Origin of the sequence: Mesorhizobium delmotii (assembly GCF_900149755.1) — a bacterium.
GTDB lineage: Bacteria > Pseudomonadota > Alphaproteobacteria > Rhizobiales > Rhizobiaceae > Mesorhizobium > Mesorhizobium delmotii.
Genome location: NZ_FUIG01000028.1, coordinates 1 through 57671, shown reverse-complemented (window position 1 = coordinate 57671; position 57671 = coordinate 1). Strand labels below are relative to the sequence as shown.

Below are 57671 nucleotides of genomic sequence, written 5' to 3'. Positions count from 1 at the left end.
GCATGCGCGCGCTCGCGCAGGCCGCGCCGCTGGTCAATACTAGCAGCGCCTACAATCGGTTGGGCGTGGCGCAGACATTCGCCGGTCAGACGGGGGAGGCGCAGACCACTTTTGCTCAGGCGTTGAAACTTGCGCCGGGGGATCTCGACGTCGAGAGCAACATGGCGTTGGCCGCGGCGCTCGAAGGCAATTCCACCACAGCACTCCCGCTGGTCCAGAAGATCTCCGCCGCACCCAATGCGCAGTTGCATCACAAGCGCAACGTCGTGGTGGTCTACGGACTTCTTGGCCAGGCCGATCAGGTCAGGGCCTCGCCGCCGATCGGCCTGGCGACAAAGGAGGTGAATACCTTGCTTGCGCGTGCCAGAACCATCCGGTCGAAGGGCAGCACACAGGCCAGGGCGAAAGCGCTCGGCTCTATCGTCGGCTAGCGCACCGAACCGGAACGCGCGAAGCCGATTTGGGTCGAGCCCGACGCCAAAACAACCGGATAAAGTAGTGCACCGCGGGCAAGGCCGCATCGGCTCACTCGACCGGGAGCGTTGTTTGCGGCGTCAGCGGCCCGCTATTGGCTCCACCCATGGGAGCCTCTTCGCCATTGAGGTAGCGCCGGGCGGCATTTGCAGTCGGTGCGGCCGCCGCCGCCCCCATGCGCCGGCCCTCGACGAGGTCACGCTGGCTTTCGGCCATGCGTTGAAGGTTGTAGGCGTTGGCGCAACCGGACGGCAGGTGGGAGCCGACGCCGGAGACGATCGTCAGATCGGTCGCAGCGGCAGAACGGTCGTCATCGGCCGGTTCGTTCAGACATGCATTGGGAGCAAGGACGGAGCCGCTGACGCCCTTCTCTGAGCCGCCGGTGTCGGTCGAAACATAGCTGTAGCCGGGAGAATAGTCCTGCGACTGTTGCGGGCTGTTCGCGCAGCCGGCCAGAAGCAGCACTGGAAGAACACAGCACAAAGCGATGCGAAATGTCATGTTCCGTTCCCCACTACTTGATGATCAGGCCCATCGCCGATGCGTCATTGGCGCGCTTCCTGTGCCGCTTGGCTGCCGGACGATCGAGCGGCGTGGCGAGACTGTCGCGCACCGGCTCGACCAGATAAGGCGTGATCAGGATCACCAGTTCCGTCTCTTCGCGCTGGAAACGCTGTGACTGGAAAAGCGGGCCAAGGACCGGCACATCGCCGAGAACCGGAAACTTTTCCAGATTACGCGAGGTCCGCTGCTGGAAAAGACCGGCGATCGCAAAGGTCTGGCCGCTCGCCACTTCGACCGTGGTGTCGGCCCTGCGCACGACGAAACTCGGCATGGCGAAGCCATTGGCGCTTACTGAGCCTGCTTCCGACAAGGAACTGACTTCCGGCTGGACATGGAGCGCAATACGATTGCGGCCGATCAGCGTAGGGGTGAACCCGAGGGAAACGCCGAAGGGCTTGTATTGAACGGTAACGACGTCAGTTCCTTGCGGAATCGGAACCGGAATTTCGCCGCCGGCAAGAAAGCTTGCGGTCTGACCGGTCATCGCCGTCAGGTTCGGTTCGGCCAGTATCTTGACGATGCCGTTGCGTTGCAGCGCTTCGATGAGAATGTCGAAGTTGATGCCATGCGTCTGGTCCATGTTCAAACCGAAATTACCGGTGCCGGAGGGCACACCATTGTCCTGGAACATGTTGAATTCGAAACCGCCGCTCCTGTACCCGACAGACCAATCGACGCCGTACGACTGCAGTTCAGTGCGTGAGACTTCGGCGAAGCGGACCCGGATGTTGACCTGCTGCGACCCCTGCACGGTCATGTCGTTCAGCGGCGGCTGATCCGGCGGCGAGAACGTACGGGCGATGTTGTCGACATCCGTTGCCTCTTCGACGCCTCGTGCCTCGCCGGTCGCAACAATGCGGGTTCCGAAAATGGAGAGATTTGTCGCCGAGTTCGGCTGCATTGCGTCTTTCGCTTCGTTGGCAGGAGTGACATCGGGGGTGACGCGGAACTGGGCCGTTGCCTCGACCCGCTCATCGGCTGTGATTGCAATGAGGTTGGTCAGGCCGGGCTTTAGGCCGAAGACATAGACCATTCCCGGCGACACGACCTGAAGGTCCGCGATCGTGGTGTCCGCGATCAGGACGGATTCGACGGGTTCATTGAAGCGCAGCAGGCGTCCTTGCCCGACCGGCAGGTCGACCGTTGGCCTGCTCGGCAATGGCGACATGTCCTGTGCCATCGTGTCGGTAAGTGTGAACAAAAACGCCAGCAAGACGCCAACCGTCGCGATAGCGAGCCAGCGCATCCGCCCGGCGAAACTGGCGGATCGAACGCCTGCTGCGGTATCGTGGATTGTCATGCCGTTCCCCTCTTGAGCATGTAGTTCCCCCAACTGTCCCTATCCGTCCGGCCGGCGTCATGAGGCTGCCTCTTGTCCGGCTTTCGCCGCAGCCGATGGCAGCGACTGCGAGGCATTGCGCGCTATGCCCGAGCGCCCGGCTATCGTGGCCAATGGCTGGACGTTGAATTCCTGTGCGAGTTCCTGGAAGGACAGAACCGGGAGTTCAATGGCATTGTGCGTGAGCAGGCTTCGCATGTGACGGCGTACATCCATCGCCGCAAGGACGATCGGTGAGACATCGGTGGCGTGCTGCGACAAGGCGCGTTCGATTTCGGTGACCAAAGCCTGCGCAGCGTCATCCGAAAGGTTCAGGAACGTGCCGGTCGATGTGCTTTGCACCGCGTTTCGCAGGATATCCTCGGCCGAGCGCTGCAGAACATAGGCTGCTATGATGTTGCTGCGGCCAGCGAAGCGGAAGCTGATCTGGCGTTTCAAGGACGCGCGGATGCATTCCGTAAGCAGGACGACGTCCTGTTCGCGTTGACCCCATTCGATCAGCGCTTCGAGGATCAGGCGCAGGTTGCGGATCGGCACGTTTTCGCCGACGAGTCGCCGTAGCACCTCAGCGATTTTCTGCAGCGGCACGATCTCCTGCGCCTGTCTGACCAGATCCGCATAGTCCGGCTCCATGTCCGACAGGAGCCTGCGGGTCTCCTGGATCCCGACGAAATGGCCGGCATAGAGCCGAAGTGCATTTCCGGTCCATTTGGCCGCTGTATGCGCCGGTGTGGAGAAGACGAAGCCGGCTTCCTTCAATGCCGAAATATGGCGATCATCGACCCACATGAATTTGCGCTGACCGGCAATCGAAGAACCCTTTTCGTAAGTCACATCGAGCAGATCGAGATGCGTTGGGTCGGCTTCGACAAGAACACGGTCGGCGGGGATTTCAGCATCCAGGATCGGTGCCCCCTCCAGATCGATGCGCATGCTCCTCGCTGAAAGCTTCTCGTCGACCTGCAGGCCGATAGCGGGAACGTCGACACCGAGATCGCCGAAGAGTTCGCGGCGCACGCCGTCGGCGAGCGCGGCGAATTCGGGTTCCGGGATTGAGCGTCCGAGTTCGGTTCCGAAGCGTACGACGATGCGGTACGAAGAAGGCAGTGTTCCGATGGGGTTTGCTGAAAGCGCCGGACTTCCCGGTTGTTCGGCCATGCCTGCCTGGCCGATGTCTTTGATCTCGGACTCCCGGGCGGTGCGGCGATTGATTGCATAGGCGCCCGCGCCGAAGCAGGCGCCAAGGATCAGGAATACAATGGACGGAAACCCCGGCACTATGGCAAGGCCGACCATGATAACTGCCGCGAGCGCGAGCGCGCGGGAGTCCCGCAGCAGCTGGCTGGTTATTTGCCTGCCTAGATCGCTCGTGCCGTCGGCGCTGCCGACGCGCGTCACCATCGTGCCGGCGGCCACAGCGACGAGCAGCGCCGGTATCTGCGCGACCAGCCCGTCACCCACGGTGAGCAGCGAGTAGGTCGCGGCGGCGTCTCCCAGCGACATATCGTGCTGCAGCGTTCCGATCGCGAAACCACCAATCAGATTGACCAGAATGATGATAATGCCGGCTATGACGTCGCCTTTGACGAATTTCATGGCGCCGTCCATCGCTCCGAACAACTGGCTCTCGCGCTCAAGCTGCTGGCGCAGATGGCGTGCCTCCGCCTGATCGATGTCTCCGTTGCGCAACTCCGCATCGATACTCATCTGCTTGCCCGGTAGCGCGTCGAGCGTAAAGCGCGCGGCAACCTCGGCAACGCGTTCCGCACCCCGCGCAACCACGATGAACTGCGCGACGGTGATGATCAGGAAGACGACGAGGCCCACCGCAATACTGCCGCCGACGACGAAAGTACCGAAGGCGGAAACGATCTCGCCTGCGTCGGCCTGAAGCAGGATCAGTCGCGTGGTCGTGATCGTGATCGCCAGCCGGAACAACGTAGCGATGAGGATGACCGATGGCAGCGAGGAGAACTGGAGCGGATGAGAAACGTAAAACGAAGCCAGCAGGATAAGCACGCTGACGGCGATATTGGCAGTGATGAGAATGTCGACGAGGAAGGTCGGCAAGGGAATGAGCATCATCACCACTGCGACGAGCATCAGGACGGCAATGACCAGATCGCTGCGGCGGGACAGCTTGGCAAGGAAGTGCAGAAGTCGCTCCGACACCGTCATTCGGCGGCTCGATGCGATAGGAAGCTTCGCAAGGCATTGTGCGCCTCGGCCCTGCGGCCGGCCACAAGCAAGGCGCGGCTCTTCAGCAGCGCTAGCGTCGGGTGGTCCATTCCCTCCAACGTCTCCAGCCTGGCAATCGTGGCAAGCGCTTTGTCCGCTTCGCCATCGAGTATGAGCAGATGCGCCAGTGTCCGCAGGACGCCGGCATTTCCCGGCGACAGCTGTGCCGCGATAAGCAGGTATGCCGCGCCCCGCTTTGCCTGCCCGTGACACCCGTAGAGATAGCCCAAGACGTGCAGCAGATGCACTGTGTCACGCGGATCGGTCAGGTTTCGATTCCTTCCTGTATCCGGGCAAGCAGATCGCGATGACGCTCGATCTCATCCTCCATCAGCGTTCTGGCAAGTGTCTTGAGTTGCTCGCCACCCTCAAGACCGGGAACCAGATGCGTCACAAAATGCTGGAGAATAGGTACGGAGCGACGCAGGATGGCTGGCTCGGGAATACCCGGCATGACGAAATTGATGAGTGCCTCATCGAGCGATTCGCTATTTGTGCCTCGAGAGGGCTGGAATTCGGCGTTTTGTGGCTTTTCCGTACCAGCGGCCGATGTCGTCCCCTGAGCACGGCTTGCGGCTTTGTCGACGCCATTCATCCGCCGCTGGTTGATCGCCTGACCGCGCACACCTTCCGCCTGCCGCACCTCGCGGCCGGCCGTGTCCATTCTTGCCGTATCGAATCGCGGCCCTTCAAGCCGGCGGTTCACGGATATTTCAGCGCGACCGTGGCGCCGCCCTTCGTCAGGAGAAGTTCCGTCTCGCCAATGTGTTTGATGGTCCAGCCGTCATTCGTGAATGCACCTTCATGATAGCGTGCTCCGTCGGCGGCGATGACGTAGGGCCGCTCGCCATACCAGATTGCCTGCAGCCTCAGGCGCGGAGCCTGCTCGGCGTTGCCGATCATAACATTGGAGACGAGGGGAATGTGCGCGCCGAACGTCTGGTCGAACCAGGATTGCGTTTCGGTCCAGGCTCCATCCTTGTCATTGGGGATCATACCCGAGACCACGAGCCGTCCAGGTGATCGCTGAACAGCCAATGTGCTGATGCCAGATTGATCGAGGCGCAGCCTGAGTTGGCTTTCCGCTTCGGCGGCACTGGGTATTTGCGTTGGCGATGAATCGTTCAGGACACTTTGCCCGGCCTCGCCAGCAAAGGCCACTCTGATCGGTTCACGGTCTTGAGCGGATATGTTTTTGCCAATGTCGGGCTTGGCGAGAGAGAACCCATTCGCAGCGACGGAGACAGCGAACACGGCAAAGAGAACGCTGCCTGCAACCAGGAGGGGGCGATCAGAAACGGACCAGCGATTCGGCGAGCGTTCTGGGTTGATCAGCCGGATATGGGCATCGCCGATACCTATCGTGAGCGGCAGCTTGCAGCGGCTGCCCTGGCCCTCATGGATGATCTCGCCCGTGGCGAGTGTGACGTCGCCGCCGACGGCTTCGATTTCAATTTGGCTGCCCTTGCGCCGCAACCTTGCGTGGACCGGCGCGATGCCGGCATCCCTGAGGACAATGTCGGACTCCGTGCTGGAGCCGACAGTATACAGAGGCTCGACCAGACCAAGTTGGGCGCCCGCGTGAAATCCATGAGTTACGCTGAGCGCAATGGAATGTCCGGATCCCGGGGCGTGGGCGATAATCGAACGGAGCCGGCGCGCGGGCGCTGCATCCCAATATTTGCCGATAGAATTAGCGGTCATGCCACTTCATCTCCCGCCGATGACAACTCAGACGCAGCCTGACAGCGGCGTCGAAACATTCCTGCCGTGCAAAGTACGCCGCCGGTTGCTTGCGGCGGCGCAGGGTTCGAGAATCCCCTTAGGCCTTTTCAGCCGACTGGCCGAGCGTCCTTGCGGTGCTCATCAGCATGTCATGTTGGGATTTCGCGATCTCTTTTGTGATCTCGAGGCTGAACATGCGTTCCTGATGCTTGATCATCTTGTCCAGGTTCTGTTCCGGCGACCCGGCAGAGCCGGATGTAACGGGAGGGGTAGGCGCCATGATTGTCTCCTTGAGGGACCATTCAAATTACAAACCCCGGAATCACGACGATGCGATCCGGCAGGTTGCGAAAGCAGCTTAAGGCAGCATGATCGAAAATGAAAGTCCACTTGGAATATATGGACCACTTCAGTTCCAACTGTTGCATTGCCGTCATTCGGGGAGTAATCTGCCATCGGGGTGAATGGGGTATTTTAGAATGGAACAAGGTCCTTTGGCGGAGCTGTTGGTCGAACGCTTCGAGAATATGCCGCCGCAGTTGCGGGTCGCCGCGCGTTTCGTGCTGGATCATCCTAAGGATGTCGCGCTGATGTCGATGCGCGAGCAGGCGCACCAGGCCGGCGTTTCGCACAGCACGATGATGCGCTTGGCGCGATGGCTTGGCCTTGAAGGCTACGAGGATATGCGCAGCCTTTATGCGCGCGCGCTGCGTGAGACAGGCGCCGGTGAGCCGGCGCGACAGGGTATGGGGCAGGACGACGGCGATCCGGGATATTCGACTGCAGGGGTCGTCGCCGACACGCTCGCGGCGCAGATTTCAAGTCTGGGTGAGTACGGCAATGCCTCGCAATTCGTCGCCGCCGCCGAGCTCCTTGCACGATCACGCAATCTGTTCGGTCTCGGCTCGCGATCCGGTTATCCGGTTGCGAACCACTTCGTTCACATCATGTCGTTTCTGGCTGGCGGTGACCGCAAGGTGACGCTTGTCGGCGAGATGGGCGGACATGGTCTGGATGCCTTGCAGGGTGCGGGACGGGACGACGTCCTCCTTGCTGTGGGCATGTCGCCTTATGAACGCACGACGATCGACGTGGCGCGCCAGTCGGCCAGGCAGGGTGTCGGCGTGGTGGCAATCACCGATAGCAGCGTGTCGCCGCTGGCCCGGATCGCGCGGGAGACCATCATCGTTACGGCAAATTCGCAGTCGTTCTTCCGCAGCATGGCGCCGGCGTTCGCCGCCGTCGAGATTCTGGCGGCACTGACGGCCGCGCAGTCTGAAGTGAATGCTGCAGAACGAGTAAGACAGTCGGAAGAGCAACTCGCTGCTTTCGGCATTTATTGGAAGCCGCCCCGGTAGGCACAGGGCTTCCACTGTCGGGCGCGGGGGCGTTGACGGCAGGCAGACTGCCTGAACCAGGACTGGACCGGCTCCGGAGGTTGTTTGATGATCCGCCCGATTAATACCGTCAAGCCGCCGCCGCCCAGGGTCGATCCAAAGGCCAATGCCGAGCAGACTACGCGGCTGCAGGCGGAAGCCACGAAATTGCAAAATGAAATCCGGCTCGCCAACAAGATGGGTGAGGCCGACGCGGCCGCGGGCGCCCGCCAGCGGCTGACGCAGGTCAATGCGGAACTGACGACGGCACAGCCGACTGCCCCGGCGGCGCAGCCAGGACCGGTGGCGCCTGCCGCAGTCACCGCAGCAAACGGCAACGGCGGCACCACCGCCGCGCCTGCGCTTTTCACGACGCAGAATTTCGGCGGTACGCCAAACCTCCTGCTGACCAGTGGTGAGCCCGACGGCGGCGGTGTTTCACCGGAAGTCACCACGGCGCAGGACATTCTCAAGGCGATCGAAAGCGGCAAAAGCATCGACAACATCGCCGACGAGCAGGGCATGTCTCCCGAGGAGGTGGTGGCGGCTCTGAATGCCGGCGACATGACGGCGATAGCGAATGAACATGCCAACGGCGACACCCGTACGGTGGTGATCACCGGCGGCAGCGGCCGCACGATCACCGAAAACCAGGATTATCACCACGGCGGCTATTACACCGAAGTGACGGGTCCCAACGGACAGGCGACATCCTCGCCGATCCGTGACGATCTCGGCCGCAAGGAAACCACCAGTGTCGACGCGCAGACAGGCGCGATCACAACCACGTTCGTGGACGACCTCGGCGACGGCTCAGTCACCGAACGCACGACGAATCCCCAAACCCGTATAACCACAACCACCGAAACCAACGGAGACGGTTCCGTCACTGTCACCAAGAGCCTGCCGAATGGGTCGACCGTGGAGACGGTGACGCCCGCCGGCGGCCCCGCATTGCCGGTAACCACGGTCACGGGTCCGGACGGCGAGGAGACCATCCTGGCGCATTCGCAGGCAGCGGACGGCTCTGACGCGCCGTCGATCCAGGAACAGCTTGCCGAAGGCAAGAGCTTCGAAGAAATCGCCGAGGCGAGCGATCTTACGCCCGAGCAGGTGATCGCCGAACTGAATGCCGCCGGCCTCGAGGTGACGCAGGGCGGCGACGAAGGCGAGACCCTGCAGATTGTCGTCACCGATCCGACTACCGGCAAGACGATCACCTACAACAACGACTACCATCACGGTTCGCGCTCGGTGACGACCACCGAGGGGAATACCGAGACGACCGACATGGTCGACGGTAACGGCGTGACCACCCACATCGAGCACAACACCGAAACCGGCGAACAGACCACCACCATCGTCGACCCCAGGAACAACACCGAGACGTCGATCGTCTTCGACAAGGACGGCCGACGCACCGAGACCATCGTCGAGACGCTGGGGGATGGCGAGCCGATCGACTACGAAGTCAAACCAGGCGACAATCTGAGCGACATCGCCGAGGCGCATGGTGTGACACTGGAGGATCTCGCCGAGAGCAATCCGGAACTGTTCACCTCTCCGCGCGACCCCGACCTTATTCACCCGGGAGAGACGGTGGTGATCGAGGGTGCCACCAAGACCACCCTCAATGTGACGTTTAACGGCTACACGCTGACCACGTCGCCAGACGGCAAGATCACGCTGACCAACGATACGACCGGCGCCGTCACGGATATCGCGGCCGGCACCGCGCAGGAAGCGTTGGCCGAGTTGTTGCTGGACATCAACCCAAACAGCAATGACCCGGAACAGGCCAAGGAAGACCAGATACTCAAGACGACGCTGGACGGCATATTCGGCGGAGCGACGCCAGAGCTGACCACGGAGGCGCTTGAAAAGCAGCAGGCCGTGGTCGCTGCAATGGAATTGTATGGTCGGGGACAAGACGCAACCGGCGCGACTCTCGACGGTGGCCCCACGTCGGTTGGTCCCTACGGGAACCCACCATCACCCACGGCTCCTTCGGGCGGGAAGTGGGTGCCATTGCTGGTCGACGGGAGCTGGAAATGGTTCGACCCGGAGGTGGCCAAGGCGATCGCAGCCGAGAACGTGGCGATTGCGAACTTCGGTGAGGCAGAAGCAAAGGCTGCGCAGAGCGCGGCACAGCTCGACGTCTATGCGCTGGACCCTGAATTCAAGAACGCCATGGAGGGTGCCGAGTCGACGCTCGACGAGGCGTTGGCGCCTTATGGACTGGAGTGGAAGCCGCCCGAGCCGAAGGGCACCCTGGCAGATGCGCAAAGCCGGTTGACCCTCGCCAACAACGCGCTTGAAAGCGCCAGCACTGCCCGGGCCGAATACGAGCAGGGCCAGACGTCACTTCTCGAAGCGATCGACAAACAGGTAGACCTGCCGACGCTCAGCGATCCCAACCAGACGGCTGTCAGCAGCCCGGATGGCCCCAGTGCCGAGGAAACCAACCAGCAAGGAAAGGCCGCGCACGCGGAGGTCGCCGAGCTCTTTACAAACGTTTCGCTACACACCGCCAACGGCAACAGGGCCACGATCGATCAAATGATCAGCTCGACCGAGCTGGAGCTGAAGCTTACCGATGCCAAGCCTGGAAGCCCAGAATACACGGCCATCGAAGAGCGGCTTGAAGGTCTGCAAACGCTCCAGGGGGCCGCGGCCAATCAGGTGATCCTGGCCGAGGCATATCAGGAGTATGGGGTTGCACAGGCAGAGGCGGCGGATCTTGCCGTAACCATGGAGCCTCTCAAGCAGCAACTGCTTGCGCAGGCGCAGGAAAGAAACCCGCACCATTTCGATTGGGAAGGGTATACCAATGGACATGGTGACTTTACTGGCAAGATAAAATCGCAGGACATAGTCGAGGAGAACGGTCAGCTCTATGTCGTTACCGTCTATGAGAACGCCACTTTCACCGACGAGAACGGGGATGACACGAACGTACATAAATCTGCCCTGACATACGACCTCAACGACGAGGGTATCAGGGAAGATTTCCGCAACGATCCGCTCAACAAGCAGTGGCAGGAGATGCTGGCCTCGACGCAAGACATATCGTCGGCGCCGGTATGCACAGCCAACGGAATGGGATCGCAATCGGCGCTGGACGCGGCCAAGTCGAAGATTGTCGGCGTGCAGGTCGACCAGCTTGATGCCGGGCTGAGAGATGCGAAGACGGCGCTCGTCGATGCTACGACGGCACGCGACCAGGCGATCACCGACTACGGGCCAGGAACCGTAGAGGCGCCCGCTGGCACGCTCAAGCCGGGCGAGACGGCGGTGAAGATCACGGTGAACGGCCGCGACCTGTGGGTCGCGCCGGAAGTTGCCGCGGCCTACGAAGAGCAGGGGCCGGGCGCGATCGGCGACAGCGGCAAGTGGGTCCAGATCGAGATGGACGGCCAGAAGCTGTGGGTGCACCCCGAAGTTGCGGCCGCGGAAATCGATCGAGGCCAGGCGGAGACCGAAAAGAACCAATTGGAGGACTGGGAAGAAAACGTGCGGCCGGCGATGGTGGCTGGGCGCGACTGGTACGCTTTTTCCGCAAGCCACCCCAAGCTTCTCGAATACGGTTCCGCCGAGCATGAGGCGAAACTCAAGTACGAGTATTTTGAAGAACACAAGGACCAGGCGCTGGCTGGATATCAGGTCCAGTTCGAGAACCTCTACGAGGCCGGCTTCACCGGCGAATACGAGACATATACGCCGGACCAACTCAGCACTGCCGTTGGTCAGACCCTCGGGCTCGACGCGCCGAGTGAAGACGTCCAAAAGGTCACTGAAGAAATCACCGACCGCGCCGGCGACGACGCCGAGGTCAAGATCGTGCCGGTTTTCTCCCTCGACGGCGGGAAGGAATCGACGACGGCTTTGTTCGCGATCAAGAGCGCCGGCGACGAAATCGGCTATGTCGACAGCTCGGGCAAATATTACAGCAGCTTTGACGAATTCCAGCACGAGAACCGCATCTTCAGCGAGAAGGGCAATCTGGTCATGGCCAAGGGCGGCGACATGTCGCTCGGCGAGGATGGTTTTTCGCTCGACGAACTGGAAGTGGCCGACGCGCGCAAGGTGGGTTTCTGGGACAAGGCTACCGACATTGGCCTTGGCATCGTCGCCGGTGTCTCCACCATCGTCTCGTTCGTGCCAGGCGGCCAATGGGCGATTCCCATCGCGATCGGCTCCGGATCAATCCTTGGCGGCAAAGCTCTGATCAAAGAGGGTGATCACCTCCTGCAGGGCGGTGACTTCGACAGCCAGTCGGCCTGGAATGTCGCGACCGGCGTAACTGCATTCCTGCCAGTGGGCGCGGGTGCCCTGCGCACATTCGGCTTGGCAAAGACCAGCTTGTCCAGATCCCAGGCTTTCGCGGGCGGCTTCGGGATGACCCGCATGAAGGATGCCAGCTGGGGCATCGGCCGATTCCAGGTGAACGTAGAGGAGGCCTCTTATGCTGGTAGGGTCACCGAATTTATGCAAAACGGCAACAAGCTGACCAACGCTGCGTGGAGCCTCGATGCCGGCGCTGTGGTTACCGGCCTTCCGTTGCTCGGCAAATCGGTGGAAGATCTGGCGGCGCATGGCGGCGAGATGTCCCTGCTCGAGCTCGCGAACGCAGTCATGGGCATAGGCGTCGGCAGTGTCGGCACAGGCCTGGGCGGCCGCTCGCTGTTGTCCAACATGCCTGGAACGGGCGGTACTCGGAGCGGAACTTTTCCGGATTCGGGGCCGCAACCGCGGGCCGTCTACGAGATGGGCCCTGACGGTGTCTACAGGCCCACCGGCGAACAGGTCATGCCGGACCCAGATGAGATCATCATCGATGGCGACGTGGTCGGCGAAACGTCCGGCCAGCAGGGGCCTGGTTTCGGTGCCCGGAACGGTTTTGACAACACGGGAGGGGCTAACCGTCCAACCGGTCCACGGGCGCTGCCGGCCGGCGAGTCCGACGGCCCGAACCCGCCGCCACCCACGGGCGGCAAAGGTGATCCATCAGGCGGCGGACAATCGTCGCGGCCGATGGTCGTGCATGAGCAAGGCACCGACGGCGTCTATCGCCCGACCGACAAGCTGGTCTTCCACGATCCCAGCCACCCGGTGATCGAGGGGACGGTCGTCAACGTCCACGATGAAGGGCCGAGCGCCCCGGGCGAGCGCGACCATCCCGAGAATGTCAGCGACCGAGGCGCCCAGGAAGCGCGCGAGCAGAATGTGCGCCCCCCCGCCGACGGCGATCCGATCGTGGTCCCGCCGGTCCGCGGCGACGGAACGACGCGCCCGGCCGAGAGCGGCTTCCGGCTCGTCTGGGACCCGGCGACCAAGACGTTCACCGGCATGCCGCGGCCCAATCCCGCGGAATACGTCTACACCAGCGGCAAGGATCCGCAGCAGACGGGCTATCTCGACGGCGCACGCCCTTCCGACCCGGCCGTGCTGGCCACCCCGGACGAGGTCCTGCTCCAGTCGGAAACGGAAACACGCGGGGCGGAAGGCACCCGCCCGCTGATGCGCTACACTCTCGGCAACCGCCATACCGGCGAGATGCTCGTCGATTTCAACCTGCCGGAAGGGCAGAGGGTTGTCGCCATACCCGAACCCAAGGCGATCACGGCCGCGTCGGAGCCGGTGCCGGCTGCTGTCGAGCTCGACCCTTCCTTGCCGGTGCTTTATCTCGGCGCCGACGGCCGCTGGACGGCCGATCCGAATGCCCGCACCGAGCCACCGGCCGTGACGGACACCGGGCACCCCAGCCCGGCTCGGCCCGACGGCACGCCGATCATCAATCGTTTCTCGTCAAACCCGTACAGCTTCGGCCAGACGTTCAATGCCGCCAAGGCCGGCCTGCGGCGCATCGGCACGCGTTACGCGAATACCGAACCCCGCTATGACTATCCGAAGCTCGGCGAGCTGGTCGACAGCATCTATCACCGGCCGGTTGCGCAGGACGGCGTCACCGCCGGACAGGACATCTATGTCGAGGCCGGCGGCAAATACCTGCCGGCCAAGGTCGTCGTCGCCGGCCCGCAGGCGAGCATGACCCGCGACATCGTCCCGCCGGGCGAGCATGCGACGGATGCCGGCTACCTGGGTTCGGGCCAGACCGTCGAACGCGCCAAGCGCGGATCGATAACCACGCCGAACGGCCAGAACAGGGTCAACACCCCGGCACGGGAAGTCCATACGTTCGATCCTGCCAAGAATCCGGAAGTCAGCCATCGCTCGGCGCTCGGCGAGACCCTGGCCACCACCTTGCCGGCGCTTCCCGACGATGCGGCGACGCCCGCGCCGACATGGACGCCCGAGCAGCTGCAACTCGTCGGCGACTACCTCAATTCCCTCGAACGTTCCAGCGATCCTGTCGTCCGCGATGCGGTGACCATGACCAGAGTGCAGCTCGGCGGCAGGAGCCTGCCTCAGTCCGGCACGGAGATGACGCCGGCTCAGCATCATGCGCTTGGCGAAATGCTCAACGCCGACCGCAACAGCCCGTTCACCGGCTCCAAGCCGGCCGGCCAGCTTTCGATGAACGGCCTGACGACCCTCCAGGTGTTCAGCGCACAGGGCAAGCTGTCGCATCTGTCGCCGGGAGAAGTGATCGACCAACTCGGCCTGTCGTCCGACGCCAGGCTGTCGCGCGGCGAGCAGTTCCTTACCGCCGGGGCGCTGCCGGGAGAAGCCGGCTGGACCGACGCCGGCCGCGGCATCGTCGGCGATTACCTCAAAACTGCGTCACGCTCCACCGACCCGGACCTTGCCGCCGCGGCAAATGCCGCCTCGCCGTTTTTCAAGGGGCGCGCCACCAAGCCCGGCAAGGCGGTGACCGCCGCGCAGCAGGATGCGCTCATGCAGGTCCTGCAGGCCGACCGTGGCAGCACGTGGGTCTACGGTCCGAAGCTTCAGCCGGGCTCTTCGTTCAAACCCGCCGGCAAGCTTTCGCCGGAGGGCCGCTACAATGAGAAGGTTCTGTCCGGCCACGACACCTGGATACCGTATCTGTGGCGACAGATGCGCGGTTACGCCGCCAACCAGCAGAAATCCGCGGACCCCGCTGTCCAGTCGCTCGCGCACGCGCTGGAGAACGCGCTGCCCGCAAGCAAGCCCAGGGCCGGGACCGAGATCAACAGCGAGGTGCCCGTCCTGCTGGAGCGGTTGCTGGATGCCGACAAGGCGAGTTCGTGGCGCGCCCCGACATTCTTCACCGATGCACAAGGGGTCTGGCGGTCCGACCGCGCCACCGTTTCCTGGTTTCTGCAGGAACACGAAGCCAATGTCCTGGGCGGCCCCCTCCTGAACGACATGGCGACCAACGGCGCCCTCCTGGCTGCCGGGTGGATCCTCGGCCCCGACGGCCGCACGATCACTCTCGGCGGATCGATGCTCGGCATCGGCCTCAAAGTGCCGCTGCCCAGCCGGCAGGTCTATGGCGAACTCAGCCTGAAGAACAACGGCCCGGACGGCGGCACCGGCTTCCTGCTTCCGGTCCACCCCAACGACGCGAAGGGCCAGAAACTTTTCGTCAACGGATACCGGCCGAATTTCGCTTATGACGAGGCGGCTGCTCCCTCCGCCCAGTGGGTCGCATCGGCGCCGATGCTGTCGAAGAACACGTTCCAGAACGAAAAAGCCGCTGGCGTTTCAGTATCCATCTTTGGCTTCTCTCTGAGCGGGGCCTACGTCAATCGCACGCTGCGCTATCTCGGCGGCGAAGGCGGCCGGCCGGGATATACGCACAGGGAGCCTGGCCCGCTCAGCCAACGGGCAGCCTCTTTCTGGGAGGAGGCCGCGAGAGGTGGCGCCAGCCACTATAGCTCCGAAGGCAAGGTGCCTGGTTTCGAGGATCGTCTCCTCTATCGCAACTACAACGTCATGGCGCCCTTCGGAGGCGGCAAGGAACCCTGGCGCGGCAGCCCCGCCTTCGAGGGCGTTCCGCGCGAGGCGGGCACCGGGCCGCTCAACCGCCTGGACCGCAAGGACCACGGCGCCGGTCTCGCCCTGAACTTTAGCCAATGGCCGATAACGACGGTGGAACTCGGCTCGGTGAGGAAGGACCTTGTCCCGCATGCCCGTACCGCCCGCGCCCATCCGGGATCGTCCGAAGGCGCGCAAAAGGTTTTCTCCGCGCTGGACACCTCGGGGGGGCAACTGACGCCGGACGTTCTGCAGCATCTCGACGCCTATCTCACCGAGGTTGCGGCATCGCCGCACGGCGATTTAAGGTTCGCTGGTCAGCGCGTGTCGGATGTGTTCCCGGAACTGGGCGTGGCGCCATATCCGGACCAACTCGCCTCCGCCGGCGGGCGACCAGACGGCATGAGCCGGCCAGCATGGAAAGCGTTGCGGCAACAGCTGGACCAGCAGGCCCGCAGCGAGCTGACGCCCACGCAGGCGCATTACCTCAACCGGCTGCTCGAGCAGGACGTGCTGCACAATTCGCCGCCGACCCCGCCGGCGCTGGGCTCGGGACCGCCGGATGGCACCCCGCCGCCATTGGGCCCGGGGCCGTCGACCCCGCCGGCACTGGGCTCGGGGCCGTCGGATGGCACCCAGCCGGCATTGGGCTCGGCGCGGTCGGAAAAAACGCTGCAGATCGTCGACGAGAATGGCGAAACGGCCACCGTGAGGTATCTCGGGACGCCGCCCAAGAGCGTGGAGAATGTCTATGTGCCGCCGGCCGATGCGCCGAGCGCGCGCGGCGACGAACCGGAGTTGATGCATAAATCGCATATCCTGTTCCGGGATCCCGAAACCGGAGAGCCCTATGTCCTGCCATGGACGCGCGGCGCTTCCCAGGACCATGTGCCGGGCAGCCTTGGGCATCCCGAGGACGGCAATCTGCCCGTCGAAGGCGCCGGCGACCCCGCAAGACCCTTGCGCGGCAATGTCGGCCCTTATGTTTTCCGCGCCGATACACGCGCGCCGAGCGAGATCAGGGACGCAGGCGGCTTCTCGCCGCCGCCGCCGACCGGAATCTGGGTGGACAACCCGCAAGGCATCGTCCTGAGCAACTATGTGCTCGGCAATACCCATGGCCGTTTCGTCGGCACCAGCCAGTCGATCTCGGGCGCCAAGGCTTTCGTTTCGGAAGAGTCACGGGCCGCGCGGCAGCAGGGCTATACCTATCTCTATACGCTCAATCCGAGCAGGCCGCGCCTCCACGTCCCGACTGAGTTCGAGGCGATGGGCCGGCCCGTCGGCGACAGAATGGCCCGCGTCGACGAGACTGCAATCGACGGCAGCATACCATGGAACGAGGTCCATGGCTGGCGGATGATGGATCCGGACGGCAATTTCGTCGGTGAGTTCACGCGCAATGAGGATGCCGTCGCGCCCGGCCGATCGACGCAGAAACGCCCGCAGGTGATCTTGCGGCCGGCCGACGAGTTCTGGGATGCGCCAGCGCAGGCCGAAGCGCCGCCGCCAGTGGCCGAGGTGGTCGGCAACGAAACCCCGGCCGTGACTGGCGAAACGCCGCCGACAGAGAATATTGCTGCCGAAACGCCGGCCGCGACATGGCCGCCGGCGCCTGACCGGGGCAGGGTGGTTTTTGACCCTGCCAGCGGAAGGATCATCAGCCTTGAGCTTCCGGTGAGTTCCGCCGCGGAGCCGGGATTTGCCGCACCAGTGCGGGCGCCGACCGGGCCGGAGGTCAGGGCGCTTGCAGCCGATCAGACTTCCGAATTGACCGGCACGCAATTGCACGCCATCAAGCCGGAGCAGATCGCCAAGCTGGCGCCTGAGCAGGTGGCTGCACTCAGCCCCGAACAGGTCCGGCAGCTGACGTTCGATCAACTTGCCGCGCTACGGCCGACGCAGTTGCGGGCGCTGGGTGGCGAACAGCTTCAGGCGATCAGGCCAAGTAGATTGCAGGCTGTTGCCCCTGGCCGGATCACCGGCCTGCGGCCGGATCAGGTCGCGGCCTTCTCACCAGAGCAACTCGCTGGATTGACCATCGAGCAGGTGCGCAAGCTGACGCCCGACCAGATCGCCAAGCTCAGTGACGAGCAGCGCAATGCCCTTACGCCGGAACAGGTCGCCGCCATGAGGCCTGCCCAATTCGGCCATCTCGACGCCACCCAGTTCGCGGCGCTGGACCCAGGTCTCGTCGCGGCACGCGATCCCGCGACAATGGCAAAGATGTCGCCAGGCCACATCGCAGCACTGACGCGGGAGCAGCTTGGCGCTCTGACCATTCATCAGATCGAGGCGCTGACGAAACAACAGATATCGGCGTTGACGCCGAAGCAGCTTGGCGAATTGAGCCCCGGCCAGTTGCGCAAGTTCACGCCCAAGCAGTTTGCCTGGATGTCGACGGAGCAAACGAATGCGCTTTCCGTGCTGCAGATGACGACTTATCGGGCGACCCACAAGAAGGCCATGACGCCGGATCAGACTGCGGCCGTTGACCAGGCGTTGAGCCATGCCCGCTTCAATGAGAATGCACAGTTGATCGCGACCTTCGGTCCAATGGCCGGCTCCTCCTACACGGTATGGCAGATCTTGCCACCGCATTGGGCCGCGACAGCTGCAGGCGTTGCGTTCGGCGTGCGCGGCGTCGTCTTCACCGCGCAGTCGGTCTTTCCGAACGCCACGGCAAATCACAAGCCGCTGGGACGCGCCCTCAACGCCGCGAGCGGGGCGTCGTTCATCTTCTCGTCTCCAGGCTCGGCCGCCGGGCTGCTGCGCGGCGACAATGTCTGGGTGAACGGCTCCTTCTCACTGGGCAATGTGGTCTACGGCACGAAATCCGCGCTGCAGTCGATCGCCGGACGGCCGGTGTTGCGGAACGTGGCCGAGCATCTGGCCGGTCCCGGTTATGTGTTTGGTTCCCTTCTCTACACGGCACAGAACCTGCACTCGCCGCTGGCCGCGACGGCGGGCGCCTTGTTCACCGTCGGCAGCGCCGAGTTCTGGGTGTCGGCCGCGCGCACGGATCTGCTCAATCGCCGGGCCGTGCCGAGGACGGCAGAGCAGATCGACGCCCGCGCAAAGTCCGACGCGCGGTGGGGGATCGCCGATCGCATCGCGCTTGGCGTGACCTTCGGCGTCGGCATGCTGCTGTTTGCCTGGGACGCGCTGGACGACCAGCCATGGAACAACACCGGCAAGACGCCGGCAACCGACCCGACCGCGCCGGGCGACACACCTTCCGGCGTCGATGGCGCGCCTCCGGACGAACAGACCGCGCCGGGTAACGATCCTTCCGGCGTCGATGGCGCGCCGCCGGACGAACAGACCGAGCAGCCTGATCCCGGGACGCAAACCCCGCCGCAGGACTTCCCGCAGCTCGCCGTGCTGGCCGATGACGGCCTGAACTTGCGGACCCAGCCTGACGGGGATTCGACCGTGGTGACGGTTCTGCAATCCGGCAGCTTCGTCGAGCAGACCGCCGGACCCTCGACAGACCAGTCAGGAGACGCCTGGATACCGGTCGAAGGTTTCGGGCCGGACGGCGAAATGCATAGCGGCTGGGTTTCCGGCGATCATGTCGAGGCGCATGCCGACGGCAGCAGCAACCCTGCGGGCCGCACCAATCCAACGCTGGAGAAAGACGGCTACCAGTGGGTCGAGGTCAAGAACGGCGACAGCATTCGCCTGATCGCCAGGACCCATTCTGCGGATGTGGCCGAGACGGTGGTGCTCAACATGGATCATATCCTGAGCCCGGATGTGATCTTCTCAGGCGACCGCATCTACCTGCCGGCCACCTTGGGTTGAGAAACCGCGGGCCTAAGCTTGTCGGTTCTCGCAGCATAGGCATGCGCAACGCAGCCGGCCAGCTTTGCCGCCCGCTCCGCTATCGGATTGGAGGGTTCGGAAGAGTAGGAGGCGGTAAACTGCAGGTCTGACGGGTGCCATTCGCATTCGACGATGCGCAGTTTTCCGCTTGCGAGATAGTCCTGGACGACTCCCTCGGGCAGCGAGGCTATGCCGATTCCGTTGAGTGTCATGGTGATGGAAGCGGCCAGCGAATTGGCCGGAAAGATGCGCGGTGTCTCTTCGAATTCGCCGGTGAGCTTGCGGTAGAGTTCGCTATAGGGTCGCGTGGTGCGCGCGTAGCTGATGATTGGAAACTGCATCAGGTCGTTCAGCGTCACCTTGCGCCGGTGAGGCAATTCCAGCAGCGGCGAGCAGACCCAGACAAGCGGAAAGGACGGCATCTCGATATTCTCGATGCTGTACTCCAGGACAGGGCCCATCAGTACCGCAAGATCGAGCCGGTGTGACATCAGTTCGTTGCGAAGGGTCGTCGTCGCATCGACGACGATGTCGGTATCGACAAGCGGAAAGTTTGCCTTCAGTGCCGTGAGGAAATCCGGCAGCCAAGTGTGCACGATCGTTTCGGCGACCCCAAGCCGCAGCACCCTCGTCGTCTCTGAAGTCTCTGAAAGAGAGCTGGCCATCAGTTGCAGCCGCTCCGCTACCCGCAGAACCCGTTGGGCAGGTGGTAAGAGCCGCTGTCCCTCGGCGGTCAGCCTGACCGTGCTGCTCTGCCGCTCGAACAGCTTGGCGCCAAGCGCTTCCTCCAGCCCAGCAATTCGGGTGGACACCGCCGGCTGTGTGGTGTTCAGGCGTTCCGCCGCCCTGCGAAAGCTTCCGAAGGTCGCCACCAGGAGAAAGGTTTCGAGCTGCTTGATGTTGAAAGGTATCACGATTGGGAATCACTCATTTGCGGCTTTCGGGAACGGCCATCAATGCCGCACAATGATCTGGCTGCCGATCTTCACTCGTTCAAAAAGATCGATAACATCCTCGTTGGTCATGCGAATGCAACCGGAGGAATTGGCCTGTCCGACGGTCCATGGCTGGTTGGTGCCGTGGACGCGATAAAGCGTGTCGCCGATATACAATGCGCGCGCGCCCAATGGATTGTTCGGTCCTCCCTCGACATGCGCAGGCAGGATGCGGCCTTTTGATGCTTCTCTGGATCGCATTTCGGCCGGCGGCCGCCAATCTGGCCAGTTCTTTTTGCTCGAAATCGTGTCGCGGCCGGACCACTCCAATCCCTCCTTTCCAACGCCTACCGCGTATCGCAGCGCCCTTCCGCCCCCCAAGATGTAGTAAAGCCGCCGCTCCGTGGTGTTGATGACGATCGATCCCTTCGGTTGAGCCTCGCTGAAATGCACGATCTCCCTAGGGATTGCCGACCACTCGCGCCGGTTTTCTTCGTCCGAAGTCTGGTCGGGAGCGGAAGGGGAGACCAGCGCATTTCTTGCCGGATCGTAAGTCCAGCTTCGTGGGTCATAACCGCTATTCGATTGGGCCTGCGCCGGCGCCATGGCGGCAATCGATAGGACAGCGATCAGACATGCACACAATCTCTGGTTAAGGCGCGGGGTGACCCGGACTTTGCGTCCGGCAACCTTGACGGGAACAGGCAAGTTCGCAAGCAGGATCATGATTGCCGCCAAGACCGATCTCTTCTGCATCCAGGCGTTCAGCTGGCGATCACCTGATTCCAGCGCGCACCATATCGCTTTGCAGGCGGTTCGCAACAATTGGCACCAAATGCTCGTGCGCAATCCAATTGGACTTCCAATTTTGCAATGTGCACGATAGAGTGAATCGGCGGGTAAATCATGAAACCAGCGACGCGGGCCATGGCTCGTGCGTCCCTTTGCGGTAGGACCAATGTTGACGGGACGCGACACCTACCATGCGGATCGGTTCTTGGGAGCCAGGGCTGCTTTCGTCGCCTGCGGTCTTGCGACGATCCTGGCGTTCGGACTTGCCTCGTCGCGGGCCAACGCCGCCGAACCGCGCTGGCCTGCCGGCCCGTACAAATACATCACCGTCGATCAGTCGGTGGCCGACGCGCTGGTCGAGCTAGGTCGCAACATGCGGGTGCCCATGCGTGTCAGCAAACTCGTAAAGGGGCGTTTAAGCGCCGGCATGCCGGTTGGAATGGCCCGCGAGTTTCTGCAAGAGATCTGCAATCGATACGGGTTGGTCTGGCATTTCGACGGCATCGTCATGAACGTCGCGACCGAAGCTGAAGTCCGGACGGAAATGATCCCGCTTGATGCCAATACCGCTGCCAGTGCGGAAGATCGGCTTTCGCGGCTGGGGGTCATCGATCCGAGGTTTCCGACAAAGGTGTCCAGGCAAGACGAGGTTGTCTCGGTATCGGGGCCACCATCCTATGTTGAACTTGTCAGGAAAACACTGGGGGTTCCTGCGGCGCCGAGCACCAAGCCGGATCCTGGCAAAGTCGTTCCGGTCCGCGTTTTCCGCGGAAGGCAGGCGGAGGCGCAGAATGTCCCCTCCGGCAAATCGAACTAAGCAAGCAGGAGGGCAGGTTCATGCAAATCGCGCCGATTGGAGCCCTGGAAGCTACACTGGCAAACTTGACCACCAGCATAGCTTCGCAGCAGCAAATCACCACCTGCACGGCAACGCAGCCGGGTAACCGGATGGTGGGTGCCAATCAGGAAAAACATGATGCCGCGAAGGTTACTATGCCTGAGCGCGGTGATGTCGCCACGCGGGCAGGCCAGCAGGTGGCGCAGGCATCTTCGGGAGCCAATCCGGCAATGGCCGGACAGTCCTCCAAACTGGAAAGGACCGAACACAAACTCTTCGACTATCTGGCCGAGGTGGAAAAGGCAGGGGGCGGGACGTTTACGGATCCGTCGGCATTGTTCGGTTCTGCGGTTCAGTCGCTGGAAGGAACCATGCAGCAGGTGCAGAAGGCGCTTGGCCAGGCAAATGCCCCCCAGGCAAATGCCCTTGCGAATGCTGAAACGGCCACCATGCAGGATGGCGCCGGCAATACCGCCCCGTCAGGCAAGGAAGGCGAAAACGCCACCGCAAAAAATGCCGAGCAACTGCTCGAACGATCCATTTCGGTGATGTGGGCAGCCGCCAATCTCGAAGTGGTCACGAGCAGCGTAACGGCCGTTACGTCGTCCACCAGCACGCTGATCAAGCAACAGTAAGCCTACGGAGTGTTCGTGCACACGATATCCTTGCCGCGGCGGTCAACGCTATTGAATCGATGCGGCGTCCGGTACCGCGTCGCGCTCGTCGTGGTGAGCATGCTTGTGCTCCAGGCGTGCTCGGTTGAGTTGTATTCCAACCTCAACCAGCGGCAGGCCAACGAGATCGTGGCCACGCTGATGCGTCATGGGATCCCGGCCCAACGCGAGGCGGGCAAGGACGGCAAAATGACGGTTTCCGTACAGAAGGACCGTTTCGCCGAAGCCATGGCTATTCTCGACGAAAGCGGGTTGCCCAAACAGGAATTCCAGACGCTCGGCGACGTGTTCAAGCGAGACGGGCTTGTATCCTCGCCGGTCGAAGAGCGGGCGACGATGATCTATGGCCTGAGCCAGGAGCTGTCGCAGACGATTTCGGACATCGACGGCGTGCTTTCCGCGCGCGTTCATCTCGTCCTGCCCGAAAACGATCCGCTGAGACAGCGGCTGGTCCCGTCGTCCGCCTCCGTTTTCATCCGGCATCGCGCATCCGTTCCGATGAATGAGCTGATCCCGCAGGTCAAGATGCTGGTGGCCAAAGGCATCGCCGGGCTGACTTATGACAATGTATCCGTCACGCTCATTCCGGTGACCGCGGCAGTTCCCGAGCACGCAACCGGCGAGCCAGGTTTCACAACGTTCCTCGGCCTCTGGCTGCATCCCGACAGCGTCGCCGCCGCGATGTGGCTGTTTTACGGCATGACGGCGGCACTATTGGCGCTGGCTGCCCGCTTGGCTTACGTCCAGTGGTATCGACGACCCGGCGTTTATGTGCTCGACGCTTCGGCAATGCCGGTGAAGAAGACATGATCCAGACCGGCTCGAAGCAAACCGCCAGCCCGGAATGGCAGACATTCATGTCCAATCCCGCAGGCTATGCGGATGCGGCCCGGCTGGCGCAGTGCTTTGACGGCACGATCGGCGAGGCTGCCTGCGAGCGTATGTTGCGGTCGCAGCGCCTGCATGAGCGATTGTCAGTGCTTCTGCTCGACCGTTACGGCCTCAGCGGCGCCGTCTCCAGCGAACCAGCCGACGAGATAGACCGGGCGATTGCTTTGTCGTCGGGAGAGGAGTTGGAGGACCTTGCGCTTCGCGCCGGCGCGATCCACTGGGCCGGCAGTCTGGCCGCCGTCATCGATGGACGCCAAGCCGCCGCGCTGCAGGCAGCACTCGGCGCGGAAATCTGTGCTTTCGCAGTCGCCAACCGCGATCTGGCCGGTGCAATGCAGCCGTTGGAGCCCCTGGAGGACATTCATCGTCGTGTCCATGCCGACGGCCTGCGTTGCCTTGGCGCCTGGTGTCAGGCGATGCCAGGCGAAACGAGCATGCGGGTCCGCCTCAAGCTGATGCCGCATGCGCTTGTTGACCAGCCGACAGCCGAACCATTTGCCGAAGCTGGTCCGGCGATTGTTCGACGGGCGATGGGTTAGGCGAGATGGTCGAACCAGGCAAAGCGACCACTACCGTGCCGAGGCGCCCCGTCGCCCGCATCCTGCGCGCTGCCGAGGCACGCGCCTGGCAGGATGGGCACGCTTTTCTCGACGAAGCCAGGCGTGATGCGCAGCAGTTGCGTGACGCCGCTCGGCGAGCCTATGCGGCCGAATATGCGCAGGGTTATGAAGATGGCAAGGCGCAAGGCGCCGCGGATGCCGCGCGTTTGGTTGGCGAGACCGCGGTCAAGGTCGATCGCTATCTCGGTGGACTGGAAGCCGAAATCGTCAATCTAGCTCTCGATGTCGTCAGGCGCGTGCTGGGAGAATTCGACGCGAGCATGCTGGTCGCCAAGGCGGCCGCGCAGGCCGTCACTGAAATTCGCCGCGCCAAATATCTGAAGGTCCGAGTTCATCCTGCTTCCGTCAACAGGGTTCGCGACGAACTGAACGCGGCCCTGCGCGAGAGTGACTTGGGCATGACGGTCGAGATCGACGCGGACGATACGCTGGCGACGGGCGCCTGCATCCTCTTGACCGACATTGCCGTCATCGACGCCAGCATCGAGGCACAGCTCGATGCCATTGCCGCTGCGATTTCATCAAAGGCCGAGGCGGCGGCATGACAAGTCCCGCCACCAAGCTCGAGAGCCGCCTTGCATCGATCGTTCCGAACCTGCGTTCCGGCCTGCGTGAGGATGCCAGCCGGCCCAGGAAAGGGCGTGTACGGCGGGTCACCGGCACGGTCATTCACGCGACGGTGGAGGAGGTTCGGATCGGCGAGATCTGCGAACTCCTCGATCCCAGGACCGGCACGGCGACCAAGGCGGAAGTCGTCGGGCTCATGGACGAGATGGCGATCCTTGTTCCGCTTGGCGATCTCACCGGCCTTTCAAGCCTCACGGAGGTCATTGCGACCGGAAAGACCCAAACGGTGCCCGTCGGGCCCGGCCTGCTTGGTCGGGTGATCAGCGCGTTCGGCGAGCCATTGGATGGCAAGCCGCTTTCGCCGGATGGCATTGCCGGCAGCTATCCCGTCAACGCCTATCCGCCGTCGCCGCTGGAGCGCAGTTTGATTTCCGAGCCTATCCAGCTCGGAATCCGCGCCCTCGATGGGCTTCTCACCTGCGCGCGTGGGCAGCGCGTCGGTATCTTCGGCGAGCCTGGCGTCGGCAAGTCGATCCTGCTTTCGGATATCGTCAGCGGCACCGACGCAGATGTTGCCGTGGTTGCGCTTGTCGGCGAACGCGGACGTGAGGTGCGCGAATTCATCGAGCATCAGCTCGGGCCGGAAGGGCTGGCGCGGGCAATCATCGTCGTCGCGACGTCCGACCGGCCGGCGATCGAGCGCGTCAAGGCCGCTTATGTGGCAACCAGCATTGCCGAATATTTTCGCGACCAGGGCAAGCATGTGTTGCTGGCAATGGACAACATCACGCGGTTTGCCCGTGCGCAGCGCGAGATTGGCCTCGCTTCAGGCGAGCCGCCGACGCGTCGCGGTTTTCCGTCTTCGCTTTTTGCAGTTCTGCCCCGATTGCTCGAGCGCTCAGGGCCTGGCCGCGTCGGCTCCATTACAAGCCTCTACAGCGTTCTTCTGGAGGGCGATGGCACGCTGGATCCGGTTGCCGAAGAAATCCAGGCGCTTCTCGACGGCCACGTCTTTCTGTCGAACGAGCTTGCGCAGCGCAATCATTTCCCGGCCATCGACGTGCTGCGCAGCCGCAGTCGCCTCATGGACACGGTGGTGCCGGCTGAGCATCGGTCGGACGCCGGCCGCTTACGGGAGTTGCTCGCCCGCTACGCCGACGTCGAATTGCTGCTGCGCGTCGGCGAATACGAAAAGGGCAGCGATGCGGTGGCGGACGAGGCGGTGGCGAAGATCGACACCATCAACGCCTTCCTGCGACAGCCGTCCGCCACCCACGAAACAATCGAGCAGACACGCGAACGCATGCGGGGGATCGTCAATGAAAGATCGTGACATGATCGCACGATTGCGCGACCTCAGGCGCCACGGTGAACAGCGCGCAAACGAAGCGGTCTTAAGGAGATACGCCGCTGCGCAGCGGGCCGCCGGGGCGGTTCGGGAGGCAGCCGCCGCGGTCAGCGAACACCTCCAGCACACAGCCGACGCTGAGGATGCAGCATTCGGTTCGCTTGTTGGACAACCGGTGAAGGCCGCCAGCCTTTACCGGCTTCAGGGACAGTTCGAGAACGCCGCCAGGCAAACCGAGCAGCTCCGGGAAAACCAGAAGATGGCCGGCGTCACCGAGCAACGACGCAAAACGGAGTTATCGGCCGCCCGCAACGATCATCGCGCCAGCATGAAGGCGGTGACGAAGCTGGACGGGCTGTTGCAGCATCTGACCAAACGCACTGCGCGTCGCAGCCTGGCGCTTGCCGAGCTTTCCGAGGAAGACGAGCGCAGTCCACTGCGCTTGCCCACAGAACGATAGTCCAATCCGTGATCGTGAATATGGAAGTGTGATGCCTCAGGCCTTGGCGTCGGCAAAAAAGAAAGCGCGCGCAGAACCGGTCAGACGCACACCCTCGAGCGTTGGCGAGCCGCTGACATTGGAATCTGTTGCGGCTGGGGAGGTTGAGGCATTGAACGCCTTCTACCGCCGTCGTGCTCCCGCGCAGATCACGATTGCCGGGAAAACCATGGCGCTCGCGGCCGTCTGGCCGGCACCGAACCCTGTGGACCAGCAGTTGTGCACGATTGCGTTCACAGTCGCAGACACGGCGGGCAAATTGCGCTTGCCGTTATCTGTTGTCGAACGAGGTCTTGCCAAGGCTGACGAGTTGATCGACGTGAAACGACTGGCACCCGCTCATGCCGCACTGCTGTTGGAATCCGAATTCGAAGAAGATCTCGAATGGATCGAGAGCAAGCTGGGCGAGACGATCGCCATCACGTCGGTCGAAACAAAAGATACCGGTTTGAACGAAACCGCGTTGGCTTTCGCACTGAGCGGCAAGGACGAAACCATAGGTTGCGCCTTGCACACCGACAGCGTCGATCTGGCGGTGCGGGCCGGGGGCTTTCTCGACGCGATCGGCAAAGCGAGACCCCCGCTTCCTGCGGAATTCCCGTTGCCGGTCTGCCTTTGGCGCTACGCACTTACAATCAGCCATGGTGATCTCAAAAGCTTGCAACCTGGCGATGTAGTGCTTTTCGATGACGAAGAGGAAGAGGCGGCATTGGTCATTGCCGAGCGCCTTTATGCCCCGGCCGTGCTGACTGCCAGCGGGCCGCAACTGCTTGCCGCGCCGACTGCAATCGCTGGATCGAAATGGGAGTGGACCATGAATCAGAACACGCCGCCGCACGCCGACCAGACACTGGAAGAGGCAACTCTGGACCAACTGCCGGTTGCGCTTGCCTTCGAGCTCGGCCGCACGGCAATGCCTCTCGGCGAGGTAAGGCAGCTTGCGCCCGGTGCTATCGTTCCGCTCGCCAATGTGACGAAGGAGACGGTCGACATTATCGCCAATGGCAAACGCGTCGGCCATGGCGAGATCGTGCGGATTGGGGAGAGCCTGGGCGTGCGGGTCGCCCGCATGTTCGACAATGCTTGACAATTCGCCCAACCTGCTTGGGATTCTGATTGCCGTCGGCTTCGTCGGTTTGCTGCCGCTGGCAGTCGTCACCATGACCGGGTTCCTGAAAATCTCGGTCGTGCTGTTCCTCATCCGCAATGCGCTCGGCGTCCAGCAGATGCCGCCCAATCTGGTGCTCTACGGCATAGCGCTCGTGCTCACGGTCTATGTCACGACGCCATTGCTGAGCGAAATGACGGGGCGGCTTCAGGAAGGGCAGGTTCAGTTCCAGACTACAGACGACCTCGCCAGGGCGGCGCAACTGGTCAGGGAACCATTACAGCAGCACCTCATCAAATTCACGCAGCCGGAAGAGCGGCAGTTCTTTCTCGACGGAACAAACCGCCTGTGGCCGGAACAGGCACGCCAGAATCTGAAAGACGACGATCTTTCGATACTTGTTCCTGCCTTTGTCGCGTCCGAGCTTACGCGCGCGTTTGAAATCGGCTTTCTGCTTTATCTTCCCTTCCTCATCATCGACATCGTTGTTGCGAACATCCTGATGACGCTCGGCATGATCATGGTCTCGCCGGTCCTCATTTCGATCCCGCTGAAACTGTTCCTTTTCGTCGCCATAGATGGCTGGTCGCGGCTGATGCACGGCCTCATCCTGAGTTACGTCTGACGCCGCTAGGAGGTTTGCATGAGCAATGACTTCATCCTGGCGAAGGTCCAAAGCGCGCTTCTGACAGTGCTTTTCGCGTCGGGCCCAGCGATCATCGCGGCGATGGCCGTCGGCATCCTTGTCGGGCTTGCCCAGGCGCTGACGCAAATTCAGGACCAGTCCCTGCCGCAGACGATTAAGCTCGTCGTGATCCTGCTGGTCATCATCGTCTTCGGTCCGCTGCTTGGCCAGCAGATCGCCGAGCAGGCCTCAACGGCGCTGGACGAATTCCCCGTCGTCACGCGTTGAGGACGCAGATGCCGGTCGAACCATTCTTCGCGTCGGTCAAAGAGCTTCAGTTCTATCTTTTGGCCGGAGCTTTCGCGCTCGCACGCATGACCGGATTCATGCTCCTGATGCCGCTCTTTTCGCGTGTGCCGCTATCGGGCCTTTTGCGCAACGGCGTTGCTCTGGCGCTGGCGGTTCCGGTCTTTCCGATGATCGTGAACAAGCTGACGAACACTGACATCGCGACGACGATGATCGTCGTGTACATGCTCAAGGAGGTCGTGGTCGGGGTAACGCTCGGGCTGGCGATGGGCATACCGTTCTGGGCAGCCGAGGCTGCCGGCGATATCCTGGACCTGCAGCGCGGCTCCACCATGGGGACTCTGATCGATCCGATGATGACCCATGAGACGAGTGCCACCGGCACCTTGCTCGCCGTCATCATGGTCACGATCTACCTGGCTGCCGGCGGCCTCGAACTTTCCTTGACCAGTCTCTACGACAGCTATGGCCTGTGGCCGATCGACCAACTTCTGCCTGTGTTCAGCAAGGATGCAGCCGGCATCTTTCTCGATCTGCTGAACCGCATTCTGATGATGGCATTGACCCTCGTTTTTCCGCTCATCATCAGCATGCTCTTGTCCGACATTGTACTGGCCTTCTTGGCGCGCGCCTCACCGCACCTGAATGTTTTTGCGCTTTCGCTGATCGTGAAGACGCTGGTGTTTAGCCTCGTCTTTGTACTCTATGCCGCTTTCCTGCTCTTCTACATGAACCGAGACCTTGGCTTCCTGCACGAGGCAGGCCGACAGATAGAAGCGATCGGCTGCCGCAGCTGTTAATGACAACAGGAAGATTTGGGACAACAGGAAGGTTCGCGCAAGCGTCGGTCGTAAGAAGAAGCAATCGTTGGCCGGCCAATAAATACAATTTATCGTTGAGGAAAGATTCTGACAATTTGACAAGCAGCCGAGCCGCCAACGATCTTACGCCCTCCCGACTTGTCTCTGAAACGCGCTCGGAAGCAATGGCTCGCCTGACCACTTCACCGATCTTCGAGGACCTCCGACTGGTCGATGCGGACAGGCTGCGCAGGCTTGTCAGAATGGGCGCCTATGAGGGGCACACAGGGGGGCTGGCGCACGGCAAGCTCCAGGCCAATGTTGTGATTGTGCCCCGCAGCTTTGCCAGCGATTTCCACCAGTTCTGCATCCGCAACCCGAAACCCTGTCCATTGGTCGGCGTGAATCGCGCCGGCAGCCCATTGATCCCGGCGCTGGGCGACATCGACATCCGCACCGATGCCCCCCAGTACAACATCTATCATTTCGGCGAGCTGACCCGTCAGAGGACGGACATCATCGACCTGTGGCAGGATGATTTTGCCGCTTTCGCGCTCGGCAGTTCGCTGACCGTCGAGGCTGCACTTGCCGAAAAGAAACTGAGCCGCATCGGCTGCGGCAAGGCCTCACCCAAGTTTCGAACCAGGATCCAGACGTGTCGCGTCGGACCGTTTGGTGGCGAAATGGTCGTCTCGATGCGTCCGATAAGCCGTTGCGATGTCGACAGGGTTCGCGCCGTCACCGCACGCTTCCCGCATGCCCACGGCTCTCCCGTCCATGTCGGAGATCCCACGGTCATCGGAATTGCCGACTTGATGGCTCCCGACTGGGGCGATGCGGTGAAAATCATGGACGGGGAGGTTCCTGTTTTCTGGGCCAGCAGCATCACCGCACAGGATGCACTTGCTCGTGCCGAACCCGCGACCTCGATCACGGTATCGCCGGGGCACATGCTGATCACCGATGTGGCTGCACGAGCCGATGCGGGCGCTTTCAAAGTCTACTAGCAGTTCTTCATCACCGGTCAGCGGTAATGCTATTCGAGATGCGAAATGCGGTGAGGGTCGGTCTCGATCTGCCTCACCACATCTTCGATCATGTTGCAGTGGCCCAACCTTATGCACTCGAGGCAGTGAAGCTCCCCAGCAAGTGCTCCCACTACGTGATAACCATTCGGTAACCTTCCGAACTGGAAAGTGAAAAAGTACTGGCTCCTTTTGCCCTCGATAGCTGTTAGGCTGACATCGGGACAAAACAAGGAGAAAAGACCGGGATGGCCACGGTATTGAACGCCAAGGGCGTTCCACTTCCCTACAGCGGCTCCTCCGTGAAGTGGTATTCGGCGACGAGTTCCAGCTCAACACTGTATGGCAGCACATACAACGACTCGATGTATGGCGACGGCAACGTCACCGTCACGATGCGTGGCGGCAAGGGCGATGACATTTATTATCTGTATGCCTCGAAAAACAAGGCGGTTGAGCTTTCCGGCGAGGGCGTGGACACCATCTCGACCTGGATGAGCTACAAGCTCCCAGCCAATTTCGAGAACCTGACTGTCACCGGCGACAAACGCTATGCTTTCGGCAACGAGCTGAACAACATCGTTACCGGCGGCTCCGGCCAACAGACGCTCGACGGCTTGCAGGGCGATGACGTGCTCAAGGGCGGATCCGGGGCGGACATTTTCGTCGTCAACCCCGGCAACGGCAGTGATCTGATCCTGGACCTTGGCGCGACGGATACCGTTCGCGTCGGGAGCTACGGCTTCACCTCCTTCGAGGAGGTGCGCGCCAACATGGTCCAGTCGGGTGCCAACGTCCGACTAAATCTGTCCGACGACGAGTTTCTCGTCTTCGCCAACAAGACCATCGGCGATTTCACCGCAAGCCAGTTCAAGCTGGCCGTGGACAGGTCGGCTCTGGAACTCACCTTTTCGGACGAGTTCGACACGCTGGACCTGTGGAACGGCTCGAGCGGCACCTGGGATTCGAACTACTGGTGGGGGGCCGCGAACGGCAGCACGCTCACGACCACAAACGATCTTCAATGGTACATCGATACCGACTACGCCCCGACACGGTCCGTCAATCCGTTCAGCATTGAGGACGGTGTTCTCACGATTACCGCCGCCCGGGCTCCTGAGGCGATCCGGCCCTATATAAATAATTACCAATACACGTCAGGTTTGCTGACGACCTACGAATCCTTCGCGCAGACCTACGGCTATTTTGAGATTCGGGCCGATATGCCCGAAAAACAAGGTGCATGGCCGGCCTTCTGGCTTCTCCCGGAGGACGGCTCCTGGCCACCGGAACTGGACGTCATAGAGATGTTCGGTCAGGATCCAAACAAGCTCATTCTGACAGGCCACTCGAACGCGACGGGAACTCATACAACAGTGGGCTCGACTGCCTATACCTCGGATACCGGAGGGTTCCACACATACGGCGTGCTTTGGACAGAAGACGAACTCGTCTGGTATTTCGACGACGTCGAAGTCGCTCGTGCCGCAACGCCTGCCGACATGCATGACCCGATGTATATGCTGGTGAATATGGGGATTGGTGGCCAAGCGGGAGCGCCCGCCGACGGGCTTGCGACGCCTGCGGAAATGCAGATCGACTACATCCATGCCTATGCGTTGCAAGATTGGATTATCTAACATTTGACAGATGGGCTCGGCACCGACACGTTCGTCATCAGGCCTGATTTCGGGCGCGGTCATTGCTGCCTGAGACCGAACTGGAACTGATTTGAAGCCGACGTCGCATCCCATTCCACCTGAACCGCCGCGGACGACACTCGCGGCGGTTCTGGCCGCGTTTCGGCGAGCGTTGGCAGGAATTGCATTGATGAGCGGCGTCGTCAATGTTCTGGCGCTGACCGGCTCGTTCTTCATGCTGCAGGTCTACGATCGCGTCATACCCGGCCGCAGCGTGCCGACGCTCGTCGGGCTTGCCGTGTTTGCCGGCACGCTTTTCGTCTTTCAGGGCGTTCTCGAACTCATTCGGTCGCGTTTGCTGGTGCGCATCGGCATGGCGCTGGACGCGCGCTTGAGCGGACAGGTCTATGCCGCCCTCATGCGTTTGCCGCTGCGCACCAAGCTCGCAGGCGACGGCCTTCAATCCTTGCGTGATCTTGACCAGGTGCGATCGTTCATGTCGAGCGCCGGTCCGACCGCGCTTTTCGACCTGCCATGGATGCCGCTCTATCTCGCAATCTGCTTCCTGTTCCATTTCTGGATCGGCATGACGGCGCTGGCCGGCGTGGTCATTCTCTTCAGCCTGGCATTGCTTGCCGAAATTCGCACGAGAGAGCCCGCCAGAAAGGCAAACAGTCAAGCGGCGGCGCGCAATACACTTGCCGAAGCGACGCGTCGCAATGTCGAGGTTCTGCAGGCCATGGGCTTTGGCTCACGCATCGCCGAGCGCTGGTCCAGCGTCAACGCCGATTATCTAAGCACGAACGCGAAAGCCAGTGACCTGGCTGGGACGCTCGGAACGATCTCGAAGATCCTGCGCATGATGCTGCAATCCGGCATCTTGGCGATCGGCGCGTATCTCGTCATCCATCAGGAAGCCACAGGCGGCATCATGATCGCCAGTTCGATCATGATGAGCCGGGCACTCGCACCAATCGAACTGGCCATCGCGCACTGGAGGGGTTTCGTCACCGCCCGCCAGTCATGGGCCCGCTTGACCCAGCTTTTGGTCCTGCTTCCCGAAACTGCGACAAGTGTCTCGCTGCCTGCGCCGAAATCTGCTCTTTCGGTCGAAAGTATCAGTGTCACGCCGCCGGGGGAGCGTCGTATGGTCGTGCAAGACGCCACCTTTGCATTGGAAAAGGGCGTCGGCCTCGGCATTGTCGGGCCGAGCGCTTCCGGCAAGTCATCGCTCGTGCGCGCGATTGCCGGCATATGGCTCCCAGTTCGTGGAACGGTCAGGCTGGATGGCGCAACGCTCGACCAGTGGTCGCCGGAAGAGCTGGGCAAGCATGTCGGCTATCTCCCGCAGGATGTGCAATTGTTCGACGGCACTATTGCCGAGAATATCGCGCGCTTCGAACCGCAAGCGCCCTCGGACAACATACTGGCGGCCGCGCGCGCGGCCGGCGTTCATGATCTCGTCATCCATCTGCCGGAAGGCTACGAGACGCGGGTCGGCGAGGCCGGGTCGGCACTTTCGGCCGGCCAGAGGCAGCGGGTTGCACTTGCACGGGCGCTCTATGGCGATCCGTTCCTCGTCATTCTCGACGAGCCCAATTCCAATCTCGATTCGGAGGGTGAGGCTGCACTGACGGTGGCGATCCAAGGCGTGCGCGCGCGAGGCGGTATTGCCATTGTGGTCGCACACCGGCCGAGCGCGCTGGCAAGCCTGGATCAGGTTCTTGTGATGGCGAACGGCCGGATCCAGGCCTTTGGCCCGAAGAATGAGATATTGAACAAGATAACTCGCCCAGCAGGCGTTCCTCTGAAGGTCGTCTCTGGCCCTGAGGAACCTGCATCCTGATGGCAGAACGCACTGCATCCGCGCTTGACCGGACCATTCGGCGCTATCTGCTTGGTGGGGTCGCAGCTTGCATACTTCTGATTGGTGGGGCCGGAAGCTTGGCCGCCGTCACCGAGATTTCCGGGGCCGTGATTGCTTCAGGAAAGCTGGTCGTCGATTCCAGCGTTAAGAAGGTGCAGCATCCGACGGGTGGCGTTGTCGGTCAAATCTTCGTCCGGGAAGGCGATGCCGTGAAGGCGGGCCAGGTTTTGATCCGCCTCGATGAGACGATCACCCGGGCCAATTTGGCGATCGTCACGAAGAGCCTGGACGAATTCGAGGCGCGCCTGGCTCGCCTTGAGGCCGAGCGCGACGGCAAAGGAAGCATCATCTTTCCAGCTTCGCTTGTGTCACGGCAGGATGCCCCTGAGATTGGTCGGGCGATGGCCGGCGAGCAATCTCTGTTCGAATTTCGCCGACAGGCACGCGCTGGTCAGAAGGCTCAGTTGGAAGAGCGTATTGCGCAGCTTGCCGAAGAAGTTTCCGGCTTGACCGAGCAAAGAGATGCCAAGAGCCAGGAAATCAAGTTGATCGGCTTTGAGCTCGAAGGCATGCGCAGCCTTTGGCAACGCAAGCTGGTTTCAATCGACCGCATAACTGCGCTTGAACGCGATGCCGTGCGGCTCAAAGGTGAGCACGGGCAACTGACCGCGGCGATGGCGCAATCGAAGGGGCGTACGTCGGAAATCCGTTTGCAGATCATTCAGATCGACCAGGATTTGCGCAGCGAGGTGGCGACCGAACTGCGTGACGTCCAGGCAAAGATCTCTGAATCAGTCGAGCGCAAGGTCTCGGCCGAAGATCAGCTCAAGCGGATCGATATACGCAGTCCGCAGACCGGCGTCGTTCATCAGCTTGGCGTGCACACGGTCGGTGGCGTTATTTCTCCGGGCGAGCTCATCATGCTGATAGTCCCTGTGACAGACGACCTGACCGTCGAGGCGCGCGTGGCACCCCAAGACATCGATCAATTGACGTCAGGGCAAAGCGCGACGCTGCGGCTGTCGGCATTCAATCAGCAAACAACGCCGGAACTGAATGGTGCCGTCAGCAAGATTTCCGCCGACCTCAATGTCGATGAGAAAACAGGCGCTGGCTTTTACACCGTGCATGTTGTTTTACCGCGCACAGAGCTTACCAGGGTCAAGGGCCTGGCCCTGGCGCCTGGAATGCCTGTCGAGGTGTTCTTTTCGACCGGCAGCCGCACCATGCTGTCCTATCTCGTGAAACCTTTGGCGAACCAAATCCAACGGGCATTCAGGGAAGAATAGGCCGCGTCTCCGGGCGAGCCGACGAGCTGGACTCCGGAACAACGACGCGATTTTGCCGTTTCGCCTGAAACTGGAAGCGATCCACATGTCCCAGTTGCCGAATGAAGAGATCGAGGGGCGGCTGAACGCCCAGCGAGAGACTCTGGCGCTGGTCGTCGCGCTGCTTGCCGGCCGCGACGCGACTTCCGAGCGAATATGGGCCGAACTGGAGGCCCGTTTTCAATTCCAGAATAATCAGGAAGACCCCGGCGCCGTGCCAAGCAGTGCGTTCGCCATTGAGAGTGCGATGATGCGGGAGTTCAAGCTGATCTTCGAGGAAGCGCGGGCACGCAAGGCGGAATGGAACGACACGGACAAGCCACCCACAAGAGGCGCTAGCTGAAAATCGCGAGCCCGGCGAGTGCGACGCTGCACCAAGTTCGCTTCGCTGCGGAGTGGCCAATCGAACGCTGCATCGGGCTTGGCGACAATGGCTCTAGACCAATTGATGCCAAACAAATCTTGAGGCTCGGCCGCGGAGAGCGTTGCGCCGAGGGAGCCCACAATTCCGAATAGACGGACGGAACAGATCCGTCGCTCTCGATGGGATAGCCATATTTTTTCTGGCCTGACTCGGAAACATTTCCGGCATGCAGTGTTTAACGCCCTGAGTGGGCGCGAGGCGCAGTTCCTCTGCCTGCGAGGCGATCCTCCCGTTGGAGTGTAAAGATGCCGGCATCCGCCATGACAGAGGTCGAGGAAGTCAGGATCGAGCCCGACGGGCTCATTGGGCTGCTGGGCGTGCCGCACGGTGCGCAAGGCATCGTCATCTTCGCTCATGGCAGCGGAAGTGGACGGCTCAGTCCGCGCAACAATCACGTGGCCGCCGCACTTCGGCAGGCTGGACTGGCGACCCTTCTCGTCGACCTTTTGACGTCGATCGAGGAAGGCGACAGGCGAAACGTCTTCGACATCGACCTGCTCGCATCGCGACTTGCGCTGGCGACGCATTGGGCTTCTGCGGAAGCGCGGACAAGAAAGCTTGTTCCGCTCTATTTCGGGGCAAGCACTGGCGCGGCAGCCGCGCTGGTGGCCGCCTCACGCCCGGATGCAGGTATCGCGGCTGTCGTCTCGCGCGGCGGCCGGCCCGATCTGGCGATGGACGCGTTGCCGGCCTTGCGTGCCCCGACACTGCTTCTAGTCGGCGGCCTGGACGGGCCGGTGATCGGGATGAACGAGCGTGCCCTTGCCGCGCTGAAAGGCGAGAAACAGTTGATCATTATCGACGGTGCCGGCCACCTCTTCGAGGAGCCGGGCACAATGGACGAAGTGGTCAGACACGCCACGCGATGGTTCCTCGAGCATCTCGCGCCTCCGGAAGGGCCGAGGCAATGATCCTGGGCAGGCTAAAACTCGATGCAGACAAGGAAATCGAATCCAGTTCGAAGGTGCTGAGCGAGCCGAGGAAGGCCGAAGCGCACCACGCCATCGGGCCTCTCTTCCAACGCGAACGGGCCTGACTTATGGCAAATCACGGCGCGCCCCTTCCGACGGTCCTTATCACCGGAAGCAGCGGCTTCCTGGGGCAGGCGATTGCGCGAGGTTTGATTGACCGCTACCGGGTTATCGGCCTCGATGTTGCAAAACCGAAGCACCCCCCCGCCGGCATGGAGACGATCGAGATCGATCTCACCTCCGATGAGAGCGTGAGTAGGGCTGTGAAAACAGCGCGGGAGCGCGGCGGTCGCATCGCCTCGGTCATCCACCTCGCCGCCTATTATGACACGACCGGCGAGGACAACCCAAAATATGACGCCGTCACCGTGCAGGGCACGCGCCGGCTCCTGCATTCGCTGACGGCGATCAAGACCGAGCAGTTCGTGTTCTCCAGCACGCTTCTCGTCCATGCCCCAAGCCCGGGGAGGGGCACGAAAATCAATGAGGACTCGCCGCTCGACCCGGCCTGGGCCTACCCAAGATCGAAAGCCGAAACCGAGGCGCTGATTTCGAGGGAGCGCGGCGAAATCAAGACGGTGATCCTGCGGCTCGCCGGCGTCTATGACGAAGACTGCCGGGCGGCCTTTATTGCCCAGCAGATCGCTCGCATCTTCGAGCGCTTGCCGACCGCCTATTTGTTCGCCGGCGATATCACCGCCGGCCAGCCCTATCTGCACAAGGACGATCTCGTCGATGCGGTGGTGCGTACCGTCGACCGGCGCGCCGAACTTCCGGCCGAGACCGTGCTTCTGATCGGCGAAGAAGACACACCGTCATACGAGGAGATGCAGAAGCGCATCGGCCGGCTCATCCATGGCGAGGACTGGCGTACCTTAGCGCTGCCGAAGCAGCTGACGAAGCTAGGCGCGTGGGTGCAGACGGAGGTACTCGATCAGGACACCGACATCAAACCGTGGATGATCGAGAACTCGGACGATCATTACGAGATCGACATCTCGCGAGCCAAAACTCTGCTGGGTTGGGCGCCCAGACACAGCCTGCTGGATACATTGCCGGAGATGATCCGCCGGCTGAAACAGGACCCCACAGACTGGTACGCGGCCAACAAACTTGATCCGCCCGTTGTCGCGGCTTCGGACCCCGAGATCGAACAGGCCGAAAGGCGCCTCAAGGGACCGCTCGAACGAAGCAAGGAAGACGTCGAAGCGGCGATAACACGGTATCGGTCCAGGACACTCTGGGCGCCGATGACCAACGCTGCGCTTGGGCTGTGGCTGGTCACCTCGCCAATGACAGTTGGCCTGTTCGATCCCGTCACAGCCGCAATGCCACCCGCTCTGGGCCACGCTGTCGCGGAGCCGCAATTGCGCAACGCAAGCCTCGGCGTCAGCGAGATCGTTTCCGGCCTGCTGGTGACGGTCTTTGCGTTGATGGGCATGTCCCGACGCTGGCGCTGGGTGCAGTGGATCACGGCGTCGCTCGGAGTTTGGGTGATGCTGGCGCCGTTGCTGTTTTGGACGACCAGCGCCGCCGCCTATGCCATCGACACGCTCGTCGGCATGCTGATCGTCGCATTTGCGGTGATGATCCCGCCGACCCCTGGCATCAGCCGCCGCGCGCTGGCGGCCGACGACGACATTCCGCTGGGCTGGACCTATTCGCCATCGACCTTCACGCAGCGGATTCCGATCGTGGCGCTGGCCTTCGTCGGCCTATTCGTGTCGCGCTATCTCGCCGCCTTCCAGATGGGCCACGCGGATGGGCTGTGGGATCCGTTCTTCGGCCCCGGCGGCGCGCCGGTGCGCAACGGCAGCGAGGCGGTGGTGACGTCATGGGTCTCGAAGGGTTTTCCAATCGCCGGCTCGGCGCCTTCGCCTATTGCCTCGATATCCTCGCCGGCGCGATCGGCGACCGCCGGCGCTGGCGCACCATGCCGTGGATGGTGCTCCTCTTCGGCTTGCTGATCATTCCGCTTGGCGTGGTCAGTGTGTCCTTCATCATCATACAGCCACCGCTGATTGGCGCGCTGTGCACGCTCTGCATTCTCCAGGCCGCCGTCACGGTGGCGCTGATCCCTTACTCCGTCGATGAGGTGCTGGCGACGATCCAGTATCTCTGGGGCGCCACGAGGGCGGGTGAGCCGTTCTGGCGTACCTTCTGGATGGGCGGACCGGCGCTGTCGGAGAACCAGACGCCTGGGGCCGACCTCGACCGTCCGGTTTTCGAGGTGCTGAAGGAATTTGTCACCGGCGGCGTGAACTTCCCATGGACGCTGGTAGCGAGCACGCTGCTCGGCGCCTTGCTGATGACGACGCCATTGATCATTGGCACGCAACCACCGCTCTACTTCAGCGATCATGTCGTCGGCTGTCTCATTATCATGGTCGCAGTCACGGCCATGGCCGAAATTGTCCGGCCGGTGCGTTTCCTCAATGTCGTGCTCGGTGCGTGGATCGCGGTCTCACCTTTTGTGCTCGCCGGCGGTGGAACCCAGGCGATCGCGGCGGACGTTACGATCGGTCTGGCGCTGATCGTGCTCAGCCTCCCGCGCGGCACGCGCAGCGACCAACATTATGGCGGTTGGGATCGAGCGATTGTCTGAGCAACTCGACTTCGGCCTCTGGCGACGAGGCGAAGCGCGCACGTGACGATCTGCAGGAGCAGGTCAAGGAAGAGATCGAGTTGCCTGGACGAGGCTCTGCCTGATGGCGCCGGTCAAACGCGACGCGCTTTAGCCTGTCCATGCTAGACTAGATTCTTGCGATCTCACCCACTCCGCGCAGTTTGGGATGATGCGAGGTGATGCCACGAAGGTCCTTGATGGAAGCCCCCAGCCTCTGCCAACACAAGCAGAGGTGGCCAGAGCGCGATGGCGCGCTCGACAGGCTCAACGACCGAATGCCGAGGCTCGGGCTTGTTGGTCTGTATCGTCGCACACGCTGTGAACGACCATGATCTATTTCACGGCCGACACACATTTCAGCGATCTCCGCATTCTGCGCATCGATCGCCGCCCATTCGGCTCGCTGGCAGAACACGATCGAATGCTGATTTCGCTTTGGAACGAAACCGTCAGCCTGGACGACGAGGTTTGGCATCTCGGCGACTTTGCGAAGGGGTCGGCCGAATTCGTTTCATCGCTCCTGTCGTCGCTTCATGGCCGGAAGCATTTGATTATCGGCAACAACGACGGCGCAGCGACCGTCGGCGCCGCTGGTTGGGCCAGCACACAGCATTATAAGGAGCTGACGATAGACGGCAGGTTGCTGATCCTTTGCCACTATCCTTTTCGCACCTGGAATCAGATCGGCAAGAAATCGATCGATCTGCATGGCCATTCCCACGGCAGACTGAGCCCGCTCACACGCCAGTACGACGCCGGCGTCGACAGCTGGGATTTTCGCCCAGTCACCCTTTCCGCCATCCTTGCAGGCCGACATCGACGGACCGCCCGCCGGGATCTTCAACGCAAGTGATCGAAAAGCGCGGGTGATCCCTGCTGTCGCTTACATGTCGGTATTCATTGTCCCGTTTGAGGACCGCATCCCGCGACCAGATGTGCCGCGAACTCGGCACGCAGTTTGTCCTCGTGTCCGAGATAGCGGGGCGAAAAGTGCATCGGCACGGCATGTTCAACATCGGCAAGCCTGGCGATCGTGCCGGCTTCGGCTGCCGTGAGATGGCGCTTCGCGGCGGCCAGCTCGCGATCTTCCTGCAGGAAGCCCGCTTCGATAAACAGCTGGTTAGCGCCGTGCGCAAGCGCAACGACACGCGCAAGATTTGCCTCGTTGAATGCGAGATCGGTCGCATAGACGATCTTCTGTCCGGGGCCGGTTCTCAGGGCTCCGGCACCGAGCAGCTCGCCGACCGAGATATGTCGATCCACGGTTGGGGCGAGCGTCGTTTCCGGATCAGCTCCGCGCCGGACCGCACGCTTGGCTTCGCTCAACCACGGTCCGACAGGCAAACCCAATGCTTCCAGCTGCGGTTTTTGCACGTTGACCCGGATCGTTTCCTGAAACGCGAACGCAAGGCATGGAACGCCGTGGTCGAGCATTGCTGCTTCGATACGGAAATCGGGATCGTCGAGCAGGATATTTCCCTCGGCTGGATTTGATGCAGTGTCCTGCCGAGCGAAGCCCGATCGCGCCCGAAAGAGGCGGGAATGACGAAATCCGGCCGGCGTCCAGTCGCAGGCGGCTATCATGAAGTCGTGGGACTGTTCGTCGAGGAGATTCCATGTGTATGCGTTGAGCTTGGCTTGCACGGCCTCGGTCAACCCAGGCGGGCCGAAGAAATGCACTGTTTTATTCCTGTATAGAAATAACCGCAGCAGCCGATCGAAGCCGGCGAAGTGGTCCATGTGCATATGTGATACGAATACGTGGCTGACGCGCAGGATTTCGCGCGGCGAAAGTGGCGACAAATCGCCAATGTCGAAGAGCATCGCCCGGTTGCCGAATCGGAAATCCAGAAGAAGCCCCGCATCCGAGAAGGGGTCGTTGACCAGGCGCGGCTGAACCAGCAACGTCACCGAATCCACCCGATACTGTTTTCGAATTTCGCCACTAGGTGCTCACCTTCAGACACGACCTGGACCTCACGTCTACCCCTCTAATCGCGCGCTCCGGGTACCGGTTCCCGTCGTATATCGTTCGAAAGGACGCAGAAAACGGCGAGCCGGCCAAGCCAGGCTGAACGTTTCTGCCATCTGCGCGTTCTCTTGGGTCGGAGCGAACCGCCGGCCGAAACATCGGCAACCCGCGGCCATAATGAGGTAGCACCCCAAGAACGAGCAACATGACCGAGCACAGAGGCAGTCAGCCGAGCGAAGCAAAAGGGACCGTGATCGCATTCTCCGCGCCGGGCTGCGAGCCTCTCTACGCACACGAACGGGAAGCTATGGCTGCCGTTGCCCGCACGATTGCGAGCCTCAAGGGATTTGCCTTCCAGCAGGGTCTAGTCAACAGCAGCGGCAACGGCGAGGGCTTGTATTTCGTGCCGGACGACAGCTTGCTTGCCACTGATGCGGCACGGCTGGGTATCAACGGGCCACAAGACCTCTTCGGCGGCGTGGTGCCTTGGCGCTTCGCAATGACCAAGGCCATAACCCATGAACTGGTCGACGGCTTGGCCAAGCGACCGAAAGAATGGTCAACCGGCTTCGGCAGAACTGTCAGCGCAGCAGTATTGCCTGGCTACACCGTATTTTCGCGACCCGATGCGCTGCGAGCAGCGGAACGTCTGCTGAGGCTCGGGCTGGCCCGGCTTAAGCCGCCGCTTTCCTCGCGAGGCCAAGACCAGCACGTCGTTCGCACGGTTGCTGACGTCGAGAGACTGCTCGAGCAATACCGCTCCCCCGACCTGGACGAGTGCGGTCTTGTGCTCGAAGCGGACCTTCGTGACATCGTCACGCTGAGCGTAGGCAGAACGGAGATCGATGAAATCATGATCGCCTACTACGGCACTCAAAGGACGACGACCGATAATGCGGGACAATCCGTTTATGGCGGATCCGATCTCATTGTAATGCGCGGCGGATGGGAAGCTCTCGAAGACCTTCGGCTTCCTCGCGCATTAGCTTTGGCAACGGTGCAGGCGAGGACCTATGACGCGGCGATGGCTGAGTATCCTGGATTTTTCGCCTCGCGGCGCAATTACGATATCGGCCAGGGCGTCGATTCGTCGGGTATCTGGCGATCCGGTGTGCTCGAAGCCAGCTGGCGCATTGGCGGGAGCAGTACTGCCGAGCTTGCGGCAATAAAAATAATGAAGCAGGACCCGGACATCCAACTCGTCCGTGCGTCCGCAGTTAAGGAGTTCGGCAATACCAGCCGGCTACCGGTGAACGCGGACGTTCACTTTCAAGGAGAAGACCCCGATGAGGGTCCGATTACGCGCTATACCGTCGTCACGCATGCGACCCGGGAGCCGCCAAAGAAAGCGGCCGATTAACCTCTTAGGCTGATGCGATCGTCTTGCACTGTCGGATTTGTCCCGCGCTATCCTGTGCCATTTGCGCCGGCTCATGAGCGTCAAATTAAGATCGCAAAACGCTTATGACAACGGAACATCCGTGGGCGGCTTTCCGGGCTGGATGAGATCGAAGCCGACGAAGCCATCAGAAAACTCAAGCGGGGAGAGTTGACATCCGACAACATTCCCCCAACGGCTTAGTCTGGTTGGCCTCCGACCAAAAGACGGCATATAATGGGTTAAGCTGCCTTGCCCCTTCGCCTTCGAACCGAGAGTGGACTGGTTCAGTGTTGCAAGATCGGGAACCGCGTAAGCCGTTGTCCAGAACCGCACTGGCAGCAATTGCAATTATCTGCGCGCTAATTCTTGCTGCGTTTTTCATCGGCTTTGAATATTCGGCCCCTGACGAAGGCGCGCTCGTTATTCCCGGATCGCAACAATCGCCGTGATGCCCCCTATCGCTGTACATTTCTGATCGAGCTCGTCAGACCAGCGCGAGCGAGGTTGCAGGGGCCATATTTCCAGTGCATTCTCGCCATCGTCCATGACCAAGCAGTATCTCAACCACCAGTTGGAGTGCCCTTATTGCCTGACAATAAGGCTGAGGATTCCGGCCGACGCCGGTCCTGACGACCGGATCTTTTGCGACGACTGCGGCGAATTCCTGGGTACATGGGACGACCTGCTTTCCGATTTTGAGAAGCAGGGCGGGCAGGATGGAGTGTTCCGTCTCGAAAAGGGCCGTATCAGGCGGATCGATTGAGCCGATGGCTGCGACATCCGAAGCGATGCGAACAGTTCCCTCGTCGGTGATTTTGCTCAAGCGCATGGTCTGCCGAAAAGGAGCTCGCGGCTCCTGAGCGCGGGCCGACCGGGGCACGGGCCCGAAAGGCGAGCGAGCGAAGCTCGTGCGATATCGACCATTTCCTCGCGCCTCCGCTAACCAGAGTTAGCCTTGCAGCACCTGTGCGACCCAAAGCTTCGGAAAAATTTCCCAGCGGCCCGGATCGTCAGGGAACTTGTTGCCGACCGGCGGGGTTATCGGACGCCTTCATATTTTAAGGAGGCTAGCTCCAACCCCAGCGGGAGACGACCATGGCAACTACGAAGAAGGCCGCAAAAGCGGCAACCAAGGGTCTCGAGGACCTGTTCCTCGACGGACTCAAAGACCTCTACTACGCCGAAAAGAAGATACTGAGGGCGCTGCCGAAAATGGCCAAAAGCGCGGAGTCGGAAAAAGTGACTGCTGCCTTCGAAAAACATCGTATGGAAACGGAAGGTCACGTCGATCGCCTCGAGGAAGTGTTCGAGAAATTCGGCAAGGCAGCACGCGGCAAGACCTGTCCGGCGATCGACGGCATCATTGAAGAGGGCTCTGAGATACTCGAAGACTATGAAGGTGCTCCTGCGCTCGATGCCGGACTGGTAGCAGCGGCGCAAGCCGTCGAGCATTACGAGATCGCCCGGTACGGAACTCTTATCGCCTGGGCAGAACAGATGGGAAAGGCCGATGTTGCTGCCCTTCTCAAAGAGACGCTCAAGGAAGAGGTCGCGACGGACGAAGCGCTGACGGGTCTAGGCGAGGGTGGTGTCAACCAACGTGCTCTTCAAGCGGCCGCGTAATTCCTAGGCACCGGCTTGCGGAGCCCCGGCAAGGGATCGCCAGCGGCTCCGCTCCGAAGATGCAGGTATCGGGCTTGCCATCCGAGGTTCTTGAACCGGGCTACTGGGTGGCAGTTGCAGGAAAGGTGGCGGCAACTGCCAAGTCAGTCGATAGTCCGGGCGCAGTGTGCCGCCCCTCGGCATTCTCATGGCCCGTAAATGGCGGAGCGACCCGATAAGATAGCCGACCCCACGCGGCTACCGTGTCCCTCCCTGCCTCACCGTCGCTAACCAAAAGGCGGGCGGTTGCCCGCCTTCCAATGGTTCAGTTCTTTGCCGACTCGCCGCCGAGCTTTTTGACATTGCTGCAGAATTCAGGGTGGGTGTTGGCCGCGTTGGCGTTTGCCATTTCCTCATCGCAGACTTTTGTCATTGCCATGCGGTCCTCGTCCGTCAACGCTTTCCAAGCTGCCGTGAACTCGTCGTCGGACCGCAGAGTCGTCATGCTGGAGTCCGTGTAGAACGGCTCCATCTTTGCGGGGTCATCCAAGGCAGACGTACCTGTTTCGGTGCCTGCCGCAAGAGAAACGCCGCTTACCATAGAAAGCGCCATCGCGCCTAAACAGATCATCTTGTAGCTCATGACAAGACCCTTCCGTTGTTTACTGGTCGCTAATGCAACGACCTACTGGCAAACGGCGTGTTTCAGAAAAGGTTCCTTTCTCACTTGCTGGCACGGCACTTGACCGGTGCTTTCTACAACCTGGATGGCCCATCAGTGCCGGATGAATGGAACATCTGCCGATAATTGCCGTTGATATGCTCATCAGGCGAAAAGGGCTGCATATGTCAAAACTTCAGGCGGCAACTCCAGAGGATTTGCAACGGCTCAAGCTCGAAGCGTCGGCTTACTTTGGCCCGAAAATGCTCAAACAAGCATTATTGCGCCTTTGCCAGGCTTGCGGAGCCGACAGCCTTGACCGGTTCGAGAAAACCATGGTCGATCAGATCGAGGCAATGCATGATGATGATAATAGAGCCAACTTCGAAACACTGAAGGAATTTGCCATCGAACAGCTTTATGCCTGTGTTCGAGAGGTTAGTTCTTCACCTGATATGAAGCAGCCGCTGGAGGAAACTGAAGCCCGAAGGACACCTGGTCGGTCGCAAAAGCCGGAAACCTTGGAAGACCAGTTGCAGGCCGGCCTTGAGGATTCCTTCCCCGCAAGCGACCCGCCTGCCGTGGTGTCCACAGCGATCCCCGGCGGGTCGAAAAAACTGGTCGGGACTGACGAAGTCCTGAAAAAGAAGCGAGAGGAGGAGGCTAAGAATAAGAGCCGGTCATAAGTAGCCCGTCCGAGCGAAAGGGATGCTTCCGCCCACTTTGTTGCCGCGGCTCCGGTCACCATGCGAACAGATCGCCAGCATGCACCGGCTTCAGAGCTTGACGGCCGCCTCTCGCGCCCACAGCCGCAATTTCCGGCAGGCCTGGACAAATTCCTCAGCCGCTTCTTTTGACTGCAGCTTTATCAGTCCTTCATCCGCATCGGCACCTGCCTTGCCCAGAAGCGACTCGGCTTCCGACGTGAATCCGATGAATAGGGCGGGACATTTCCCTTCGCTGCTCCGATCAAGCGGGCGGGATTCGCCGCAACAGGAAGCTCAGCTGCAAAACGCACGGCCCGCGCGTATTTCGCCCCATCCGAGATTTTCGAGCGACTTATTTCGATGTCCGGAACGATCCAAACCTTCATGCATTTAGCTAGGTCTGCGTTCATCGACTCTTTCTTGCTGGGAGCTGGACCATTGTCCTCCAGCGGCTACCCCTTGGCCAACCAGGAAACGGATGAAGTTTCCATCGTTGACCTGATACCTGCCTTGCGAGCCTTCGCCCGCACCTTCTGCCGTGTTCCTGACGACGCCGATGACCTGGTCCAGGAGACGTTGACCAAAGGACTCGCCAACATCGATAAGTTCGAACCCGGAACGCGTATGAAGTCGTGGCTCTTCACCATCATGCGCAACACCTACTATACCCACATCAAGGCGGCCGACAGGGAAAAACCCGGCCTGCTTGACTGTGCCTCTCTGATCCCGATTTCGGAAGCGACGCAGGAGTGGTCCGTTCAGAGCAAGGAAGTCCATAGCGCGGTCCAGAAGCTGCCAGAACATCAGCGCGAGGTCCTGATGCTGATCGGGGTTCTTGGTGTCAGCTACGAAGAAACCGCCGAAATATGCGGTTGCGCGGTGGGAACGGTAAAAAGCCGCCTTAACCGAGCGCGCGCCAGCGTGCTGGAATACCTCGGCGAAAGTTCGTTGCAGACATTGGTGGAAAGACGCAATCATCTGTCCGAAGCACAGGGAAACTTCGCAGTCGACAGGCGTCGATAGCTAGTCTTCTTTCTTGCACCGACGCTTCTCGACAAGCGCGTTCTGCAATTGAACCGCGAGGTTGGTCAACCGGTTGGGGACCTTTTCCTGCTCGATGGCAGTCAGCAGAGTTGCAATCTTCCGGTCTATTGCCAGCCGGAGTTGCGGGCTGATTGTATCGTCGCTCGAGCGAGACATCGTGTTCTCTTAACGAAGTGATCCCTTCACCAGTGTGGTGACAGCAATCAGAGTTTGCAAGGACTTACGCGCCGTCCTTACAGTCAGCACCGTCCCTTGCACAGCCCGTCCCTTGCACAGCATTATGTATCGAAGCTGCTGATCTCGTCGGGGAAGCCTATGCTTTCCCCTCGGGTCCTCCCGGCACTATTCCCGGGCGCGCTCGACATTTCGACTCTCGCGACCTCGAAGGCTTGTGCCCTGTCGGTTTCGCCGAGGCAAACTCCAGCCATGCGTCCGGCAAGATAGTCGCCGACATTGTCGGGCGCCGCATGGCGGATCAAGAGGAAGGTCGTCGTCATTCCGCGGCATCAAGCATCGGCTCGTCCCTCCCGGCGATGAAAGACAGCGTGCGCTGGCGTGCCTCGGCATCGGTGAACTGCTCGGGCGGCGACTTCATGAAATAGCTGCAGGGGCCGGTCAGCGCTCCTGCGATGCCGCGGTCAAGCGCCAGCTTGGCGCAGCGGACAGCGTCGATAACGACTCCGGCCGAGTTGGGCGAATCCCATACTTCCAGTTTGAGTTCTGCATTCAGCGGCACGCCGCCGAACGTCGTGCCTTCGACGCGGATGTAGGCCCATTTCCGATCGGTAAGCCAGGGCACATGGTCGCTGGGGCCGACATGGATGTTGCCGGCCTCCAGGGGAACGTCGAGCTGGCTGGTTACGGATTGTGTCTTGGAAATTTTCTTTGATTCCAGCCGCTCGCGTTCCAGCATGTTGAGGAAATCGGTGTTGCCGCCGAAATTCAGCTGATAGGTGCGGTCGATGCGAACGCCGCGCTCGCGAAACAGATTGGCGAGCAGCCGGTGCACGATTGTTGCGCCGACCTGGCTTTTGATATCGTCGCCGACCAGCGGCAGACCGCGCTGTTCGAAGCGCCGGCGCCATTCCGGCCGCGACGCGATAAAAACCGGTATGCAGTTGACGAAGGCGCAGCCGGCCTCGAGCGCGCACTCGGCGTAAAAACGCGTGGCTTCTTCCGAGCCGACCGGCAGATATGAGACCAGTACGTCTGCGCCGCTTTCCCGCAGCAGCGCGCTGACATTCGCGACCGGCTCTTCTGCCTCTTCGATCTCATCGCGCAGATATTTGCCGATGCCATCGAGCGTTGGTCCGCGCTCGACGCGAACGCCGGTTGCTGCAACGTCGGCAAAGCGGAAGGTGTTGTTGGGTGCATTGTATATGGCTTCCGCCACATCACGCCCAACTTTGCCCTTGGCGACGTCGAAAGCACAGACCACCTCGATGTCATCGACGTGATAGCCGCCGAGATCGGCATGCATCAGGCCCGGTATCGGCTCATTACCTCTGGCGTCTCGATAATATGAGAGGCCCTGGACAAGGGAAGACGCGCAATTGCCGACGCCGGCTATTCCAATCCGTACCTTTTTCGATCCCACGAAACTGCCGCCATCGCTGTTGAAGGTAAGTTCCTCGCGCCGAACTGCCAGCTGCCGGGAATGTTCCTTGCGACCCGGAAAAATCACGAACTCCAAGGCGGATCAAAGCTGCGCGCTGTTTGAGGCTGCCTGGGCCGATCGACGCCTGGAGCGCCGCAGGCCTCAGTCGAGGCTTCGCAGCATATCCGCTTCTTTGGCAAAAGGTTTGTTCCCTCTGCCTCAACAAAGATGGTTTTGGAGAGGCTGCAACCTGAGGTGAACGCGTAGCGAACGAGCCTTGGGCCATGCGCTGGAACATTGCAGCTTCTTTGGGGTTAGGGCGCTCATCCGGCCCGTGGGCGGAAGGAGTGGATGGCAGCTGTTATCGAAGCGGTATCGCGTGGCAAGCCAGACCTGATCATGAGGCTCACACGCCTGCAAAGCCTGGATCAAAAGGAGGTTTCAATGTCTGAATCGCAGACAACCACCAATCGTGACGAGATCCGCCAATGGGCCGAAGATCGCGGTGGCCGGACTGCGGTTGTACGAACCAAGGGCGAGGGCGGCATCTTGCGGATCGATTTTGGCGAGCCCGAGGAGAAGCTCGAACCCATTGAATGGGATGAGTTCTTCCGGATTTTCGACGAGAACAACCTGGCCTTCCTCTACCAGGACGAAACCGGCGGCGGGAAAAACAGCCGATTCAACAAATTCATCGACCGCAAACAGAGCGGCTGAGGAGGTGCTATGTCAGCGGTGCTGGCTGGCTCTTAAGGCGCGCCTCGCATTCTGACAGAGAACTTCACTCTAGCTCGCTGTTTTTGCTCGCTTTTTCGGAGACATACAATTGGAGATAAACCGGTTTTTCCAAACATTCCAGACTTGATGGAACAAATCGCAGGCTAGACGCTTCGGCGGTCGCCGATCGGTCGGAGCGTCAGTGCAACAGGCTCGTTCCACTCGATCCGGCAACCTTTCGCATGATGCCGTTCAGCCAATCTTCGGTCGACACGCCGGCCCGCCTCCTGTCGATCTCGCCGATGGCTCGCTCCAGCGTTCGCTCGACCAGCCGGTCGGAAGCACCCACGTCGCCCAAAAGCAGACGCGCCGCGAGCCTGAGCTTGGGCAGAAGTGAAAAGACATTGTCGGACAAGTTCACGGCGCGGCCACCCGCCAAGGCCGATCTTTCCGGAGGGAACAAGGCATCGAAGACGGCACAGCTATCCGACGATTTTCGAAGATTGCTGGCGTGGCGCAGACGTTCGGGAATGACGATGTCCTCTTCGCCGCTGAAAAAGACGAAGGGCACGCCGCGGCGCATCAGTTCGTCTGCGATCGGAAACACCCGCTGGCCGTTGAGATTGACATCGAGGATCGCGGCCTCAGCCGCCTCGGTATGCATAGACGCGTGTTCGACTGTCGCCGCAGGGCCGAGGACCACGGCGCCCATATTGCCGAAGTATCTTGCAAGATCGCCGGCCAATACCCAATCGTCTTCCACGATCAGGATGTGCACCCCTCGGAGATCGCGCACCTCACCGTCCTTCCTTCGAGCGAGATTTCCTATCCCCACGGGCTTGTTCAGAATGTTGCTGCAAGGCCGTCTGCAATCGTTTCGCCAAAACGAGCATGCGGGGCGGAATGGATTCGTTTCCCGGCAAACCCAGCAAATCCGAAGACTGCAGCAACGCTTGCTTTGTCGGCTTTAGGTCAGGTGTGCGTTTTGACATTGGAGTTTCCATAAGGATTTCAACGTTAACGCTGTCTGCACTGACTTGTTCCGGCCCTCTTGCGCGTTGTATGATGGCGTCGCGTTCAGCCCGGTCGTGGGTTTTGGGTCGTCTGGGCTGTTCAACCGAAGGGCTTGCGGTGACATCCCAGATGAAGAGATTTCCCATTGTGGGTGTGGGCGCGTCCGCAGGCGGCATTCCGGCTATGGAAGGTCTGTTCAAAGGCATCACCGGCCGGCCCGGCATGGCGTTCGTCATCGTCACCCATCTCAGTCCCGGGCGCGAAAGCCTGCTTCACGAGGTTGTCGGACGTTATACGCAAATGCCGGTTGTCGTCGCCGAGGACGGCACCACCGTCCTAGCCGACCACGTCTATGTGATGCCGCAAAACGTCGTTCTCACGATTGAGAAGGGAGTGCTGCATCTGCGGCAATCCAATGTGCTCAGCCGTGAGCGCAAGCCGATCGATATTTTCTTTAGCGCGCTGGCCGAGGATCAGGGCGAATATGCGGTAGGGGTGATTTTGTCGGGCGGCGATTCCGACGGCACGCTGGGCGCGAAGGCGATCAAGGAGCGTGGCGGGCTGACCGTCGCCCAGGCCGCCGACGGCTACGGTCCGCGCAATCCGGACATGCCGAAAAGTGCGATCTCCAGCGGGCTGATCGATATTGCGGCGCCCGCGGAGGACATCGGTGCGAAGCTCGAGGGATTCGTCCGCAGCTTCGATATGCTGAACGGGGTTGCCGGAGACGGCGAGCACGAGACGGCAGACATGGGTCGGCTCCGCGACGAGATCTACGGCATTCTGCAGGGCCAATCCGGCCACGATTTCTCCGGCTACAAAACCAAGACATTCCTGCGTCGCATTAAGCGGCGCATGCAGATCGCACAGCTTCATTCGATCGAAGCCTATGCCGAATGGCTGAAGAAAGACCCTCGCGAGGTGATGGACCTCTTCCGCGATCTGCTGATCAACGTCACTGATTTCTTCCGTGATCCCGATGCGTTCAAACTGCTCGAGGAGACGATCGTACCGCAGCTGTTCGAGGGCAAGACCGCCAGCGACGCCGTCAGGATCTGGGTGCCTGGCTGCGCCACCGGCGAGGAGGTGTTCTCCATCGGCATGCTGTTGCGCGAACACATGGAGACGCTTTCGGTTGTGCCGCGCGTCCAGATATTTGCGACTGACATCGATGAGCCGGCGCTTGCGGTTGCGCGCGCGGCGCGTTACCCGGCGGCACTGCTGCAGGGGGTTTCGCCCGAACGCAAGCAGCGTTTTTTCAGCAGCGACGGCGAGAGTTACGTGCTTGCCAACGAGGTACGGGAGCTGTGCGTCTTTTCCCCTCACAGCGTCGTCCGCGACCCGCCCTTTTCACGCATGGACATGGTGTCATGCCGCAACCTGCTGATCTATTTCGGCTCGAGCATCCAGAACCGGGTCATTCCGATCTTCCATTACGCGCTGAAGCCGGGCGGTTATCTTTTCCTCGGGACGTCCGAAAGCGTCGGCCAGCAAGATAACCTCTTCGCTACCGTCGACAAGAAGCAGCGCATTTTTCAGGCGCGGGAACATGCCTCGCCACATATCAGGCTGCCGATGCTGATCGGCGACGGCCGTTCGGGTGCCTTCCTGCCCGAAGGCACGGGGTCCAAGAAGGGAACCGCCAGCTACCCGCTTCGGCAGGCAGTCGAGGCGCAAGTGCTGGAGCGTTTCGCGCCGCCGCATGTCCTTGTCAACGGCGATGGCGACGTCGTCTACTATTCAGCCCGGACCGGCAGATATCTCGAAGCGCCGCAAGGCATTCCGAGCCGGCAAGTGCTGACTTTGGCCCGCCGCGGGCTGAGGCTCGACCTGCGTGCGGCGTTGCGGGAAGCGGCCGCGACGCGCCGCACCGTTGTGCGGGAAAATGTCGTGGTCGATGAGGACGACGACCGGGTCCAGTTGATCAAGCTCATTGTCGAGCCCTTGGCGGAACGCAGCAAGGGCGAACGGCTCTATCTTGTCCTGTTCGAACCGTCGGGGCCGGTGCAGGCGCGTTCGGATGCGGGGCGCGAAAACCGCGATGGCGAAGGCATTGCCGACCTCGAGCGGGATCTGCGCGACACCCGCGAGAGGCTGCAATCGACGATCGAGGAATACGAAACGGCGCTGGAAGAAGTGAAATCGTCGAACGAGGAACTGGTCTCCGTCAATGAGGAGGCGCAGTCGACCAATGAGGAGCTTGAGGCTTCCAAGGAGGAGATGCAGTCGCTCAACGAGGAACTCAACACCATCAACTCGGAACTAACCAGCAAGATAGAAGAGCTCGATCGCGCCAACAGTGATTTGCGCAATCTGTTCGAGAGCACCCAGATCGCTACCATTTTCCTCGACCGCAATCTGGTGGTGCGGACCTTTACCCCGGCGGCCTCGTCATTCTTCAGCCTGCGTCCGTCTGACGTCGGCCGGCCACTGACCGAGCTTTCGAGCCAACTCGACTATCCCGAGCTGAAACAGCACATCGATGCGGTGTTCGAAACCGGAGAGACCCTGAACCATCATCTGGCGCGCGACGACCAGGGCCGGTTTTATATGGTTCGCATCAATCCGTATCGCGACAAGGACAACAGGATCCAGGGCGTCGTGGTCACACTGGTCGACGTCACCACCTTGGCCGAGGCGGAAGAGCAAAACCAGGTGCTCATTTCGGAACTGAACCACCGCGTCAAGAACATGCTGGCGGTCGTCGCCAGCATCGCCAACCGCACCCGTGAAAGATCGGAATCGAAGGAAGAGTTCGCCGAAGCGCTGATCGGCCGCCTACACGCCATGTCGCGGGCTTACGGTCTGCTGTCGAAGGAACGCTGGAAAGAAGCTTCGATCAACGAACTGCTGCATCAGGAACTCGAACCGTTCAGCATTGACCGGTTCGAACTTGACGGCGCTGAAGTGAAGCTTAACCCGCAACAGGGCCTTTCCCTTAGCATGGCCATTCATGAACTGGCGACCAACGCCGCCAAATATGGCGCGCTGTCGAAGCCGCAAGGCAGGGTGGCGCTGAAGTGGTCGGCAGATGGCGACGTTTTCAGGCTTGCCTGGCGCGAGAGAGGTGGGCCGCCAGTCAGAAAGCCCGAATTTAACGGCTTCGGGCTTTCGCTGTTGCAGGGCGAGATCGGCTACCGGCTAGGCGGAAACGTCGAGACCGCCTTCAATCGTGATGGTCTTGAGGTCCAGGTCGCATTTCCGATGATGCGCAAGGAGACGCCGTGAGCGACCCGCTGCGCGTTCTGGTGGTCGAGGATGAATGGCTCATCGCCGAGGACATCGCTGCTTGTCTGCGCGCTTCGGGACATCAGGTGATCGGCCCCGCTCCTTCGGTGGCGGCGGCCCTTGGCCTTATCGGCGAAAATCATGTCGACGTGGCGCTGCTGGATGTTCAACTGCATGGCGAAACGAGCCTGGCGATCGCAGAGGAATTACAAACCCGCCACATTCCTTTTGCGTACCTGACCGGATTTGGACCGCGCGATGTTCCATCCGCCTTCGCCAACTTCAAATTTGTTCGCAAGCCCGCGGATCAGGCTGCCATTCTGAATGCCTTGGCTGAATTGGTCCCGGCGTCCTAGCTCGTTTCAGCAAACTCGTCGTGGCGCGGCGCCTCGGCTTGTTCCGTCATTCGCCCAAAAGGCGTGCGGTCCAGGACGATGTGCTACCTCAATCACCAGTGGGACCGTTTCATCGGAAACGAACGCCGGCACTCGTTGATCGCTCGATGGGAACCATTTTCGCTACCGGCTGCTCGGCTCGCAGGAAGGAGCCGAACAATGGAGCGACGTAACGCTATACTTTCGCTGGTGATAGCAGCGATCATTATCGTCGGCTTTCTCATTGGCTTCTTGTATGCCGACATGGGCTGGCGCACCTCGCCACTTAAAGAGCCGCTGAACAAAACCAAGGTGGAAACGCCCCGGCCGACACCTCGCCTGCGGCGGGTATCAAGAAGAATCCCAAAGAGAATACCGAGATGCCGGATCAGCAATAGCAGCGATCCTTCGGGCAGAAATACAAACCGGGGAGCGCATCGGCGACGAGTTGGATAGCCTCATCCAACGCCGGGGCATTGTTCCGGCATCAACCAAACGAAGGAGATTTTTTCGTTTTGCCACGCTGCGGCGCGCTGAGCATCGCGAATTGATCCAACCTTCTGCATCGCGGCAGCGACGTCGCCGAAATAGGGTGGCAGATCTCGACGAGCGAACGCATCCAGGAGCCCGCCAGGCGGCGGCGCTTTTGCGTGTCAGCTATCCGCCTTCAGTGCTCCATCTCGCGGACAGTGTGGCCTCAGCGTGTCCCTCGAGGAACTGTCAACCGGCCTTGGGAGCGCTGCTCGGAACAAGGAATCCACCCTTTAGCAACTCCAGGGCGTCGAGTGCCTCGTCATCCAGCAAATTTGTCAGAGCCACCCCGTCTGCGAAGACAACCCTATTGTCGTCTATGTCGTAGACCTCCCAAAGCCCTTCCTTGATTCTTCGAATGGCGTGCCGATGCTCCATAAGCAGACGCTAATTGAGTCGCGGAAATGGTGGGTAGAGAAAATCAGGGGTAGACCGATATTAGTAGTGGAAAACCTCAGGCGCCCTGACGCGTGATGCAGGTGCGCAAGTCAAGGGTATGCCGGCCGCGCGTGGCCCGAGGGGACCGTATCGACCGCGGGTCCAAATAGCCAGGTTGAGAAACCCTTCGACATCATTGCGGACACTCGGCCTCTGATGTAATTTAGGGTTTGATCAAGTGAGGAATATACCGCTGTCGCGACAGCTTTTCTCTCTTTTCTGTCTCGGCAGATAGCATGCTCTCTAACGGACCTTGATACCGCAGCTGTGTTCTTGTGGTCGCTAGGTAACAGCGGTTAAGGGATTTGCCATGCTCCGACATTGCGGATTCGTTGCAGCTTTGATGCTCGCAAGCTTCACGGCTTTCGATGCTTCTGCAGTCGAACGAAGGGTCGCCTTTGTAATCGGCAACTCCGATTACCGGGAAATCTCGGCCCTGAAAAACCCGGCCAAAGATGTGGTGGACGTGTCCGACACGTTTCGAGCGGCTGGTTTCGATGTTTTTGTCGCCAGCAATCTTACAAAGCTGCAGTTTGAGGACCAGTTCCGCAACTATCTTGCCGCCGTGGACGGCGCGGATGTGGCTGTCGTCTACTATTCCGGTCACGGTTTTCAGATCGGCGGCGAAAATTTCCTGATCCCTGTCGATGCTTCGTTGAAAGATGCGGCGGACGTCGAGGTCCAGGCTATCAAGCTGAACGATGTGCTGCAGCAGATGCGTTCGAAATCGAAGATCCAGGTGATCATCCTCGACGCCTGCCGCAACAATCCATTCCCTCGCAAGGACTATTGGCTCAGGGACCAGCTTCTTACCGCCAGCGGCACCGGGCTTGCGCAAGTAAGAAGCTCGCTGAACACACTGATTGCTTTCGCCACCGAACCCGGCGCGGTTGCCTATGACGGCGCCGGCGACCTCAGTCCTTTTTCATTGGCGTTTTCTCGTCGCGCGCTCGCCCCGAACCAGGAGATCCGCACGGTTATGTCGGCCGTCCGCCGGGATGTGGTTGAGGCTACCAAGGGCTTGCAGGTTCCCTGGGAGAACTCTTCGCTGATCGACGAAGTCGTTCTGATGCGTCGCAGCAGCCGCCCCTCTCTACCGCCCGTGTTGGAGAAAGTCGTGTTGTCGGGGGTCGGGCCTGTCGACCTGAACCTCCCGGAACCGGTCGAGGTCGACGGCGGGACAATCACCGTCAGCATCGATAGACCGCCCGCCCTGGGGCGCCTGATGCTGGACGGCAAGGTCGTCGAGCCGGGGGATCTGATCCAGGGCAAGGATCTGCCGCGTTTGCAGATGGATGTCCCCAAGGGAATTGGCGAGCCAGAAGAGATGGATATGCTGGCCTACGCCGCACGCGACAATTGGGGCGGCGAAGCCAAGGGCATGCTGGTGTTCCGGGTCAAGAGCGGCGAAGGAACCCAGGGCGAACAGGTGATGGCCTCGCTCGAAGCCGAGCAGAAGCAACAGGTACTGCAGCGCGGCATTCATGTCACCGGTGCCGCCGAGGCGATCGAGAACCGGGAGATCGACGTTCCGGTCGGCATCGGCGCGGTTGCCCTGAACCTTGATCTCCCGGCAGACGATTCGGCGGTCAGCCTGAAAGTTGCGAACTATCCGGCAACGGGAACGCTCTCCCTGCCGGATCGGCCCCTGACGCCCGAATCGAGCTTGACGGTCGGTGAAGTCGAGGTGCTGCGCTATGAACCCCAGATCGGAGCCAGCGCACCGGTCGAGGTCGCCTTCGAAATTCGGGCGGACAGCGGAGTATCCAAACCCGCCAAAATGAAACTGTCGCCAAGCGTCGATCCGTGCGATACGGCTGCCGGCGAACCTCTCGACCTACAAGGCGTGGTCCCCGGCCTGCTGCCAAATGAAATCGGCGCCGACGCGGTGAAGCTCTGCGAGACTGCGGTGAAGGCGTATCCCGATGTCGCCCGCTTCCGCTATGAACTGGGTCGCGCGCTGCTTGCAGCCGGCAAGGTGGACCAGGCCAGGAAAGCCATACAACAGGCCGCCGACAGGGGGCACGTGCGCGCTGTGTTCGAACTCGGCTATCTCTACGCGACGGGAGCCGGCATGGCTGTCGACCGCAAGCAGGCCAACACCTTCTACGCGGCTGCGGCCGACAAGGGCGATCCCTACGGGATGACGTCGTGGGGCCGTGCCCTGTTCCATGGCTACGGCGTCGAGCGCGACACCGACAAAGGACTGGACCTGCTGCTCAAGGCGGCGGCGATGGGGCACACCTATGCCATGAACGATCTCGGCGCGATCTTCACCGAAGGCCGCAACGGCGTGCCCGCCGATCAGGCTCGTGCCGTTGCCTTCCTCAAGGCTGGCGTCCAGCGCCAGGACATGTATTCGATGAACTTGCTCGGTCGCAATTACCTCAGCGGCCGGGGCGTCGAGAAGGATCCGAAGGCTGCGCTGGAGCTGTTTCAGAAGGCTATTGATCTCGGCCAGCCCTATGCGCCTGGCAGTCTTGCGCGCATGTACCGTGATGGCGTTGGCGTGGAGCAGAACCTTGATGAAGCCCAACGTTTGTTTGAACTGGCAACCTCGCGCGGCGACCAGTCCGGCGCCTACGATCGCGCGGCTCTAGAGATGCAAAAGGGCGACAAGGCCGACCAGGCCGTCGCCGTGCGTTTCCTGGCATTCACAGTTGCGCTCGATCTTCGCAACGAACTGCCTGAGGCCCGGGCGACGTTGGCGAAATTCGGGACCAAGGCGAAAGCGGCAGCGTTGAAGCAACTGCGTGGGGAACTAAAGTCGAAGATTCCGTTGAGCGGTTCTGTCGACAAGCAGCTGGTCAAAGTGGCTAGGGCGGTCTGGGAACAAGCCAATCCGCGTCGGGATTTGTTCTGATCAACAAGGAGGCAGTGGTGGGCAGAAATTGGAAGCAGGCAACAATCGGGATAACCCTGTCCATCGCCTTGGCGGGGGTCATGGGCTGCACGTCCTGGCAACCCCTTCAACCGACGCCGCTGGTGGCGACGCCCACGCCGGCGCCGAAGGTCGTTCGCAGAGCCGCGGCGCCGGCGTCAACGGCGCCA

At 61.2% G+C, this 57671-nt stretch carries 45 protein-coding genes and 1 pseudogene (1 of these 46 running past the window's edge); 30 read left to right on the top strand and 16 right to left on the bottom strand.

Features of this window, described 5'->3' with window-relative positions:
• Window positions 1-431 carry the 3' portion of a tetratricopeptide repeat protein gene (locus BQ8482_RS18785; RefSeq protein WP_123149007.1) on the top strand. It extends 373 nt beyond the left edge of the window, so the window shows 431 of its 804 coding nt (coding positions 374-804); its start codon lies off the left edge, out of view; its stop codon occupies window positions 429-431.
• Between the two features lie 94 nt (window positions 432-525).
• Here the strand turns inward: BQ8482_RS18785 and BQ8482_RS18780 are convergent, their stop codons facing one another.
• The 7 genes from BQ8482_RS18780 to BQ8482_RS18750 all read right to left on the bottom strand — a co-directional run bounded on the left by BQ8482_RS18780 (window position 526) and on the right by BQ8482_RS18750 (window position 6620).
• On the bottom strand, window positions 526-975 hold the full coding sequence (locus BQ8482_RS18780; protein WP_123149006.1) for a hypothetical protein: 450 nt from the start codon (window positions 973-975) through the stop codon (window positions 526-528).
• Between the two features lie 13 nt (window positions 976-988).
• On the bottom strand, window positions 989-2338 hold the full coding sequence (locus BQ8482_RS18775) for a type II and III secretion system protein family protein (RefSeq protein ID WP_123149005.1): 1350 nt from the start codon (window positions 2336-2338) through the stop codon (window positions 989-991).
• A gap of 57 nt (window positions 2339-2395) precedes the next feature.
• Complete coding sequence (gene sctV, locus BQ8482_RS18770; protein WP_123149004.1) at window positions 2396-4555, bottom strand: type III secretion system export apparatus subunit SctV; 2160 nt, start codon at window positions 4553-4555, stop codon at window positions 2396-2398.
• The gene (locus BQ8482_RS18765; protein ID WP_244602868.1) at window positions 4552-4863 is read right to left on the bottom strand and encodes a tetratricopeptide repeat protein; all 312 of its coding nucleotides are present in this window, start codon (window positions 4861-4863) and stop codon (window positions 4552-4554) included. Before BQ8482_RS18765 ends, sctV begins: the two co-directional genes overlap by 4 nt.
• Before the next feature lie 17 nt (window positions 4864-4880).
• Window positions 4881-5279, bottom strand: a complete 399-nt coding sequence (locus BQ8482_RS18760) for a hypothetical protein (RefSeq protein ID WP_123149003.1) — start codon at window positions 5277-5279, stop codon at window positions 4881-4883.
• A gap of 38 nt (window positions 5280-5317) precedes the next feature.
• Window positions 5318-6319 carry a SctD/MshK family protein gene (locus BQ8482_RS18755; RefSeq protein WP_123149002.1) on the bottom strand — a complete coding sequence of 334 codons (1002 nt, stop codon included), beginning with the start codon at window positions 6317-6319 and terminating at the stop codon, window positions 5318-5320.
• Between the two features lie 118 nt (window positions 6320-6437).
• Window positions 6438-6620, bottom strand: coding sequence for a hypothetical protein (locus BQ8482_RS18750; protein ID WP_095491776.1), 183 nt, complete (start codon window positions 6618-6620; stop codon window positions 6438-6440).
• Between the two features lie 199 nt (window positions 6621-6819).
• Here BQ8482_RS18750 and BQ8482_RS18745 point away from each other — a divergent pair, with 199 nt between their 5' ends.
• Window positions 6820-7698, top strand: coding sequence for a MurR/RpiR family transcriptional regulator (locus tag BQ8482_RS18745; RefSeq protein ID WP_244602867.1), 879 nt, complete (start codon window positions 6820-6822; stop codon window positions 7696-7698).
• An 87-nt stretch (window positions 7699-7785) separates the two neighbouring features.
• Window positions 7786-19446 (top strand): LysM peptidoglycan-binding domain-containing protein, encoded by an 11661-nt coding sequence (locus BQ8482_RS18740; protein ID WP_123149001.1) that lies wholly within the window; start codon window positions 7786-7788, stop codon window positions 19444-19446.
• Here BQ8482_RS18740 and BQ8482_RS18735 read toward each other — a convergent pair.
• Together BQ8482_RS18735 and BQ8482_RS40335 are read right to left on the bottom strand one after the other, a co-directional pair.
• Entirely contained in the window at window positions 19422-20381 is a 960-nt protein-coding gene (locus tag BQ8482_RS18735; protein WP_123149000.1) for a LysR family transcriptional regulator, read from the bottom strand. The genes BQ8482_RS18740 and BQ8482_RS18735 overlap by 25 nt on opposite strands.
• A gap of 39 nt (window positions 20382-20420) precedes the next feature.
• A complete protein-coding gene (locus BQ8482_RS40335; protein WP_342210964.1) occupies window positions 20421-21380 on the bottom strand; it encodes a L,D-transpeptidase in 960 nt (319 codons plus the stop codon).
• A 154-nt stretch (window positions 21381-21534) separates the two neighbouring features.
• Here BQ8482_RS40335 and BQ8482_RS18725 point away from each other — a divergent pair, with 154 nt between their 5' ends.
• The 19 genes and pseudogenes from BQ8482_RS18725 (at window position 21535) to BQ8482_RS18630 (ending at window position 40207) form a co-directional block, all read left to right on the top strand.
• Entirely contained in the window at window positions 21535-22011 is a 477-nt protein-coding gene (locus tag BQ8482_RS18725; RefSeq protein WP_244602866.1) for a type III secretion protein, read from the top strand.
• Between the two features lie 20 nt (window positions 22012-22031).
• Window positions 22032-22667, top strand: coding sequence for a hypothetical protein (locus tag BQ8482_RS18720; RefSeq protein WP_123148999.1), 636 nt, complete (start codon window positions 22032-22034; stop codon window positions 22665-22667).
• Window positions 22668-22676: 9 nt separating this feature from the next.
• Window positions 22677-23516 carry a type III secretion system inner membrane ring lipoprotein SctJ gene (gene sctJ / locus BQ8482_RS18715; RefSeq protein WP_342210963.1) on the top strand — a complete coding sequence of 280 codons (840 nt, stop codon included), beginning with the start codon at window positions 22677-22679 and terminating at the stop codon, window positions 23514-23516.
• Window positions 23517-23563: 47 nt separating this feature from the next.
• The gene (locus BQ8482_RS18710; RefSeq protein ID WP_165848623.1) at window positions 23564-24136 is read left to right on the top strand and encodes a SctK family type III secretion system sorting platform protein; all 573 of its coding nucleotides are present in this window, start codon (window positions 23564-23566) and stop codon (window positions 24134-24136) included.
• 5 nt (window positions 24137-24141) lie between these two features.
• A complete protein-coding gene (gene sctL, locus BQ8482_RS18705; RefSeq protein WP_123148996.1) occupies window positions 24142-24762 on the top strand; it encodes a type III secretion system stator protein SctL in 621 nt (206 codons plus the stop codon).
• Window positions 24759-26117 (top strand): FliI/YscN family ATPase, encoded by a 1359-nt coding sequence (locus BQ8482_RS18700; RefSeq protein ID WP_123148995.1) that lies wholly within the window; start codon window positions 24759-24761, stop codon window positions 26115-26117. The genes sctL and BQ8482_RS18700 overlap by 4 nt, the downstream gene beginning before the upstream one ends.
• Window positions 26104-26592, top strand: coding sequence for a hypothetical protein (locus tag BQ8482_RS18695; RefSeq protein WP_133254788.1), 489 nt, complete (start codon window positions 26104-26106; stop codon window positions 26590-26592). Before BQ8482_RS18700 ends, BQ8482_RS18695 begins: the two co-directional genes overlap by 14 nt.
• A gap of 151 nt (window positions 26593-26743) precedes the next feature.
• Window positions 26744-27718, top strand: a complete 975-nt coding sequence (gene sctQ / locus BQ8482_RS18690) for a type III secretion system cytoplasmic ring protein SctQ (RefSeq protein ID WP_165848622.1) — start codon at window positions 26744-26746, stop codon at window positions 27716-27718.
• Window positions 27711-28364: a type III secretion system export apparatus subunit SctR gene (sctR, locus tag BQ8482_RS18685; RefSeq protein WP_065006906.1), complete on the top strand. Its 654-nt coding sequence runs from the start codon at window positions 27711-27713 to the stop codon at window positions 28362-28364. Before sctQ ends, sctR begins: the two co-directional genes overlap by 8 nt.
• 18 nt (window positions 28365-28382) lie before the next feature.
• Window positions 28383-28652, top strand: a complete 270-nt coding sequence (locus BQ8482_RS18680; protein WP_095491786.1) for an EscS/YscS/HrcS family type III secretion system export apparatus protein — start codon at window positions 28383-28385, stop codon at window positions 28650-28652.
• 8 nt (window positions 28653-28660) lie between these two features.
• The gene (gene sctT / locus BQ8482_RS18675) at window positions 28661-29473 is read left to right on the top strand and encodes a type III secretion system export apparatus subunit SctT (RefSeq protein ID WP_123148992.1); all 813 of its coding nucleotides are present in this window, start codon (window positions 28661-28663) and stop codon (window positions 29471-29473) included.
• A 185-nt stretch (window positions 29474-29658) separates the two neighbouring features.
• Complete coding sequence (locus BQ8482_RS18670; RefSeq protein WP_123148991.1) at window positions 29659-30480, top strand: D-glutamate cyclase family protein; 822 nt, start codon at window positions 29659-29661, stop codon at window positions 30478-30480.
• 266 nt (window positions 30481-30746) lie between these two features.
• The gene (gene eglC, locus BQ8482_RS18660; protein WP_123148989.1) at window positions 30747-32138 is read left to right on the top strand and encodes an endo-1,3-1,4-beta-glycanase EglC; all 1392 of its coding nucleotides are present in this window, start codon (window positions 30747-30749) and stop codon (window positions 32136-32138) included.
• 91 nt (window positions 32139-32229) lie between these two features.
• A complete protein-coding gene (locus BQ8482_RS18655; protein ID WP_425294111.1) occupies window positions 32230-33984 on the top strand; it encodes a type I secretion system permease/ATPase in 1755 nt (584 codons plus the stop codon).
• Window positions 33984-35294, top strand: a complete 1311-nt coding sequence (locus BQ8482_RS18650) for an HlyD family type I secretion periplasmic adaptor subunit (protein WP_123148988.1) — start codon at window positions 33984-33986, stop codon at window positions 35292-35294. The genes BQ8482_RS18655 and BQ8482_RS18650 overlap by 1 nt, the downstream gene beginning before the upstream one ends.
• Window positions 35295-35379: 85 nt before the next feature.
• Window positions 35380-35676 carry a hypothetical protein gene (locus tag BQ8482_RS18645; protein WP_123148987.1) on the top strand — a complete coding sequence of 99 codons (297 nt, stop codon included), beginning with the start codon at window positions 35380-35382 and terminating at the stop codon, window positions 35674-35676.
• A gap of 326 nt (window positions 35677-36002) precedes the next feature.
• On the top strand, window positions 36003-36668 hold the full coding sequence (locus tag BQ8482_RS18640; protein WP_123148986.1) for a dienelactone hydrolase family protein: 666 nt from the start codon (window positions 36003-36005) through the stop codon (window positions 36666-36668).
• 128 nt (window positions 36669-36796) lie between these two features.
• Window positions 36797-39333, top strand: a pseudogene (locus tag BQ8482_RS18635) (NAD-dependent epimerase/dehydratase family protein).
• A 349-nt stretch (window positions 39334-39682) separates the two neighbouring features.
• On the top strand, window positions 39683-40207 hold the full coding sequence (locus BQ8482_RS18630) for a metallophosphoesterase (RefSeq protein WP_123148985.1): 525 nt from the start codon (window positions 39683-39685) through the stop codon (window positions 40205-40207).
• 44 nt (window positions 40208-40251) lie between these two features.
• On the opposite strand, the gene BQ8482_RS18625 is transcribed toward BQ8482_RS18630, so the two are convergent.
• Window positions 40252-41265 (bottom strand): ribonuclease Z, encoded by a 1014-nt coding sequence (locus tag BQ8482_RS18625; RefSeq protein ID WP_208867754.1) that lies wholly within the window; start codon window positions 41263-41265, stop codon window positions 40252-40254.
• Window positions 41266-41531: 266 nt separating this feature from the next.
• Between BQ8482_RS18625 and BQ8482_RS18620 the strand changes: the two genes are divergently transcribed.
• Entirely contained in the window at window positions 41532-42686 is a 1155-nt protein-coding gene (locus BQ8482_RS18620; protein WP_123148983.1) for a DUF3182 family protein, read from the top strand.
• 505 nt (window positions 42687-43191) lie between these two features.
• On the opposite strand, the gene BQ8482_RS38170 is transcribed toward BQ8482_RS18620, so the two are convergent.
• Window positions 43192-43530, bottom strand: coding sequence for a hypothetical protein (locus tag BQ8482_RS38170; RefSeq protein ID WP_165848621.1), 339 nt, complete (start codon window positions 43528-43530; stop codon window positions 43192-43194).
• A 272-nt stretch (window positions 43531-43802) separates the two neighbouring features.
• Here BQ8482_RS38170 and BQ8482_RS18610 point away from each other — a divergent pair, with 272 nt between their 5' ends.
• Window positions 43803-44330 (top strand): YciE/YciF ferroxidase family protein, encoded by a 528-nt coding sequence (locus BQ8482_RS18610; protein ID WP_123148981.1) that lies wholly within the window; start codon window positions 43803-43805, stop codon window positions 44328-44330.
• Window positions 44331-44634: 304 nt separating this feature from the next.
• On the opposite strand, the gene BQ8482_RS18605 is transcribed toward BQ8482_RS18610, so the two are convergent.
• Window positions 44635-44952 carry a hypothetical protein gene (locus BQ8482_RS18605; RefSeq protein WP_123148980.1) on the bottom strand — a complete coding sequence of 106 codons (318 nt, stop codon included), beginning with the start codon at window positions 44950-44952 and terminating at the stop codon, window positions 44635-44637.
• 146 nt (window positions 44953-45098) lie between these two features.
• Here BQ8482_RS18605 and BQ8482_RS18600 point away from each other — a divergent pair, with 146 nt between their 5' ends.
• Window positions 45099-45656: a hypothetical protein gene (locus BQ8482_RS18600; RefSeq protein ID WP_244602864.1), complete on the top strand. Its 558-nt coding sequence runs from the start codon at window positions 45099-45101 to the stop codon at window positions 45654-45656.
• A 480-nt stretch (window positions 45657-46136) separates the two neighbouring features.
• Complete coding sequence (locus BQ8482_RS18590; RefSeq protein ID WP_123148978.1) at window positions 46137-46700, top strand: sigma-70 family RNA polymerase sigma factor; 564 nt, start codon at window positions 46137-46139, stop codon at window positions 46698-46700.
• Here the strand turns inward: BQ8482_RS18590 and BQ8482_RS38165 are convergent, their stop codons facing one another.
• The 3 genes from BQ8482_RS38165 to BQ8482_RS18580 form a co-directional block, all read right to left on the bottom strand.
• Window positions 46701-46877 (bottom strand): hypothetical protein, encoded by a 177-nt coding sequence (locus BQ8482_RS38165; RefSeq protein ID WP_165848620.1) that lies wholly within the window; start codon window positions 46875-46877, stop codon window positions 46701-46703.
• A gap of 122 nt (window positions 46878-46999) precedes the next feature.
• Window positions 47000-47218 carry a histidine phosphatase family protein gene (locus BQ8482_RS40585; RefSeq protein WP_425294110.1) on the bottom strand — a complete coding sequence of 73 codons (219 nt, stop codon included), beginning with the start codon at window positions 47216-47218 and terminating at the stop codon, window positions 47000-47002.
• On the bottom strand, window positions 47215-48318 hold the full coding sequence (locus tag BQ8482_RS18580; protein ID WP_123149012.1) for an inositol-3-phosphate synthase: 1104 nt from the start codon (window positions 48316-48318) through the stop codon (window positions 47215-47217). The genes BQ8482_RS40585 and BQ8482_RS18580 overlap by 4 nt, the downstream gene beginning before the upstream one ends.
• Window positions 48319-48762: 444 nt before the next feature.
• On the opposite strand from BQ8482_RS18580, the gene BQ8482_RS18575 reads away from it, so the two are divergent.
• A complete protein-coding gene (locus BQ8482_RS18575) occupies window positions 48763-49035 on the top strand; it encodes a hypothetical protein (RefSeq protein ID WP_123149011.1) in 273 nt (90 codons plus the stop codon).
• A 199-nt stretch (window positions 49036-49234) separates the two neighbouring features.
• Here the strand turns inward: BQ8482_RS18575 and BQ8482_RS18570 are convergent, their stop codons facing one another.
• Window positions 49235-49831, bottom strand: a complete 597-nt coding sequence (locus BQ8482_RS18570) for a response regulator (RefSeq protein WP_165848619.1) — start codon at window positions 49829-49831, stop codon at window positions 49235-49237.
• Between the two features lie 347 nt (window positions 49832-50178).
• On the opposite strand from BQ8482_RS18570, the gene BQ8482_RS18565 reads away from it, so the two are divergent.
• The 3 genes from BQ8482_RS18565 (at window position 50179) to BQ8482_RS18545 (ending at window position 57483) form a co-directional block, all read left to right on the top strand.
• Window positions 50179-53277, top strand: a complete 3099-nt coding sequence (locus tag BQ8482_RS18565) for a CheR family methyltransferase (protein WP_244602863.1) — start codon at window positions 50179-50181, stop codon at window positions 53275-53277.
• Window positions 53274-53633: a response regulator gene (locus tag BQ8482_RS18560; RefSeq protein WP_123148975.1), complete on the top strand. Its 360-nt coding sequence runs from the start codon at window positions 53274-53276 to the stop codon at window positions 53631-53633. The genes BQ8482_RS18565 and BQ8482_RS18560 overlap by 4 nt, the downstream gene beginning before the upstream one ends.
• 1297 nt (window positions 53634-54930) lie before the next feature.
• Window positions 54931-57483, top strand: coding sequence for a caspase family protein (locus BQ8482_RS18545; RefSeq protein ID WP_123148973.1), 2553 nt, complete (start codon window positions 54931-54933; stop codon window positions 57481-57483).
• The last annotated feature ends 188 nt before the right edge of the window (window positions 57484-57671 follow it).

Bases quoted from the DNA above. Each gene is read 5' to 3' on its own strand.
- BQ8482_RS18780 (WP_123149006.1), bottom strand. From the start codon at position 975: ATGACATTTCGCATCGCTTTGTGCTGTGTTCTTCCAGTGCTGCTTCTG.
- BQ8482_RS18775 (WP_123149005.1), bottom strand. From the start codon at position 2,338: ATGACAATCCACGATACCGCAGCAGGCGTTCGATCCGCCAGTTTCGCC.
- sctV (WP_123149004.1), bottom strand. From the start codon at position 4,555: ATGACGGTGTCGGAGCGACTTCTGCACTTCCTTGCCAAGCTGTCCCGC.
- BQ8482_RS18760 (WP_123149003.1), bottom strand. From the start codon at position 5,279: ATGGACACGGCCGGCCGCGAGGTGCGGCAGGCGGAAGGTGTGCGCGGT.
- BQ8482_RS18755 (WP_123149002.1), bottom strand. From the start codon at position 6,319: ATGACCGCTAATTCTATCGGCAAATATTGGGATGCAGCGCCCGCGCGC.
- BQ8482_RS18750 (WP_095491776.1), bottom strand. From the start codon at position 6,620: ATGGCGCCTACCCCTCCCGTTACATCCGGCTCTGCCGGGTCGCCGGAA.
- BQ8482_RS18745 (WP_244602867.1), top strand. From the start codon at position 6,820: ATGGAACAAGGTCCTTTGGCGGAGCTGTTGGTCGAACGCTTCGAGAAT.
- BQ8482_RS18740 (WP_123149001.1), top strand. From the start codon at position 7,786: ATGATCCGCCCGATTAATACCGTCAAGCCGCCGCCGCCCAGGGTCGAT.
- BQ8482_RS18720 (WP_123148999.1), top strand. From the start codon at position 22,032: ATGCAAATCGCGCCGATTGGAGCCCTGGAAGCTACACTGGCAAACTTG.
- BQ8482_RS18710 (WP_165848623.1), top strand. From the start codon at position 23,564: ATGTCCAATCCCGCAGGCTATGCGGATGCGGCCCGGCTGGCGCAGTGC.
- sctL (WP_123148996.1), top strand. From the start codon at position 24,142: ATGGTCGAACCAGGCAAAGCGACCACTACCGTGCCGAGGCGCCCCGTC.
- BQ8482_RS18700 (WP_123148995.1), top strand. From the start codon at position 24,759: ATGACAAGTCCCGCCACCAAGCTCGAGAGCCGCCTTGCATCGATCGTT.
- BQ8482_RS18695 (WP_133254788.1), top strand. From the start codon at position 26,104: ATGAAAGATCGTGACATGATCGCACGATTGCGCGACCTCAGGCGCCAC.
- sctR (WP_065006906.1), top strand. From the start codon at position 27,711: ATGCTTGACAATTCGCCCAACCTGCTTGGGATTCTGATTGCCGTCGGC.
- BQ8482_RS18680 (WP_095491786.1), top strand. From the start codon at position 28,383: ATGAGCAATGACTTCATCCTGGCGAAGGTCCAAAGCGCGCTTCTGACA.
- sctT (WP_123148992.1), top strand. From the start codon at position 28,661: ATGCCGGTCGAACCATTCTTCGCGTCGGTCAAAGAGCTTCAGTTCTAT.
- BQ8482_RS18670 (WP_123148991.1), top strand. From the start codon at position 29,659: ATGGCTCGCCTGACCACTTCACCGATCTTCGAGGACCTCCGACTGGTC.
- eglC (WP_123148989.1), top strand. From the start codon at position 30,747: ATGGCCACGGTATTGAACGCCAAGGGCGTTCCACTTCCCTACAGCGGC.
- BQ8482_RS18650 (WP_123148988.1), top strand. From the start codon at position 33,984: ATGGCAGAACGCACTGCATCCGCGCTTGACCGGACCATTCGGCGCTAT.
- BQ8482_RS18645 (WP_123148987.1), top strand. From the start codon at position 35,380: ATGTCCCAGTTGCCGAATGAAGAGATCGAGGGGCGGCTGAACGCCCAG.
- BQ8482_RS18640 (WP_123148986.1), top strand. From the start codon at position 36,003: ATGCCGGCATCCGCCATGACAGAGGTCGAGGAAGTCAGGATCGAGCCC.
- BQ8482_RS18630 (WP_123148985.1), top strand. From the start codon at position 39,683: ATGATCTATTTCACGGCCGACACACATTTCAGCGATCTCCGCATTCTG.
- BQ8482_RS18620 (WP_123148983.1), top strand. From the start codon at position 41,532: ATGACCGAGCACAGAGGCAGTCAGCCGAGCGAAGCAAAAGGGACCGTG.
- BQ8482_RS18610 (WP_123148981.1), top strand. From the start codon at position 43,803: ATGGCAACTACGAAGAAGGCCGCAAAAGCGGCAACCAAGGGTCTCGAG.
- BQ8482_RS18605 (WP_123148980.1), bottom strand. From the start codon at position 44,952: ATGAGCTACAAGATGATCTGTTTAGGCGCGATGGCGCTTTCTATGGTA.
- BQ8482_RS18600 (WP_244602864.1), top strand. From the start codon at position 45,099: ATGGAACATCTGCCGATAATTGCCGTTGATATGCTCATCAGGCGAAAA.
- BQ8482_RS38165 (WP_165848620.1), bottom strand. From the start codon at position 46,877: ATGTCTCGCTCGAGCGACGATACAATCAGCCCGCAACTCCGGCTGGCA.
- BQ8482_RS40585 (WP_425294110.1), bottom strand. From the start codon at position 47,218: ATGACGACGACCTTCCTCTTGATCCGCCATGCGGCGCCCGACAATGTC.
- BQ8482_RS18575 (WP_123149011.1), top strand. From the start codon at position 48,763: ATGTCTGAATCGCAGACAACCACCAATCGTGACGAGATCCGCCAATGG.
- BQ8482_RS18565 (WP_244602863.1), top strand. From the start codon at position 50,179: ATGAAGAGATTTCCCATTGTGGGTGTGGGCGCGTCCGCAGGCGGCATT.
- BQ8482_RS18545 (WP_123148973.1), top strand. From the start codon at position 54,931: ATGCTCCGACATTGCGGATTCGTTGCAGCTTTGATGCTCGCAAGCTTC.